The organism is Agrococcus pavilionensis RW1 (genome assembly GCF_000400485.1).
Classification (GTDB): Bacteria; Actinomycetota; Actinomycetes; order Actinomycetales; family Microbacteriaceae; genus Agrococcus; species Agrococcus pavilionensis.
Genome location: NZ_ASHR01000017.1, coordinates 112830 through 167337 on the forward strand (window position 1 = coordinate 112830; position 54508 = coordinate 167337).

Sequence of the window (54508 nt, forward strand, 5' to 3'; positions counted from 1 at the left end):
GAGCGCCGCGAGCTGCTCGGCCGCCCGGTGGAGCGTGTCGTCGGACTTGCAGAAGGCGAAGCGCATCGTCGAGCGCAGGTCGCGCCGCGAGGGCCGCGCGAAGGCCGAGAGCGGCACGCCCACGACGCCCGCGAGCTCCGGCAGCCGCCGCGCGAGGGCGCTCGCGTCGTCGATGCCGAGCGGGGCGGCGTCGGCGAGCACGAAGTAGCCCGCCATCGCGTCGTTGACCTTGAAGCCCGCCTTCCGCAGGCCCCTCGTGAGGATGTCGCGCTTGCGGCAGAAGGAGTCGCGGATCGTCTGGAAGTGCTCGTCCGGGAGGCGCAGGCCGACCGCGACCGCGGGCTGGAAGGGCGCGCCGTTGACGAACGTGAGGTACTGCTTGACCGCGGTGATGTGCGCGATCCGCTCGGGCGTCGACATGATCCAGCCGACCTTCCAGCCGGTGATCGAGAACGTCTTGCCCGCGGAGGAGATCGAGACGAGCCGCTCGCGCGCGGCCTGGAACGCCGCGACCGGCACGTGCTGCTCGTCGTAGACGAGGTGCTCGTAGACCTCGTCGGTGACGATGAGCGCGTCGCGCCGCTCGGCGATCCGCACGATGTGCCGCACGGTCTCCTCGCTGAAGACCGAGCCGGTGGGGTTGTGCGGCGAGTTCACGAGGATCATGCGCGTGCGCGGGCTCGTCGCCCGCAGCAGCCGATCGGGGTCGGGCTGGAAGTCGGGGGCCGTGAGCGGCACGGGCACGAGCACGGCGCCCGCGAGCGCGGCGACCGCCGCGTAGGCGTCGTAGTAGGGCTCGAAGACGACGACCTCGTCGCCCGGCTCGAGGTAGGCGAGCATCGTCGCGGCGAGGCCCTCGGTCGCGCCCGCGGTGATGAGCACGTCGCCGCGGCCGAGGCCGATGCCGTAGAAGCGGCGCTGGTGCTCGATGATCGCGTCGATGAGCTCGGGGGCGCCGCGACCCGGCCCGTACTGGTTGCGGCCGTGGTCGATCGCGTGCTTCGCGGCGTCGAGCACCGCGCGCGGGCCGTCCTCGTCGGGGAAGCCCTGGCCGAGGTTGAGCGCTCCCGTGCGGGTCGCGAGCGCCGTCATCTCGGCGAAGATCGTCGGCGCGAGGCGCCCGTCGGCTCCCAGCAGGCCCGCCCCCGCCGCCGTGCGCTGCCAGGGTGCTCGGTGCGAGCGATCGACCTCCATGCCTCGACGCTACTCGCTTCGCACCGCGAACGGTCGACATTGCGAGTGCTTAGCAACCGCATGGATTGGCGTGGCATCGTCGAGGTCATGACGAACCCGTACGAGCCGCCGCATCCCGCGAGCCACCAGGGCCACGTGCCGAACCCCTGGTCGCGACCCGCGGACGAGACCCGGTGGCAGAGCCCCGCCGCGGGCCAGCCGAGCGGGCAGGCCGCGCCCGCGTCGGCGCCGTACGGATCGACGCCCGACGTCGCGCCGCCCTTCGGCTCCGCTCCCTACGCGTCCTCGGTGCCCGCACCCTCGGCCTTCGGTCGCTCGAGCGACCCCCAGCCCCACTACGGGCAGCCTGCGGGCGCGAGCCCCCAGGCGTCCGCGCGTCGCCGCAGCACGGGGCTCGTCGTCGGCGCGATCGTCGGCGCCGCGCTCATCGGCGGTGCGACGGGCTTCGGCGGGGGCGCGCTCGCGGCGCAGCAGACCTCCCCGCAGACGCAATCGGCGCCGAGCGGCGGCGTCGCCGCCGAGCCGGTCTCCGATCCCGGCACGATCGCCGACGTCGCCGCGGCCGCGGGCCCCTCCGTCGTGACGGTGCAGGCAGCCTCGCGCGCCGGCGCGGGCGAGGGCTCCGGCGTCGTGATCGCGCCCGGCGGCTACATCGTCACCAACAACCACGTCGTGACGCTCGACGGCCAGTCGGCCGACGCATCCATCACGGTCGAGACGAGCGACGGCCGGCTGCTCGCCGCCGAGATCGTCGGCACCGACCCCGTCGTCGACCTCGCGGTGCTGCGGGTCGACGCCGAGCTGCCGGTCGTGACGTTCGCGTCGAGCGACGACGTGCGCGTGGGCGACACCGCGATCGCGATCGGGGCGCCGCTCGGCCTCTCGAACTCGGTCACCGACGGCATCGTCTCGGCCGTCGATCGCGGGCTGCGGATCGCCTCGAGCGCCGCGCCCGACGACTCGCAGGACTCGCAGCAGTCGCCGTTCGGCTTCTGGCAGGAGAACGGCGCGCAGGCCGCGCAGGAGGACATCTCGATCCCCGTCGTGCAGACGGATGCGTCGATCAACCCGGGCAACTCGGGCGGCGCGCTGCTCAACGCCTCCGGCCAGCTCATCGGCGTCAACGTCGCGATCGCGAGCATGGGGCAGGGCGAGTCGTCGGGCTCGATCGGCATCGGCTTCGCGATCGAGTCGAGCCTCGTGCAGCGCGTCGTCGAGGAGATCATCGACCGTGGCGAGGCGACGCACGGGCTGCTCGGCGCGACGGTGAGCGACGTGCGCGACGCCTCGATCGGCTCGGTCGGCGGGCAGCTGCGGGAGCTCACCGACGGCGGCGCGGCCGCTGCCGCGGGCCTGCAGCCCGGCGACGTCATCACCGCGATCGAGGGAGCGCCCGTGACGAACGCCGTCGACGCGACCGCCCAGGTCCGCGCGCACGCGGCGGGCGCGACGGTGACGATCGAGTACCTCCGGGGCGGCGAGCGCGCCGAGGTCGAGGTCACCCTCGGCGAGCTGCCCTAGCCGGCGGGCCTCAGCGCTCGTCGGCGCTCGCGCCCCCGTCGCCGTCGGTGCCGGGGGCGTCGCCGCCCGGGCCGATACCCGGAGCGTCGGTGCCGCCAGCCGCGCGGCGCTCGCGCAGCCGGCGCAGCCCGCCGCCGAGCCCCTCGCGCTCGATCTCGCGCGCCTCGCGGATGCGCCGGCCGAGGCTCACGCGCTCCTCGCGCTCGGCGGGGGAGAGGAAGCCGTGGTGCCGGACGGGTGGCGGGCCGAAGGCCTCGCGCGAGGCCTTGACGACCTGGCGGCCGAGCATGTTGTTGCCGACGCCGCCGATGACGGCGCCGATGCCGAACGGCATCGCGCGACCGACCATGCTCGCGCCCGTGTTGCGCGCCATGCGGCGCAGGAACGCGCGGCGCATGAGGTCGATGACCTGCCCCATCGCGCCGCTCGGGAGCGAGGACGTGATCATCTGGCCCCAGAACGCCGAGCCGCCGCCGCGGCGGCCGAGCGCCTGGTCGGCGACGCGCTTGACGAGCGCCTTGCCGCCCGAGCCGAGCATGAGCCCCATCACGAGCGCCTTCGCCCGCTGCTCGTCCTCGACCGCGATGCCGTGCACCTCGGCGACGGCCTGCGCGAAGAACGCGCTCGCCTCGAGGAAGACGACCGTCTCCGCTGCGGTGAGGCCGATCGCCGCGACGGTGCCGATGCCGGGCGCGACGGCGCTCGCGCCGACGGCCGCGCCGCCGCTCGTGACGGCCGCGAGGTACTGCTTCTCGAGCCGGGCGATCATCTGCTCGGGCGTCATGTCGGGGTGCCGTCGGCGCAGGTTGCGCAAGTGGCCGACGACGAGCGGGCGCTGCACGCCCAGGATGTTCTCGAGCGTCGTGATGAGCCAGCCCATCTCCTCGTCGCGATCGAGCTCGTCCATGGCATCCCCTCGTCGTCCTCGTCGCGTGCCGCGACGCATCCATCATCCTGCCCGGCATCATCGTGTCCCGACCGTGCCGGGAGGAGGCTGAGCGTGGGATCATGGCTCGCATGACCCTCACCCCTGGACCGGACACCGTCGGCACGGGCGGCAGCACCGACGTGCTCGACCGCGAGCTCGAGAAGCTGCTCAACGAGGAGTCGGTCGAGGACGGCGACCACGACCGCTTCTCGCACTACGTCAAGAAGGAGAAGATCCTGCAGTCGGCGCTCTCGGGCAAGCCCGTGCGCGCGCTGTGCGGGAAGAAGTGGACGCCCGGGCGCGACCCGGAGAAGTTCCCGATCTGCCCCTCGTGCAAGGAGATCTACGAGAAGCTGCGCGCGGAGTGACGCCTGACGGCGGTCGGATGCGTCAGCGGAAGACCGTCGGGATCGCGGGCTCGCCCCGCGCGAGGCGGTGCGCCTCCGCCGGGAGCTCGTCGATCGAGGCGGTGTGCCGCTCGCGCGCGAGCTCGACGCCCGCAGGGCCGAGCCACCGCTCCTGGATCTCGCCGCGCTCGACGAGCGGCACCTGGAGTGCGCGGCCGCGCGTCGCGGCCTGCTCGAGCACGTGCGGGTCGTCGGTGACGAGCACGGTCTCCTCGACCGCGATCCCGCCCTCGAGGGTGCGCACCGCGACCTTCTCGCCCGGGCGCGAGGCCTTGTCCTCGCTGCGCTTGCCGACGCCGACCCACTCGCCGTCGTCGCCCTGCCGCGCGACGAGCTTGTAGACCATGCCCGCCGCGGGCGCGCCCGAGCCGGTGACGACGCTCGTGCCGACGCCGTACGCATCCACCGGGCTCGCCTGCAGGGCCGCGATCGCGTACTCGTCGAGGTCGCTCGTGACGGTGATGCGCGTCTCGGTCGCGCCGAGCGAGTCGAGCAGCGCCCTCGCCTCGGCGGCGACCTCGTCGAGGTCGCCCGAGTCGAGCCGGATGCCGCCGAGCTTCGGGCCCGCGACCTCGATCGCGGTGCGGATGCCCTGCTCGATGTCGTAGGTGTCGACGAGCAGCGTCGTGCCGACGCCGAGGGTGTCGATCTGCGCCTGGAAGGCCTCTGCCTCGGAATCGTGGAGGAGCGTGAAGGAGTGGGCGGCGGTGCCCATCGTCGGGATGCCCCAGCGGGCGCCCGCGGCGAGGTTGCTCGTCGCGCGGAAACCGGCGATGTAGGCGGCGCGGGCGGCGGCGATCGCCGACTCCTCGCTCGCGCGGCGCGAGCCCATCTCGGCGACCGGTCGGCCCTTCGCGGCGCGCGCCATGCGGGTCGCGGCGTTCGCGACCGCGGAGTCGTAGTTGAGCACCGAGAGCGCGACCGTCTCGAGCACGACCGCCTCGGCGAAGGAGCCCTCGACGACGAGGATCGGGGAGCCGGGGAAGTAGGCCTCGCCCTCGGCGTAGCCGCGGATGTCGCCCGCGAAGCGGTAGCCGGCGAGCCAGTCGAGCAGCTCGGGCGAGACGACCTCGTGCTCGCGCAGGAACGCGAGCTCTGCGTCGCCGAAGCGGAACTCGGCGAGCCGCTCGAGGAAGCGACCGGTGCCGGCGACGACGCCGTAGCGGCGCGCGCCCGGGAGGCGCCGCGCGAAGACCTCGAACGCCGAGGGGCGGAAGGCCGTCCCGGAGCGCATCGCGGCGTCGATCATGGTCAGCTCGTAGCGGTCGGTCATGAGCGCGGTGTCGGTCACGGCGCCAGCCTATGCCGACCGCCGAGCGAGCGACCGGGAGCCGGTAGCGTGGGCCGGTGCGCGACGAGACCCGACCCACCCGGACGAGCGAGCGACAACTGCCCGGGGGCGTCGAGCTGCGGGCCCCCCGGCCGGAGGACGCCGAGGCGTGGGCCCGCTTCCTCGTCGCCGAGCAGCAGCGCACCTACGCGGGGCAGCTGCCCGACGACTTCGGCTCCCGCGGCCTCGAGCAGGCGAACGTCGCGGGACTCGCGCACGTCTTCGGCCAGCCGGGCGAGGCCGTGCGCCGCATCGCGTGGCGCGGCGGCCGCATCGTCGGCATCGCCGCCGCCGGACCCGCGCCGGCGCGCTGGGAGCGCGAGCTCGGCCTCGTGCCGCCGCCGGCCGATCGCGAGCTCGACCGGCTCTACGTCGCGGCCGAGATGCACGGCTCCGGGCTCGGCGCGGCCCTGTTCGACGCGGTCGTCGACGAGCGGCCCCACTACTTGTGGCTCATCGACGGCAACGCCCGCGCCGCTCGCTTCTACGAGCGGCGGGGCTTCGAGCACCTCGACGAGCGGGTGTCGACCGGGCCGACGTGGGGCGGCATCCCGATGCACCGCATGCTGCGGCGCTAGCCGACGAGCCCCTCCTCCTCGAGCCAGGCGCGCGCGATGTCGGCTGCCGGGGACTGCTGCTCGACGCTGCGTCGGTTGAGCTCGATGAGCGCGTCGGACGACAGCGCAGCGGTGACGCCGTTCACGACCTCCTGCGCGGCCTCGTCGACGCGGTCGCTCGCGACCGGGACGACGTGCGAGGCGAGGAACAGTCCCTCCGTGTCCTCGAGCACGACGAGGTCGTTCTGCGCGATCGTCGGGTCGGCGGTGTAGACGATCGCGAGCTGGATGTCGCCGTCCTGCAGCGCGCGGATCGTGAGCGGGCCGCCGCCGTCCTCGATCGGGGTGAAGCCGACCTCGATGCCGTAGACGCTCGCGAGCCCCTGGGGGCCGTTCGGGCGGCTCTCGGCCTCGGAGTTCGCGCCCATCGTGAGCGGCACGTCGACGCTCGCGAGATCGGCGACCGTCTCGAGCCCGTACTGGTCGGCGAACGCTCGCGTGACGACGTACGAGTCCTGGTCGGTCGCCTCGGCCTGGTCGAGGATCGTGATGCCCTCGGGCGCCGCCTCGACGAGCGCGTCGTACACCTCGTCGGTCAGCCGCTCCTCGGGGTCGGGGCTCCAGTACTGCAGCAGCGGCCCCGTGTACTCGGGGAAGAGGTCGATCGCCCCCGACTCGATCTCGGGCACGTAGACCTCGCGCTGCCCGATGCGCAGCTGCCGGTCGATCGTGTAGCCGGCGTCCTCGAGCGCCTGAGCGTACAGCTCGGCGATGATCTCGCTCGAGTAGTAGTCCTGGGAGCCGACGACGAGGGTCGTGCCGTCGCCGCCGCTCGAGGGCGCGGTGCTCTCGTCCGCGGCGAGGGGGTCGGCGCTCGCGCAGCCGACGAGCACAGCGCTCGCGGTGCCGACGGCGGCGAGGGCGATCGCCGCCCGGCGGGTGGTGGTCCTGATCATGCGGAGATCCTCTCTCTCGCGCCGGACGGCGCGCGGTGGGGTTCGGCGCGGCGGGCCGCGGCGGATTGGACGAGCTGGAAGCCGAGCTCGACGACGAGCGCGAGGAGCGCGACGAGGAGGGAGGCGCCGAGCATCATGTCGTAGCGCTGCGTCTTGAGGCCCTCGAACAGCGGGCGCCCGAGGCCGGTGTCGGCGACGTACGCGGCGAGCGTCGCGGTCGAGATGACCTGCAGGGCGGCGGAGCGGACGCCGCCGAGCAGCACGGGCGCGGCGAGCGGCAGCTCGACGCCGCGCACGAGCTGCCACTCGGTCATGCCGATCGCGCGCGAGGCGCCGACGGTCTCGCGCGCGACCGACTCGACGCCCGCGTACGCGCCCGCGAGCACGGGCGGCAGCGCGAGCACGAGGAGCGCGAGGAACGGCGCGTCGAGCCCGATGCCGAGCGCGAGGCCGAGGATGGTCAGGAGGCCGAGCGTCGGCAGCGCGCGCGCACCGCTCGTGAGCACGATCACGAGCGAGCGGCCCCGGCCCGAGTGGCCGATCGCGACGCCCGCGGGGATCCCGATCGCGCACGCTGCCGCCACGACCGCGGCCGAGAACCCGAGGTGCTCGAGGATGCGCGCGCCGATCCCGCCGCGCCCGTCCCAGTTCGCGGAGTCGAGCAGCCACGCGAGCGCGTCGAGCACCAGGTTCACGCCGACACCGTCCGCCGCCAGGGCATCGCCGCGCGCCCCGCGAGCACGCACAGCGCGTCGAGCACGACCGCGACCACGACGGTGAGCACGATGCCGGTGAGGATCGAGGCCTCGATGCCGCGCTGGAACCCGTCGGTGAAGAGCGTGCCGAGGCTCGCGGTGCCGATGACCGCGCCGACCGTCACGAGGCTGACGGTCGAGACGACCACGACCCGCAGCGACGACAGCAGCACGGGGCCGGCGAGCGGCAGCTCGACCCGCCAGAAGCTCGCCCAGCGGGAGTGCCCGGTCGCCTCAGCCGCGAGCCGGACGTCCTCGGGGACGGACGCGAACGCATCCGCCGCCCCGCGCACGAGGAGCGCGCAGCCGTAGAGCGTGAGCGCGGTGATGATCGTCGCGGGCGAGCGGAGCGCGAAGCCCGTGATCGCGGGGATGATGATGAACAGCGGCAGCGACGGGATCGCGTAGAGGAGGCCCGTGCCGGTCAGCAGCGGCGTGCGCCAGCGGCGGCTCCCGGCCGCGAGCCGCCCGAGCGGCACCGAGATGACGAGGCTCAGCAGGATCGGCGGCACCGAGAGCAGCAGGTGATCGGCCAGCAGCCCCCAGACGATGTGGAGGTTCTGGCTCAGCCACGTCACGGCGCGCCCTCGCGGGCGTCGGCCTCGAGCACGCCCGTCGGGCGGTCGTCGCCGTCGACGACGACGCGACGCCCGTCGAGCTCGCGGATGCGCAGGGTGCGGCGCGCGGTGCCCGCGCCCACGAAGGCGGCGACGAAGTCGTCGGCGGGGGCGGCGAGGATCTCGGTCGGCGTGCCGCGCTGCGCGATCTCGGCGCCCGCGCGCAGCACGACCACTTCGTCGGCGAGCGCGAAGGCCTCGTCGACGTCGTGGGTGACGAACAGGATCGTCTTGCCGAGCTCGGCCTGCAGGGCGCGCAGCTCGGCTTGCAGCTGCTCGCGCACGATCGGGTCGACCGCGCCGAACGGCTCGTCCATGAGCAGGATGTCCGGGTCGGCGGCGAGCGCCCGCGCGACGCCGACGCGCTGCTGCTGGCCGCCGGAGAGCTGTGCGGGGTAGCGGTCGGCGAGGGCTGGGTCGAGGCCGACGCGCTCGAGGAGGCCGAGCGCATCCGCCCTCGCCTCGCGGCGCGAGCGCCCCGCGAGCACGGGCACGGTCGCGACGTTGTCGGCGACCGTGCGATGGGGGAGCAGGCCGCCCGCCTGCAGCACGTAGCCGATCGAGCGGCGCAGGCCCACCGGGTCGAGCGAGCGGACGTCGACGTCGTCGATGCGGACCGCGCCCGACGTGGGCTCGACCATGCGGTTCACCATGCGCAGGAGCGTCGTCTTGCCGCTGCCCGAGGAGCCGACGAGGGCGACGACCGAATGCGACGGCACGCGCAGGCTGAAGCCGGCGACCGCGACGGTGCCGCCCGGGTACTCCTTGCGCACCGCGTCGAACTCGATCACGCAGGTTCTCCTCACCTTCGCGGAGGGATGACGATACCGCCCGCCCGCGACATCCTCTCCGGTCGCGCCTGCGAGCGGCCCGTGAACGCGCCACGACTAGGCTTGCCGTCGTGCAGCGCCCGATCGGAGTCTTCGACAGCGGCGTCGGCGGGCTCACCGTGGCGAGGGCGCTCATCGACCAGCTGCCCGCCGAGTCGATCACCTACATCGGCGACACCGCGAACGGCCCGTATGGTCCGCGCGAGCAGGCCGAGGTGCGGGCGCTCGCGCTCGACGTGCTCGACACGCTCGTCGCGCAAGGCGTGAAGATGCTCGTCATCGCCTGCAACACCGCCTCCGCCGCGACCCTCGACGTCGCGCGCGAGCGCTACGAGGAGGGGATGGGCATCCCCGTCGTCGAGGTCATCGACCCGGCCGTGCGCGCCGCCGTGGCGCAGAGCCGCTCGGGCCGCATCGGCGTGATCGGCACCGCAGGCACGATCGGCTCGGGCGCCTACCAGCGCGCGTTCGCCGCCGCAGGGGTGCCGCACGTCGCCGCCGGCGCCGCGCCGCGCTTCGTCGAGTTCGTCGAGGCTGGCGTGACGACGGGCGACGAGGTGCTCGAGGCCGCGCGCGAGTACCTCGAGCCGCTGCTCGCCGAGGGCCTCGACACCCTCGTGCTCGGCTGCACCCACTACCCGCTGCTCGCCGGCGCGATCGGCTACGTCGCCGGTCCCGACGTGCGGCTCGTCTCGAGCGCCGAGGAGACGGCGGGCGACGTCTACCGCATGCTGAGCGACCGGCGCATGCTCGCGCCCGTCGACGCGACGCCCACCTACGAGTTCGAGGCGACGACCGAGGCGCAGGAGCCGTTCCTGCGGCTCGCGCGCCGCTTCCTCGGGCCGGAGGTCACGCACGTCGAGTTCCACCAGACCGGGGTCATCCAGCTGCCCGGCCGCACCGACTGAAGGAGAGACCATGGCACGCAAGGACGGCAGGCAGCTCGATCAGCTGCGCGAGGTCACGATCGAGCGGGGCTGGAGCGCGCAGGCCGAGGGGAGCGCCCTCATCTCGTTCGGCGGCACGCGCGTGCTGTGCACCGCATCCGTCATGCCGACCGTGCCGCGCTGGATGGCCGGCAAGGGCAAGGGCTGGGTGACGGCGGAGTACGCGATGCTGCCGCGCTCGACGAACGAGCGGATGGATCGCGAGAGCGTGAAGGGGCGCGTCGGCGGCCGCACCCACGAGATCTCGCGCCTCATCGGCCGCTCGCTGCGCGCGGGCGTCGACATGAAGGCGCTCGGCGAGCTCTCGATCACCGTCGACTGCGACGTGCTGCAGGCCGACGGCGGCACGCGCACCGCCGCGATCACGGGCGCCTACGTCGCGCTCGCCGACGCGGTTGCGTGGGCGCAGGCGCAAGGGCGGGTGCCGAAGAGCGCGAAGCCGCTCGTCGACTCGGTCGCGGCCGTCTCGGTCGGCATCGTCGACGGCGAGCCGACGCTCGACTTGAACTACCTCGAGGACGTGCGCGCCGGCACCGACATGAACGTCGTCGCGACCGGGCGCGGGCTGCTCGTCGAGGTGCAGGGCACGGCCGAGGGCGCACCCTTCGACCGCTCGGAGCTCGACGCGCTGCTCGACCTCGCGCTCGCCGGCACCGCCCGGCTGACGGAGCTCCAGCGCGAGGCGCTCGCGTGAGCCCCGTCGACACGGGCTTCGGCTCGACGGGCATCGACCCGCGCGGCGGCGGCCTGCAGGTCGTCGTCGCGACCCGCAACCCGCACAAGGTCGAGGAGCTGCAGCGCATCCTCGCGCCGCTCCTGCCCGGCATCGAGCTGCTGCCCGACGACGGCCCGGAGCCGATCGAGGACGGCGACACCTTCGAGGCGAACGCCCTGATCAAGGCGCGCGCCGCGCACGAGCGCACGGGGCTGCCGGCGATCGCCGACGACTCGGGCATCGAGGTCGACGCGCTCGACGGTGCCCCCGGCATCCACTCGGCTCGCTACGCGGGCACGCGCGACGATCGCGACAACCTCGAGCTGCTGCTCGCGAACCTCGCCGAGCACGCCGATCGCGGCGCGCGTTTCGTGTGCGCGGCCGCGTGGGTCGACGCCGAGGGCGAGTTCGCGGTGCGCGGGGAGTGGGCCGGCGAGGTCGCGGATGCGCCGCGCGGCGACGGCGGGTTCGGGTACGACCCGATCTTCGTACCCCACGACGGCGGCGGCCGCTCGTCGGCCGAGCTGAGCGCCGACGAGAAGGATGCGCTCAGCCACCGCCGGATCGCGTTCGCGGCGCTCGCGGAGTGTATCCGCGGCGGTGCCTGAATTAGAAGTCTGATCTCCTAGGTCGCTACCGGTTCATCGAGCCTCATCTGTACCGCTCGCTCGATCAGCGCTCGGTTTGTTTCCGAAATCGATTCAAGGAACACGCGCCGTCGGAACGGCAGTTCACCGAGCTCCAGCGCAAGCTTGCCGAAGACCTCGTCTGCAAAGCTCGACGAGACGACGCCTCGGAAGCCGGTGAAATCGACGACCAAGGACGGGGCGCCAGCCTTCAGATAATTGAGCAGGCGGTTTCGCACTGCCGTCCCTGCATTCCTGGAGCCCACCGCCTTGTTGATCTCGTTGAGCATCACGCGGTGGAACCCTGTCGCGACCTCAATACTCTCGAGAACATCGCTGCGAGTCGTCTTCGACGGGAGCACGTCCCGGAGCAAGACCGGTGTCGAGCAGTCAACCTCCCAGTCGACCCAGGTGCCTTGGTGACGCTCCATATCGATCAGCGGGCGCTGTCGATCTGTTTGCTCTGTCACTTCACCTTCTACAAGCGCCCAGTACCCCCAGCCGGAACGCACAGCCAGTTTGCCTTGATTCAGTTCCGCTGCACGACGCAAGCCGAAGAGGCCGTTCCCCTGGTTGTAGTTGGGTCGCCGCGTCGCTCCCTGGCGAAGTGCAAACTGAACGGCCTGGTGTGGCTCTCGAACGTCCGCCAGCGCATACTTCGCTGTGCCCGCACCTATGCCTGTCCACAGCGACCGCTGAATCCCGATGCCCGTATCAGCGACGCTGATCGCACAAAGCCGCCGCTGCCAGTGCAACTGCATCATTGCGTAACCGCTCGCGGCCTCACTGTGCTGAAAGACGTTGTCTAGTGCCTCATACAGGCACCACTGCAAGGTGTCGAGCACGCCCTCCTCGCATACGACCTGGTTCTGAAGCACCTCGACGAAGAGATTGGCCAGCCGTCGCGCCTCTGCTTCGGAACTGTACTTCCACACCGTGTTGGTCGCCGGGGTGAATCGACGTGAGAACTCGCTGACCGGAAGCGGCTCGAGAAGGTGAGTCTTCGCGATCTCATTCGGCACCTGGTCGCAAGTAACAGCCATCCCGCGAGCCCGCAGCAAATCGAGCGTAGCGGCCAGAGGAACCGCGCCGTTCGGGTAGGTTTTCGACCCGCCGAAGCGCAGCTTCACAGTGTCTTCCTCGGGCGACTCCTTCAGTCGGCGAACCAACGAATCCGCAGCCTTGTGGCTGTTCAGTTCCCGAACCTCATGTTTCACGGACTACTCCCATGTATTTCGTTTGATGCTAACGCCACGACATCGCCGGAGCGAGCGTTTCGTCGCTGGTCGAGGATCGCGACTCGACCGATCTGGCCTGCCGTAGCGCGAATGTGGCATGATTTCGGCATGCCGAAAAAACTGCATGCGGTGTTGCGAACGCTGGCCGCGACAGCGGCGGCCGCACTCGCCGTCGCGGGGCTCGTCGGCTGCCCGGCACCATCGCGCCCTTCAACCACCGACGACGAGCGCCCGGTCGTGCTCGCGACCTTCACGGTGATCGCCGACATCGCGCGCGAGGTCGCGGGCGACGCCGCGCGCGTCGAATCGCTCACGCGGCCGGGCGTCGAGGTGCACGACTACGAGCCGACGCCCGGCGACCTCGTCCGCACCGAGGGCGCCGACCTCGTCGTGACGAACGGCTGGGGCATCGACGACTGGCTGCTCACGCTCGTCGAGCGGCAGGACGCACCGCACGTCGTGCTGAGCGATGCGGTCGATCCGATCGCGATCGAGACCGGCCACTACGCCGGCAACCCGAACGCGCACGCGTGGGTCGCGCCCGGCGAGGGCGCCCGCTACGTCGAGGCGCTCCGTGTCGCGATCGGCGACCTCGTCCCCGCCGAGCGCGCCGCGATCGACGAGCGCGCCCGGGCGCTGACCGCTCGCCTCGAGTCCCTCGGCGAGCGCCTCCGCGAGGGCGTCGCGCGCGTGCCCGCGCGGCAGCGCGTGCTCGTCACGTGCGAGGGCGCCTTCAGCTACCTCGCGCGCGACGCGGGCCTCGACGAAGCGAGCCTGTGGCCGGTGAACGCGGGCGGCCAGGGCACGCCGCAATCGATCGCCGAGGTCGCCGCGATCGTCGAGGAGCGGCAGGTGCCGACCGTCTTCTGCGAGTCGACGACGCATCCGGGCACCCAGGAGCAGATCGCGCGCGACGCGGGCGTGCGCTTCGACGGCAGCCTCCACGTCGACTCGCTCTCGACGCCGGACGGGCCCGCGCCGACCTACCTCGCGCTCGTCGAGCACGACATCGAGGCGGTCCTGGAGGGACTGGGCGGATGAGCGGCACGGCAGCGCGGGACGCGATCGTCGTGGAGGGCCTCGGCGTGCGCTACGGCGACGTGCGCGCCCTCGTCGACGTGACCGCACGCATCCGCTCGGGGGAGATCACGGGCCTCGTGGGCGTCAACGGCTCGGGGAAGTCGTCGATGCTCGCCGCGATCCTCGAGCGCGTGCCGCACGAGGGCACCGTGCGCATCCTCGGCCGGAAGCCCGCGGAGGCGCGTCGCGAGGGCCTCGTCGCTTCGGTGCCGCAAGCCGAGTCGGTCGACTGGGACTTCCCGGTGACCGTGCGCGACGTCGTCACGACCGGTCGCTTCGGTCGCATGGGTCTCCTGCGGATCCCGCGCGCTGCCGACCGCGCCGCCGTCGCCGAGGCGCTCGAGCTGCTCGACATCGCGCACCTCGCCGACCGCCAGATCGGCGAGCTCTCGGGCGGCCAGCGCAAGCGCGCGTTCGTGGCGCGCGCGATCGCGCAGGACGCCGAGCTGCTCCTGCTCGACGAGCCCTTCGCGGGCGTCGACCGCTCGAGCGAGGCCCGCATCGTCGCGGTGCTGCGGGGGCTCCGCGAGCGCGGGCGCACGGTCGTCATCGTGCACCACGACCTCTCGGGCGTCGCCGAGCTCGTCGACGACGTGCTGCTGCTGCGGGGGAGGCTCCTGCACCAGGGCCCGCCCGACGAGGTGCTGAGCCCCGAGCGGATCGCCGAGGCCTTCGGCGCCGGAGCGGCGGAGGAGCGGTGATCGACGCCCTGCTCGCCCCCTTCACCTACGACTTCATGCTGCGCGCGATCTTCGTCACGCTCGTCGCCGCGGTCGCGTGCGCGCTGCTCTCGACGTGGCTCGTGCAGATGGGCTGGTCGCTCATGGGCGACGCCGTCTCGCACGCGGTGCTGCCCGGCGTCGCGCTCGCCTACATCCTGGGCCTGCCGTTCGCGCTCGGCGCGGCGGTGTTCGGCATCGGCGCCGTCGCGCTCATCGGCGGCGTGCGCGCGGCCTCCCGGATCAAGGCGGACGCGGCGATCGGCGTGGTCTTCACGACCCTGTTCGCGCTCGGGCTCGTGATCGTCTCGGTCACGCCCGCCGAGACCGATCTGCAGCACATCCTCTTCGGCAACGTGCTCGGCGTCTCCGACGCCGACATCGCCCAGGTGCTCATCGTCGGCGCGATCGTGTGCGTCGCGCTGCTCGTGCTGCGCCGCGACCTCACCCTCGTCGCCTTCGATCCGGGCCACGCGCACGCGATCGGGCTGCGGCCGCGGCTGCTGCACGCGGTGCTGCTCGGTGCCCTCGCGCTCACGGTCGTCACGGCGCTGCAAGCCGTGGGCATCATCCTCGTCGTCGCGATGCTCGTCATCCCGGGCGCGACGGCGTCGCTCATCGCGGTGCGGTGGGATGCGCTGCTCGCGTGGTCGGTCGGCATCACGGTGGTCGCGTCGATGGTCGGGCTGCTCGGCGCGTTCTGGCTCGACATCTCCCCGGGCGGGGCGGTCGTGCTCTCGCAAGGGCTCGCCTTCGGGCTAGCGTTGCTGTTCGGGTCCCGACGGGGGATCGTCATCCGGTGGGCGAGAGCGAGGCGGCATGCGGTCGACAGCGGCTGAGGACTACGTCAAGGCGATCTACCACCACACCGAGTGGCAGCCGGAGCCCGTCACGCCGTCGCAGCTCGCGACGCGGCTCGGCCTCGCGAACTCGACCGTGACCGAGATGGTGAAGAAGCTCGCCGCCGCGGGCCTCGTGCATCACCGCCCGTACGGGGCGGTCGAGCTCACGCCCGAGGGACGCCGGCTCGCCGTGCGGCAGGTGCGGCGCCACCGGGTGGTCGAGACCTGGCTCGTCGAGCGGCACGGCTACGAGTGGGACGAGGTGCACGACGAGGCCGAGATCCTCGAGCACGCGCTGAGCGACCGGCTGCTCGAGTCGATCGCGGCGTCGCTCGGCGACCCGGAGCGCGACCCGCACGGCGATCCGATCCCGGCCGCGGACGGCACCGTGCGGCGGCCCGACGCGGTGCTGCTCGCGGATGCGCCGGCCGGCCACGAGGGCGCGGTCGTGCGGATCTCCGACGAGGATCCCGCGATGCTCCGCTTCCTCGCCGACGCGGGCATCGCGCTCGACGCGCGGCTCACGGTGCTCGGCGTCAAGCCCTACTCCGGCTCGATGCAGGTGCGGGCGCTGCGCGGCACGGTCGACGTCGGTCCCGACGTCGCTCGCGCGATCTGGCTCGCGGCCTGAGCGCTCGACCGAGGCGTCAGCGCTCGAGGCCGGCGGTGCCGGTGCCAGAGAGGTCGAGCGTCTCGACCGGGCCGGCCGCGGTGCCCTCGCGGATCTCGCGCGCGACCTCGCGCCGGGACTGGATGGCGTGCCAGGTGATCGCGACGATCGCGATGCCGACGACGCCGAGCAGCACGAGGTCGATGTACTGCGTCACGACCTCCGCGACGCCGGGAATGTGGGCGACGCCCCACCCGAGCAGCGGCAGCCCCGCGCCCCACAGCAGCGCGCCCAGCACGTCGAGGCGCAGGAACAGTGGCCATGGCATCCGCCCCACGCCCGCCGCGACGGGCATGAAGGTGCGCACGATGCCGATGAAGCGGGCGATGATGACCGCCGCGGCGCCGTACTTGAGGAAGAAGCGGTTCGTGCGCTCGATCGTGCGATGCGAGAACAGGCCGGACGAGCGGCGCTGGAAGATCGGCGGTCCGGCCTTGTGGCCGATGAAGTAGCCGAGCTGGTCGCCCGCGACAGCGCAGGCCCAGATGCAGAGCATCACGAGCCAGATGGGCTGCGGGATGACGCCCGTGAAGGACAGGATGCCGGCGATCACGAGCAGCGTGTCGCCCGGCAGGAGGAACCCGACGAGCAGGCCCGTCTCGACGAAGACGATCGCGCACACGAGCAGCAGCGCCCACGGGCCCGCGCCGGAGATGAGGCCCTCGACATCGATGAGGAACTCGGCGGTGAGCGGGGGCACGGGGCTCCTAGGGCGATCGCAGTGCGGGAGAGGGGACTTGAACCCCTACGCCACGAGGGCACAGGAACCTAAATCCTGCGTGTCTGCCAATTCCACCACTCCCGCGTGGTCGCTCCAGCGTAGCGGTGCCGAGGATGCGCAGGCGGCGCCCGGGAGCGTCTGCCACAGTGGCGGCATGGACATGCGCGCGCTCGTCACCGGCGCGACGGCAGGCCTCGGCGCGGAGCTCGCGCGCCAGCTCGCCGCCGACGGCTTCTCCCTCGTGCTCGTCGCGCGCGACGAGCAGCGGCTGCGCGAAGCCGCGGCGGCGCTGCCGGTCGAGACCGAGGTGCTCGCCGCCGACCTGACCGTCGCCGACGACCTCGAGCGCGTCGCGGCACGGGTCGCCGACCCCGCCCGCCCGGTCGACGTGCTCGTCAACAACGCGGGCACGGGCATCCTCGCCGACTTCCACGTCTCGGGCGTCGACGAGGAGCGGCGACTGCTCGACCTGCTCGTGTGGGCGCCCATGCGGCTCGTGCACGCGGCGCTGCCCGGCATGCTCGATCGCGGTCGCGGCGGCATCCTGACGGTCGCGAGCATGGCCGGCCGCATGCCGAACGGCACCTACTCGGCGGCGAAGTCGCACGCCATCACCTTCTCCCGCTCGATCGCGGCGCGCTATCGCGCCGACGGCATCCGCGCGACCGCGCTGCTGCCCGGCTTCCTGAAGACGGAGTTCCACGAGCGGCTCGGCATCGACCGCTCGGGCACGCCCGACATCATCTGGGCGAGCGTCGAGGCGACCGCCCGGGAGGGGCTGCGGGGGCTCCGGAAGGGCCGCAGCGTCGTCGTGAGCGACTGGCGCTACCGCCTCACGGCGCCGCTCGTGCCGCTCATCCCGGATGGGGCCATGGGCGGCTGGAGCATGGCGCGGCTCGACCGGCGCGACGCCGAGGGCGAGCTCGAGCCGACGAACGACGCGAACGCCCGCTGATCAGCGACGCCGATCGCCGCGACCCGCGAAGCCGGTCCCGGCGGGGCGCGGCTGTGGCATCCTCGGGTGGACCGGCGCCGGCCGGGGCGGGGAGGCTGCTGTGGCGGAGACGATCGCCGTGCTGGGCGCGGGCATCATGGGCGCGGGCATCGCGCGCGTCTTCGGGCGCGCGGACCACGACGTGCGGGTCTTCGACGTGCGCGCGGAAGCGGCCGGCGCCGCGGCCGAGTCGGCCGGCGGCACGGCGCACGGCAGCGTCGCCGAAGCCGTCGACGGCGCGACGATCGTGCTCGAGGCCGCGCCCGAGCGGCTTGACCTCAAGCTCGCCCTGCTCGCCGAGGTCGAGGCGGCGAACGACGACGCGGTGATCGCCTCGAACACGTCGTCGATCGGGGCGGACGCGCTCGCGGCCGGCATGCGGGACCCGTCCCGGCTCGTGATCGCCCACTTCTTCAACCCCGCCGACACGGTGCCGCTCGTCGAGGTCGTGCCGGGGCCCGCGACGCCTCCCGAGACCGTCGAGCGGATGGTCGGCCTGCTGACCGCGGCCGGAAAGACCGCCGTGCCGCTCGCGCAGCAGGTCGAGGGCTTCATCGCCAACCGGCTGCAGGCCGCCCTCTATCGCGAGGCGATGCACCTCGTCGAGCGCGGCGTCGCGACCCCCGAGCAGGTCGACGCGGTCGTCACCGCGGGGCTCGGCCCGCGCTGGGCGCTCGCGGGCCCGTTCGAGATCATGGACCTCGGCGGCCTCGACGTGTGGACGAGCGTGACCGACGGGATCTTCCCGACGCTCGGGGACGCATCCGCCGCCCCCGGCATGCTGCGCGAGCGGGTCGAGCGCGGCGACCTCGGCGCGAAGACCGGCCGAGGCTTCCTGGAGCGCGACGCGGATGCGTCGGCGCGCTTCGCCTCGCGGCTCACGGCCCTGCTCGAGGCGCGGGACGATATTTCAAAATCGTAATAGATTGGGCCGTCCGGCGTCGCATCGAGGGCAGCGGCCGCGAGCGCGGTCGCGGACGATCGTGACCGGGGCCGCGATGGGCATGGGCGAGGCGACCCCGGCTGTTCGCGGAGGCGAGCGCGAAGGTGATCGTCGCCGACTTCAACGCCGAGAAGGGCGAGGGCGTGGCGGCCGACTTCCGGGCCGGCGGCGGCGAGGCGCAGTTCGTGCAGGTCGACATCTCCGACGCCGAGCAGGTCGAGGCGAGGGCGGCTCGATCGTCGACATCTCCTCGACGTCCGGCTTCCGCGTGCAGCCGCATCCCGTCGCGCCGTCGACACGCCGATGCTGCAGGGCGCGATCGAGCAGTTCGGGCTCGACCCGGTCGAGTGCCCGAAGCAGCTCTCGGCGCTGCACCGCTTCGCGCAGCCGCGCGAGATCGCGCAGGCGAGCCTGTGGCTCGCGAGCGACGCCTCGTCGTACGTCACCGGCACGACGATCCACGTGGACGGCGGCTACACCGGCGCCATGTGACGAGCTGGCCCGCGACCGCGGGCGCGTCGAACCGGCCGGGAGCGTCCTCCGAGGTCGCTCCCGGCTTCGCGTGCCACGGTCGGGCCATGACCGAAGCAGCCGACCGGCCTCGACCCATCCGCGCCCTGTACTTCAACGGCACCCTCACGCCCTCACCGGACGAGAGCCACACCGACCTGCTCATCGAGGCGAGCGCGACGATCCTCCGCAAGCAGGGCGTCGAGGTCGAGGTCGTGCGCGCGGTCGACCACGCGATCGCGCCGGGCGTGCAGCCCGACATGACCGAGCACGGCGCGAGCGAGGACGCGTGGCCCGCCCTGTGGGAGCGCGTCCTCGCCGCGGACATCCTCGTGCTCGCGACGCCGATCTGGCTCGGCGAGGCCTCGAGCGTGACGCGTCGCGTCGTCGAGCGGCTCTACGCCGAGTCGGGCGAGCTCAACGAGCACGGCCAGTCGATCTTCTACGGCAAGGTGGGCGGATGCCTCGTCGGCGGCAACGAGGACGGCATGAAGCACGTCGCGCGCGAGCTCGTCTACGCGCTGCAGCACCTCGGCTGCACGATCCCACCGCAGGCCGACGCCGGCTGGGTGGGGGAAGCGGGGCCGGGACCCTCCTACGGCGACGAGCTCGACGACGGGTCGATCGCGGGTGCCGACAACGACTTCACGAACCGCAACATCACGATCATGGCGTGGAACCTGCTGCACCTCGCGCGCATGCTCCAGGGCGGCATCCCGAGCGAGGGCAACGACCGCAACGCGTGGGAGCGCGGCGATCGATTCGGCTTCCAGAACCCCGAGTACCGCTGACGGACGTCGCCTCGCCCGCGCCGCTGGCGCGTGTGGGCGGGGTGCGGCATGCTCCCGGCATGGACACGACGCAGTGGCTGCTCGAAGGCGACCCCGCGATCCGCTGGCAGGTGCTGCAGGATCTCGAGGACGCCGACCCGGATGCGGTGGCGCGCGAGCGCGCGCGCGTCGCGCGAGAGGGCTGGGGCGCCGCGCTCCTCGCGGCTCGCGGTCCCGACGGCCAGTGGGCCGGCGGCGCGCACTTCCCGAAGGCGAAGCCCGTCCTGCCCGGCCAGCCATGGACCTCCACCGCCCACGTGCTCACCGAGCTGCGGCTGCTCGGCGTCGACCCGGCCGACCCGGCCGTGCGCGAGGCGATCGCCGACGTCGCGCGCGTGACGCGCTGGGAGTACGACGACGAGCCGTTCTTCGAGGGCGAGGTCGAGCCGTGCATCAACGCCGCGCTCGTGACGAACGCGCTCTACTTCGGCGTCGAGGTCGATGCGATCGTCGAGCGGCTGCTGGGGGAGCGGATGGCCGACGGCGGCTGGAACTGCGACCAGGAGCGGGGCTCGGTGCGCTCGTCGTTCGACACCACGATCGGCGTGCTCGAGGCGCTCGCCGCGTTCGAGCGCGAGCACGACGACCCGCGCGTGCGCGAGGCGCGCGAGAGCGGCGAGGAGTACCTGCTCGAGCGCGGCCTCATGCGACAGCGCTCGACGGGCGAGATCCCGAAGCCGACCTACGTGCAGCTCGCCTTCCCGCCCCGGCACGAGTACGACGTGCTGCGCGCGCTCGAGCACTTCCGCGCCGTCGGCGCCCGGGTGGACGAGCGGATGCGGGAGGCGATCGAGCTCGTGCGTTCGAAGCGCCGGCAGGACGGCTCGTGGGCGGCCGACGTCGTCCACGGCGGCGACGCGGTCGTCGACTACGGCGCGGCGGGGGAGCCGAGCCGGTGGATCACGCTCAAGGCGCTGCGGGTGCTGCGCTGGGCCGACGGCGAGGCTCAGTCCGTGGCTGCGTCCGAAGCCGCCGCGCCGGACGCCTCGGCACCCAGGTAGAGCAGCATCCCGTCGGGGTCCCGCACCTGCGCGACGCGCTCGCCCCACGGCATGCGCTCGGGCTGGGCGACCGCGGTCGCGCCGCGCTCGAGCACCCGGTCGAAGGCGGCGTCGACGTCGTCGACGTAGATCCAGAGCGCCGCCTCGGGCGGGCCGGCGCTCGGCTCGAGGCCGATCGCGACGGTCGACGCCCCGACCTCGAGCGCGACGTAGACGACGCGGCCGTCGTCCTCGAAGGCGTAGGTGCGCCGGGCGTCGAGCGCGGCGGCGTAGAACGCCTCGAGCCGCTCGAGATCGCGCGTGCGGAGGATGGGGAAGCTGCGCTGCACCGCCATGCGCGGCATCGTATGCGCGCTCAGTCGAGCGACGCCAGATGGTCGATCATCGCCGGCACGACGACGTCGGGCCGGTCGCGCTGCACCCAGTGCCCGGCGCCCGGCACGACGACCGCGCGGGCACGGGGCATCGACGCGGCCGCGCGCTCGGCGACCGGCGCGGGCACCCCAGCGTCGCGCTCGCCGTGCACGAAGAGCGTCGGCGCCTCGATGCGCGCGAGCATCGCGCTGTAGTCGGTCGACTGGCGGCGCAGGCCCACCTCGGCGCGCTGCCACTCGGCGAAGACCTCGAGCCCCGAGCCCCGCCGGGCCTCCTCGGCGACCGCGTCGAGCAGCTCGGGCGAGCGTCGCGCGGGATCGCGGAGCACGGGCCGCAGGCTGCGCTCGAGGACCCGCCGGTCGCGCGCGGACGCGCGCGTCGCCGCCTGCAGCACGCCGGTGCGGAGCGCCGCCCAGCTCGCGAGCTGCGCGGGCACGCGCAGCGCCCCCTCGACGAGCGTCGGTTGCAGCCCGTAGCTGCCGAGCAGCACGAGCGCGCGCACGCGATCCGGGTGCTCGAGCGCGTGCCCGATCGCGAGCCCACCGCCGAGCGAGAGCCCCGCGAGCGCGTACCGCTCGAGGCCGAGCGCGCTCGCGAACGCCGCGACGTAGCCGAGCAGGCGATCCTGCGTCGCTCGCCACGGGGCGCGCGGGCTGTGCCCGTAGCCGGGATGGTCGGGCGCGAGCACGCGGTGGCCCGCTGCGGCGAGCTCGCCGCCCAACTCGCCCCACGACAGCCACGCCGAGTCGAGCCCGCCACCGTGGAGCAGGACCACGACGGATGCGTCGGCGCCGGCGGGCGGCGCCCACTCGAGGTAGGAGACGGGTCCCCAGGGCAGCGCGACGGTGGTGCGCGTCGCCTCGATGCCCACTGCCCACCCCGCTCGTCCGGTGCCCGTCCCCGGAGCCTAGTGGGACGCATCCGCTCGCCGCACCGAGCCGTCGAGCGTCGCTGTGGACAACTTCCGAGGCGCCGCGCCCGCTTGGGCTTCACTGGCTCGCATGCACCAGGCCGTCGCCGAGATCACCGCCTCCGTGCGGGCGAAGGTGCGGCGCGACGGCATCGACCTCGCGCGCTCCGGCGAGCTCGCCGAGCGCTACGTGCGCGATGCGGTGCGCTCCTACGCCGAGCGCTCGCTCGGCGGCAGCGTGCCGATGCTCGCCGACGAGCGGCAGGCCGAGCGCGACGTGCTCGCGGCGGTGCGCGGCTACGGGCCGCTCCAGCCCTACCTCGACGATCCCGAGATCGAGGAGCTCTGGATCAACCAGGGCTCGCGCGTCTTCTGCGCGCGCGGCGGCGTGAGCGAGCCGCTGCCGCTGCGGCTCACCGAGCTCGAGGTGCGCGACCTCGTCGAGCGGATGCTGTCGACGACCGGGCGTCGCGTCGACCTCTCGACGCCGTTCGTCGACGCGTCCCTGCCCGACGGCTCGCGGCTGCACGTCGCGAGCGGCGACGTCGCGCGCGGCGCGATGTCGATCAACATCCGCAAGTTCTCGCGGCGCCTCGCGTCGCTCGCCGCGCTCGTCGATCGCGGCGCCCTCAGCCAGCAGGCGGCGCAGTTCCTGCGCCACGCCGTCGTCGCCGGCTGCAACATCCTGGTCTCGGGGCCGACCCACGCGGGCAAGACGACGATGCTCAACGCGCTGCTCGCGAGCGTCCGGCCGGGCGAGCGCGTCGTCACGGTCGAGGAGACCTTCGAGCTCGATCCGCCGGTCGACGACATCGTCGCGCTGCAGTGCCGCCAGCCCTCGCTCGAGGGCACTGGGGAGATCTCGCTGCGGCGGCTCGTGAAGGAGTCGCTGCGCATGCGGCCCGATCGGCTCGTCGTCGGCGAGGTGCGCGAGGCGGAGGCGCTCGACCTGCTCGTCGCCCTCAACTGCGGGGTGTCGGGGATGTGCTCGATCCACGCGAACTCTGCGCGCGACGCGCTCGCGAAGCTCACGACCCTCCCGCTGCTCGCCGGCCGCAACATCGACGCGGGCTTCGTCGTGCCGACGGTCGCCCAGTGCATCGACCTCGTCGTGCACCTCGCGATCGACGCGCGCGGCAACCGCAGGGCCGTCGAGATCCTGGCGCCGACGGGGCAGGCGACCGCCGGCGTCATCGAGGCGTCGACCCTCTTCGCCCTCCGCGACGGCCTCCTCGAGCCCACCGGCTCGCATCCCGCGCGCACCGCGAAGTTCGCCGCGATCGGCGTCGATCCCGTCGCGCTCCTCGTGGGAGCGCGCGCATGACGTGGCTGCTCGGGGCGACCCTCGGCCTCGGCCTCCTGCTCGCCGTCAGCCCGTGGCTGTGGCCGCGGCGCACGGGAGCGCCGGACCCGCGCCCTCGCGCCCGTGCCCTCGATCGGCTCACGCTCGCGGGGCTCGACGGCGTGCCGCCGCTCGCGCTCGCCGCCGCCTCGATCGTCGCCGCGGTGCTCGCGGCAGGGGTGGCGCTAGCCCTCGTGCCCGCCGTCGCCGTCGCGGCGGCCGCGCTCGCGGCGGGCGGCGCCGCGCCCACGCTCGCGGTCCGCTGGCGCGCGAAGCGCCGCGAGCGCGCGCAGGCCCGCGTCTGGCCCGACGTCGTCGACCACCTCGTCTCGGCCGTGCGCAGCGGGCTGGCCCTGCCCGATGCGGTCGCGCAGCTCGAGCGCGCGGGGCCCGAGCTCACCCGGCCCGCGTTCGCGGCGTTCGCGGCGGATCACCGGGCGACCGGCTCGTTCGCCTACGCGCTCGACCGCGTGAAGGACCGGCTCGCCGACCCCGTCGCCGACCGCATCCTCGAGACGCTGCGGATGGCCCGCGAGGTCGGTGGCACGGAGGTGACGACGGTGCTGCGCGAGCTCGCGGCCTACCTGCGGGCCGACCTCGCGACCCGCGGCGAGCTCGAGGCGCGGCAGAGCTGGGTCGTGAGCGCGGCCCGGCTCGGCGTCGCCGCGCCGTGGATCGTGCTGCTCATCCTCTCGACGCGACCGGAGGCGGCGCAGGCGTACAACGCGCCGGGCGGCCTGCTGCTCATCGCGGGCGGGGCGGTCGTGACGCTCATCGCCTATCGGGTCATGCTGCGCATCGGCGCGCTCCCCGTCGAGGCGCGGTGGTTCGCGTGAGCGGCGAAGCCGGCTGGAGCCTCCTGCTCGGCGGGACCCTCGGGCTCGGGCTGTGGCTGCTCGTGAGCCTCGTGCCGATCCTGCGCCGACCGCTGCTCCTGCATCGCGTCGCCCCGTACGTGCTCGACGTCTCGCCCGGCGCGCGCGACCTGGTCGCGAGGCGTCGCGTCGACCCCGCGCGCGTCGTCGGCGCCGTCGCCTCGCCGATCGGCGACCGCGTCGCGCCGCTCCTGCACGCGGTGCTCGGTGCGCCGGAGGGGATCCGCCGCCGCTTGCGGCAAGCCGCCGACGGCGGCTCGGTCGCCGAGCACCGGGCTCGGCAGCTGCGGTGGGCGCTCGTCGGCGCTGCCGTCGGCGCGGCCCTCGGGATCGCGGGCGCGCTCCAGCGGGGGCCGATCGCGCTGCCCGCGGCGCTCGCGGTCCTCGGCGCCGCGACCGGCGCGCTCGCCGTCGACCGGCTGCTGCAGCGGCGAGCGAAGCGCCGGCTCGAGCGCATCTCGAGCGAGCTGCCCTCGATCCTCGAGTTCCTCTCGCTGAGCCTCGCCGCCGGCGAGGGGCTGCAGGACGCGCTCCGCCGCGTCGGAGCCGCAGGGCACAGCGCGCTCGGGCGCGAGCTCGCCGGCGTCGTCGCCGACGCGGCGGCCGGTTCGAGCCTCTCGGCCGCCCTCGGGACGCTCGCCGACGAGCTCGGGCATCCCGGCGTCACCCGCAGCGTCGACCAGATGCGCGGGGCGCTCGAGCGCGGGACGCCGCTCGCGCAGACGCTCCAGGCGCAAGCGCTCGACGCGCGCGATGCCGCGAAGCGCGACCTGCTCGAGGCCGCCGGTCGCAAGGAGATCTCGATGCTCGTGCCGCTCGTCTTCGGCCTGCTGCCGACGACGGTCGCGTTCGCGCTGTGGCCGGGCATCCACGTGCTGCAGGTCGGATTCTGAAGGAGGAGCCATGTCCACGATCAGCAACCGCTTCGCCCGGCTCGTCGGGCGGATGCGCGAGGAGGAGCGCGGCGACGTGCCCGGCTGGGTGCTCGTCACCCTGATGACCGCGGGGCTCGTCATCGTGCTGTGGACGGTCGCCGGTCCCGCGCTCCAGGGCGTCTTCGAGCAGGCGATCGATCGCGTCACGAGCTTCTGATGCGGCTGACCGACGAGCGCGGATCGGCGGTCGCCGAGTTCGCCATGGTGGCGGGACTGCTCGTCGTGCTCGTGCTGTCGGTCATGCAGCTCTCGCTCGCGCTCCACGTGCGCGCGACCGTCGCGGATGCGGCGGCCGAGGGCGCGCGGCACGCCTCGCTGCTCGGCTCGGATGCCGCGGCCGGCGTCGAGCGCACGCGCGAGCTCATCACGACCGCGATCGGCCCCGGCTACGCCGAGCGGGTGAGCGCCTCGAGCGCCGTCGTCGCAGGACTCGAGACCATCGAGATCCGCGTCGCGGCGCCCCTGCCGATGCTCGGCCTCGTCGGCCCCGTCGCGCTGGAGGTCGCCGGTCATGCACCGGTGGAATCGCTCGGCTGAGCGGCGCGCGACCGGCCGCGAGCTACTCGCGTCCGAGGACGGCTCCGCCTCGATCGAGTTCCTGACGGTCGGCGTCATCCTGCTCGTGCCGCTCGTCTACCTCGTGCTCGCGCTCGGTCAGATCCAGCACGCCGTGCTGGGCATCGAGGGCGGCGCGCGCCACGCGGCGCGGGCGATCGCACAGGCCGGTTCGCACGAGCACGGCATGGCCGCGGCCGATCGGGCGATCCGCGTCGCGCTGGCCGACGCGGGGCTCTCCGCCGATGCGGTGCGGGTCGCGATCGCGTGCGACCCCGCGCCCGACGCGTGCGACACCCCGCGCGGCACAGTCTCGGTCAGGCTCGACGCGACCGTGCCGCTGCCGCTCGCGCCGCCGGGCCTGCACCTGGGGGCGGGCGTCGGCGTGCCGGTCTCGGCGCTCGCGAGCCAACCGGTCTCGGCCTTCGGCGGCTCCCCGTGAGGCGCGCGCGGTCGCGGCTCGCGCACGAGGAGGAAGGATCGACGCTCGTGCTGACGATCGGCTTCGCGGCGCTCGCGCTCGCCCTCGTGCTCGCGGTCGCCGCGGCGACGAGCATGCTCGTCGAGCGCCGGCGGCTCTTCACGGTCGCCGACGGCGCGGCGCTCGCCGCCGCGGAGGCGTTCGCGCTCGAGCAGGTCCGCTTCGACGGCGCCTCGGCGGCGCCGGAGCTCGCCGACGCCGCGGTGCAGCGCGCGGCCGCGGCCTGGGCGGCGGAGGCCGCGGGAGAGCTCGACGCCGTGCGGGTCGAGGGCGCGAGCGCGGACGCCCGGAGCGCGACGGTCTCGGTCTCGAGCTCGTGGCGCCCGCCGGTCGTCTCGCTCCTGCTGCCCGAGGGCCTGCGGCTCGACGTGACCGCGACGGCCCGCGCCGTCTTCGTCGACTGAGCACGCCGTCAGGCGGCTTGCGCGACGAAGCGCGCTCCGCGCGCTCGCGCTACGCTCCCGGCATGCAGGAGCAGCCCGAGATCGACTTCGCCGCCGCCGCCGCGAGCCTGCCGACCGACGATCCCGAGCGCGCCGCGGACGGGCTCAAGGCACTCATGCAGAACCCCGCGTTCCGGCGGCTCGTGCAGCAGGTGCAGTCGGGCGAGCTCGGCGACGACGAGCTGCGCGACGAGGCGACGGCGATCGCCCACGACCTCGCCGCCCGCCAGGAGCTGCGCCGCGACGAGTAGCGCGCCGGCGGGTCCGCCCCGCGCCGCGGCGCCCGCGCCGCGCGACCCCTGAGGGAACTCCATCGCCGCGTTCAGGAGCGGTCGGGATCATGGGGGACATGATCCCCGGGACGGTGCTCGCGTCGCGCTACGAGCTCGTGCGCCCGCTCGGCCTCGGCGGCATGGGGCAGGTGTGGCTCGGGCTCGACCGGGTGCTGGGGCGCGAGGTCGCCGTGAAGACGGTCGACCTCACCGCGAGCAGCGATCCGAGCGCCGCCGAGCGCTTCCGGCGCGAGGGCCGCGCTGCCGCTGCGCTCGCGCACGAGCACGTCGTGACGGTCTTCGACTCCGGCACCGACGGCAGCACCGCCTTCCTCGTGATGCAGCTGCTGCCCGGCCCCGCCGTCGCGGAGCTGCTCGAAGGCGGGGAGCCGCTGCCGATCGACCGGGCGGTCGAGATCGCCGAGCAGACCGCGGCGGCGCTCGCGGCGATCCACAGCATCGGCATCGTGCACCGCGACATCAAGCCGGCCAACCTCGTCTTCGACGCCTCGGGCAGGCTCAAGGTCGTCGACTTCGGGATCGCGAGCGTCGAGGGCACGAGCGGGCAGCTCACCGCGACCTCGACGATCGTCGGGAGCGCCGCGTACATGGCGCCCGAGCAGGCCGACGGAGGAGGCAGAGCGACGCCCGCGACCGACCTCTACGCGCTCGGCTGCGTCATGACGACCCTGCTCACCGGCCGACCCCCGTTCGGGGGCGAGCACCCGCTCGCGCTGCTGCAGCAGCACGTGCACGCTCCCGCGCCGCGCGTGGCCGAGCGGCTCGCCGGCGTGCCGAAGCCGCTCGACGCGCTCGTCGCCCGACTGCTCTCGAAGCGCCCGGACGATCGCGGGGATGCGGCGGGCGTGCGCGACGAGCTCGCGGCGATCCGGAGCGCGCTGCCGCGGACGCCGCCGGCAGCCGCCGCGGACGCCACGGTGCCCGTCGCTGCCGCCGCCGTGCCCCTCGCTGCCGCCGCGAGCGCCGTCGAGGCCCGCGAGCCGTCGACCGGTCGGCTCGCCCCCGCGGGCCCCGCGGCGGCGACCGCGCTCGTCCCGGCGCCGCGCAGGCGCATCGCCCGGCGGGTCGCCGTCGCGCTCGGCGCGCTCCTGGCGCTCGCGGCGCTGCTGCTCGCCGTCCTCCCGCTGCTGCAGCGGCCAAGCGGGGACGATGCCCTCGCATCGCAGCAGCCTGTCGCGGAGGACGGGGCGCCAGCCGCCGTCACGCCGCCGTCGTCCTCCTCCGAGCCGCCCGCCGCCCCGCGCGAGCGCGAGCCCGCGACGGGCGCGTCCGCGGCGCCCGCCGCCGGGGAGCCCGCGCCCGCCGTGGCCGGGGAGCCTGCGACGTCGGCATCCGCTCCGCCCGCGACCGGTGAGGCGTCGCCGGCCCCCGCGGAGCCGACGGCGACCGCGACCGCGCCCTCCGAGTCGGCACCGGCCGAGCCGGCGCCGGAGCCGGCGCCGAGCAGCCTCGCGGGAGTGCGCGAGGCGATCGGCGGTGCCGTCGCCGCCGGCGGGCTCGACGCCGCGGCGGGGGACGAGCTCCTGGGCCGCGTCGCGGTGCTCGAGGGTGTCGCCGCCGACGGACTGTCGGCTGGGCTCGCGGAGCTCCGCTCGCGCGTCGACGCGCTCGAGGCCGATGGCGCCGCGACCCCCGAGGCCGCCGCCGCCATCCGCGCCGCGATCGACGAGGTCACCGCCTCCGCTGCGTGAGCGTCACTCGCGGGGCTTCCGCGGCAGCCACTTGAGCAGGATCGCCGCGCCCGTGATGCATACCGCGGTGAGCCCGCCCGCCGCCCACGCGATCGACGCGATCGAGACGACCGCCGAGATTGCGAGCGGTGCCACGGCGCCGCCGAGGTCGACCGTCAGCCGCCACGCGCCGAGGAACGGCGCGGGGTTGCGAGGATCGGCGAGATCGGCGCCGAGCGTCATGATGATGCCGGAGCCGAGCCCGTTGCCGAGCCCGAGCACCATCGCGGCGGCGACGAACCAGCCGGTCGCGGCATCGAGGTCGTGCGAGGCGGCGAGCATCGCGAACGCGACCGCCATGAGGCCGAGCGTCGGCACGACGCTCCAGAGCCGGCCGAACCGGTCCATGACCCAGCCCGACACGAAGAAGAGCGCGAAGTCGAGGCCGCCGGCGATGCCGATCACGAGGCCCGTCGTCGCGGCGTCGAGCCCGATCGAGATCGCCCACAGCGGCAGCAGCACGTTGCGCGCCGAGCGCGCGAGCGCGAGCATCGCCGCGCCGACGCCGACGGTCGCGAGCACGCGCCCGTGCTGCCGCACCACTCGCCACACGCCCGTGCGCTCCTGCCGCAGCTCGATGACGCCCGTCGTCGGAGGCTTCCGCTCGAAGGCCGTCGTCGGATCGGGGAGCACCACGAGCACCGCGATCGCGACGATCGTGCAGATGCCGAAGAACACCCACACCGCGCCGAGCGGGAGCCCGAGGCCCAGCACCGCCGCGCCGACGAGCGGGCCGACGAACATGCCGAGGCGGAAGATGCCGCCGAGCGTCGAGAGCGCCCTCGCGCGGTACCGGATCGGCACGTAGGTCGTCATGAACGCGTGCCGCGCGAGCGCGAAGACCGCGTGGCCGAGGCCGAGCACGAACACCGCGACGCCGAGCGTCCACGCATCCCTCGCGACGAGCGCGAGCACGAGCGCGGCGAGCACGAGCGCACCCGCGCCGATCATCGTCGGCCGCTCGCCGAAGCGCGCGACGACGCCGCCGCCCGGCACGTCGCCCGCGAGCTGCCCGATCGTCAGCATCGCCGCGACGACCGCCGCGACGGCGAGCGAGGCGCCGAGGTCACCGGCGATGAGCGGGATGTAGGGGATGACGGCGCCCTCGCCGATCGCGAACGCCGCCGTCGGCACGTACACGGCACCCGCGACGCGCTTCCACGGGAACCGCTCCGTCTCGTCGCCCCCGCTCACAGCCCGAGCCTACGACGCTCGAGCTGGACGACCGGATGCGGTGCCGGCGGCGGGCGGGACGGACGATGCCGCGCCGGTAGGCTGGGGCATCATGGCCGATCTCGACATCGGCGGCGAGATCGCCGCCCTCCGCTCCACGTTCGCCGACATCAAGGCCGTCACCGACGTCGACCGGCTCGCCGCCGACATCGAGCGGCTCTCCGCCGCCGCCGGCGCCCCCGACCTGTGGGATGACCCCGAGGCGGCGCAGAAGGTCACGAGCCAGCTGAGCCACGCGCAGACCGACCTCCGCCGCATCGTCGAGGCCGAGTCGCGCATCGACGACCTCGAGGTGCTCGTCGAGATGGCGAACGAGGAGGCCGACGAGGCGACGCAGCTCGAGGCGAAGAAGGAGCTCGCGAGCCTGCAGAAGCTCATGGGCGAGATGGAGATCCAGACGCTCCTCGACGGCGAGTTCGACCCGCTGCCCGCGGTCGTCACGATCCGCGCGGGCGCGGGCGGCGTCGACGCCTCCGACTTCGCCGAGATGCTGCTGCGCATGTACCTCCGGTACGCCGAGCAGCACGGCATGCCCGTGACCGTCTACGAGACGAGCTACGCGGAGGAGGCGGGCATCAAGTCGGCCTCGTTCGAGATCGACGCGCCCTACGCCTTCGGGCAGCTCTCCGTCGAGGCCGGCACGCACCGGCTCGTGCGCATGAGCCCCTTCGGTGCCGCGGGCAAGCGCCAGACGTCGTTCGCGGCGGTCGAGGTCGTGCCGCTGTTCGAGCAGGTCGACGAGGTCGAGATCCCCGAGAACGACATCCGCGTCGACGTCTTCCGCTCCTCGGGCCCGGGCGGCCAGTCGGTCAACACGACCGACTCCGCGGTGCGCATCACGCACATCCCGACCGGCGTCGTCGTCTCGATGCAGAACGAGAAGAGCCAGATCCAGAACCGCGCCGCCGCGATGCGCGTGCTGCAGAGCCGCCTCATGCTGCTCAAGCGCGAGGAGGAGGCGGCGCGCAAGAAGGAGCTCGCGGGCTCGATCGCCGCGAGCTGGGGCGACCAGATGCGCTCCTACGTGCTCGCGCCGTACCAGATGGTCAAGGACCTCCGCACGCTGCACGAGGTCAACAACCCCTCCGCCGTCTTCGACGGCGACCTCGACGGGTTCATCGCGGCGGGCATCCGCTGGCGCAAGCAGCAGCAGCGCGAGGACGCGGAGTAGCGACCGCCGTGGCCACTCGACCGCAGACCGGCAGCGACTACCTCGCGAGCCTCGACGACGGCCGGGTGGTCGTCCACGACGGCGAGCGCGTCGCGCGCGTCGCCGAGCATCCCGCCTTCGCCGGCACCGCATCCACCATCGCGTCGCTCTACGACGCCCTCCACGAGGAGGGGTCGGATGCGCTGCTCGCGCCGATCGGGGAGGCTCCCGGCGGCGACGGGGTCACCCACGCGTTCTGGACCGTGCCGCGCTCGCACGACGACCTCCGCGCGCAGCGCGAGGCGATCCGCGCCTGGCAGGCGCGCACGCACGGCTGGCTCGGCCGGACGCCCGAGTTCATGGCGTGCATCTTCACGTCGATGGCGGCGCACGCGCCGTTCTTCGGCCGCTTCGAGCGCAACGTGCGCGCGGCGCTCGAGCGCGACCAGCGCGCCGTCACCCACTACGCCCAAGCGCTCGTCAACCCGCCCGTCGACCGCGAGCTGCCGCCCGACGAGGTCGGCGACGTCTTCGTGCACGTCGTCGACGAGACCGACGAGGGCGTCGTGCTGCGCGGCGCGAAGGCGGTCGTCACGGGCGCCGCGACGGCCCAGCGCCTGTTCGTCTCGCACTTCGGCGGCGAGGTGCAGACGGATGCGTTCGCGATCGCCGCGTCGGTCGCGGTCGGCTCGCCGGGCGTGCGCGTCTACACGCGCGGCACGCCCTTCCGCCCCGACCAGCCGCTCGCGCGGCGCTTCCAGGAGCACGACGCGCTCGTCGTGTTCGACGACGTGCTCGTGCCGTGGGACGACGTCCTCATCCGCGACGCGGAGACGATGCTCGCCTTCAACCGCGGCGCCGTCGGCTGGAACGCCCGGCTCGCGTTCCAGGCGGCGACGCGGCTCGAGGCGAAGCTCGAGCGCATCGCGGGCCTCGCGGTCCGCGCGGCCGAGATCATGGGCACCGACCAGCGGCGCGGCACGCAAGCGGCGCTCGGCGAGCTCATCGCCTTCCGGCACACGGTCGCGGGGCTCCGCGACGCGATGATCGAGCAGGCGGCGGCGTCGGGGGAATCGATCCTGCCGGGCGTCGACGCCGCGATGGCGTTCTCGGCGCTCGCGCCCGATGCCTACTCGCGCATGCGCGTCTCGCTCGAGACGACGCTCTCCTCCGCGCTCGCGCACCTGCCGGTGCCGCTCGACGCGCTCGGCTCGCCGGACGTCGCCCCCATCGAGCCGCTCCTGCGCGGCTCGGGCGGGGCGGATGCGCGCGAGCGGCTCGAGGTCGTCGGCGAGCTGTGGGATGCGATCGGCACGGGCTTCGGCGCCCGGCACGAGCTCTACGAGCGCAGCTACTGGGGCCAGCCCGAGCGCACCCATGTCGGCATCCTGGGGCTCGCGCGCGCCGACGGCCGCGTCGCCCGCTGGCAGGCACGACGGCACTCCTGACGACGCTCGAGAGCGACGCGGCTCGAGCCGAGGTCGCGCCGCGCCGACCGCGGTGCGGGCCCGACGCATCCGGCGCCCGTAGCCTCGACGGGCCATGATCCGCTTCGACGAGGTCTCGAAGACCTACTCCCGCAAGGCTCGCCCCGCGCTCGACGGGGTCTCCCTCGAGATCCTCAAGGGCGAGTTCGTCTTCCTCGTCGGCGCCTCCGGCTCGGGGAAGTCGACCCTCATCCGCATGGTGCTGCGCGAGGAGACGCCCTCGAGCGGCGAGGTGCACGTGCTCGGCCAGCGCCTCAAGGCGCTCCCGAACCGGCGCGTGCCGTTCTTCCGCCGCAACCTCGGCGTCGTGTTCCAGGACTTCCGCCTGCTCGGCAACAAGACCGTCTACGAGAACGTCGCCTTCACGCTCCAGGTGATCGGCAAGAGCCGAGCCTTCATCTCGGAGGCCGTGCCCGACGTGCTGAAGATCGTCGGGCTCGCGGGCAAGGCCTCGCGGCTGCCGCACGAGCTCTCGGGCGGCGAGCAGCAGCGCGTCGCGATCGCGCGCGCGGTCGTCAACCGGCCGCCGATCCTGCTCGCCGACGAGCCGACCGGCAACCTCGACCCGTCGACGAGCGCGGGCATCATGGCGCTGCTCGCCCGCATCAACGAGGGCGGCACGACCGTCGTGATGGCGACGCACGAGGCGTCGATCGTCGACGAGATGCAGAAGCGCGTCGTCGAGCTCGACGCCGGCCGCATCATGCGCGACGAGGCGCACGGCTCCTACCGCCGCCACCTCGGCGACGACGACGAGCTCGCCCCGCGAGCGCTCGAGGAGGAGACCGCGTGAGGGTCCAGCTGATCGCGCAGGAGGTCTGGAACGGGCTGCGCCGGAACCTCTCGGTCGTCGTCTCGGTCGTGCTCGTGACGTTCATCTCGCTCTCGTTCGTCGGCGCCGCGATCCTGCTGCAGATGCAGATCAACCAGATGAAGGGCTTCTGGTACGACCGCGCCCAGGTCGGCGTGTACTTCTGCGGCCCGGTCGACGCGACGGCGACGTGCAGCCAGACCGCCGCGACCGCCGAGCAGGTCGACGCCGTGCGGGCCGTGCTCGAGAGCGGCGCGATCGCGCCCTACGTCGCCGACGTCGAGTTCGAGGATCGCGAGCTCGCCTACCAGCACTTCATGGAGCAGTTCGGGGGCACGTCGAGCGCCGAGTTCGCGAGCCCGGAGACCATGAACGAGGCGCTGTGGGTGCGCCCCACGACGCCACAGGACGCCGATCTCATCCGCGAGGCGACGAGCGCGCTCCCGGGCGTGCTCGAGGTGCGCGACCAGCGGGCGCTGCTCGAGCCGATCTTCCAGGTGCTGAGCACCGCGAGCCTCGCCGCGATCGGCATCGCCGTGCTCATGCTCGTCGCGGCCGTCCTGCTCATCTCCACGACCATCCGCCTCTCCGCCTTCTCCCGCAAGCGCGAGCTCGGGATCATGCGGCTCGTCGGCGCCTCGAACCGGTTCATCCAGACGCCGTTCATCATCGAGGGGATCGTCGCCGCGCTCGTCGGCGCGGTGCTCGCCGCAGGAGCGGTCGTCGCGACCGTGCACTTCCTGCTGCAGGGCTACGTCGCGCCGATGCTGCAGACCATCGCGATCGTCGGGCTCGACGACGCCCTCGTCGTCGCGCCGGTGCTGCTCGGGATCGGCGTGCTGTTCGCCGGCGTCGCGGCAGCGGTCGCGATCCGGCGCTACCTCCGGATCTAGCCCGGCCGGGCCGCGCTACACTGGGCGGCTGCCCGAGCACGGGCTGTCGAGACCACCGAGACCGGGAGCGAGCCATGCCGCGGGAACAGGGCCAGAGGGTCGTGGCGCAGAACCGCAAGGCGCGCCACGACTACCACATCGAGGATCGCATCGAAGCGGGCCTCGTGCTCACCGGCACCGAGGTGAAGTCGCTGCGCGCCGGCCGCGCGTCGCTCGTCGACGGCTACGCGTTCGTCGACCGCGGCGAGGCGTGGCTCGACGCCGTGCACATCCCGGAGTACGGGCAGGGCACGTGGACGAACCACCCGCCGCGGCGGAAGCGCAAGCTCCTGCTGCACCGCGCCGAGATCGACAAGCTCGCCGCCAAGGTCGCGCAGGGCGGCTACACGCTCGTGCCGCTCTCGCTCTACTTCTCCGACGGCCGAGCGAAGGTCGAGCTCGCGGTCGCGAAGGGCAAGAAGGAGTACGACAAGCGGCACGCGCTGCGCGAGCGGCAGGACAAGCGCGAGGCCGAGCGCGCGATGCGCACGCGGAACCGCCTCGGCGACTGACCGCTGCGCGGTTCGACAATCGCGGGGCTCGTCGGTTGAATGGGGCTTCCGGCACTCACCCAGGGCTCGCCGGAGGAAAGGCGCCATGCGCATCGGCATCCTGACGTCCGGCGGCGACTGCCCCGGGCTCAACGCGGTCATCCGAGCGGCCGTGCTCACCGGCATGAAGCACCACGGGCACGAGTTCGTCGGCATCCGCGACGGCTACCGCGGGCTCAAGGACGGCGACGTCCGGGTGCTCAACCGATCGGCGGTGCGCGGCACCTCCCGCATCGGCGGCACGATCCTCGGCACGAGCCGCACGAACCCCTACGAGGGGGAGAAGGGCGGGCCCGAGCGCATCGCCGCCACGCTCGAGCGGCTCGGGATCGAGGCGGTCATGGCGATCGGCGGCGAGGGCACGCTCGCGGCCGCCAATCGGCTCGCCGACGACGGCATCCCGATCGTCGGGGTGCCGAAGACGATCGACAACGACCTCGACGCGACCGACTACACCTTCGGCTTCGACACCGCCGTGCAGATCGCGACCGAGGCCGGCGACCGACTGCGCACGACGGGCGACTCGCACATGCGCTGCATGGTGCTCGAGGTCATGGGGCGGCACGTCGGCTGGATCGCGCTCCACACCGGCATCGCGACGGGTGCGCACGTCACGCTCATCCCCGAGCAGCCGCGCTCGATCGAGTGGATCTGCGAGTACGTGCAATCGGTGTACGACCGCCGCCGCGCCCCGCTCGTCGTCGTCTCCGAGGGCTTCAAGCTCGAGGGGATGGACGAGGAGTACTCCCGCAAGGGCCTCGACGCGTTCGACCGGCCCCGCCTCGGCGGCATCGGGGAGGTGCTCGCGCCGATGATCGAGGAGCGCACCGGCATCGAGTCGCGCGCGACGGTGCTCGGCCACATCCAGCGCGGCGGCGCGCCGTCGGGCGCCGACCGCGTGCTCGCGACGCGCTTCGGGCTCGCCGCGGTCGACGCGATCACGGATCGCGCGTGGGGCTCGATGGTGTCGCTGCGCGGCACCGAGATCGTGCGGGTGCCGATGGCCGAGGCGCTCGGCGACCTCAAGCGCGTGCCAGACCACCGCTACCGCGAGGCGGAGCTGCTCTTCGGCTGACGGTTGCCCGGAGATTCCGGGCGCGCTACCATGGTGGGCTGGCCTCGCCAGCGCGCCGGACGCATCCGGCATTGGAAACTCCACAGCGTGCGACTCGCACCCAGCACGGGGATGATCGGTTTCGACAGCGTCTCGATTGCTGCGGGAAGCGGGTAGAGGATGCAGGGTCATCTCTTCAACGCCCCCTGCAAACCAATAGGTGCCAATGCAAAGCGCACCGACTTCGCCCTCGCTGCCTAAGCGAGCCTGAAGTCCGTCAGACCGGGGTCGCTCTCGCCCCGGACCCTGGCGTCATCTTGAGAGCTCGCTGCGATGCTGCGTCACAGGGCATCGCGGGACTTGAACTGTGACTGGGCTCGTCGACCTAGGTGCTCAGGACAAAGGTCGGAGCCGAGCAGAACGCCACCCTTGAGCTGCACCCGGAGAAGCCGCACGATGTGAGCGTTGGACGGGGGTTCGATTCCCCCCATCTCCACCATCGGTCGAGTCGCACGCTGTGAGAGCCCCCGCTCGCTACTGTCGAGCCATGGGGCTGCTCTCGCGCGCGATCGGAGCGCGCGCGCTCGATCGTGCGCCGTGGTGGCTGTCGCTCGTCCTGGGCATCGGATGCGTCGGGCTCGGCCTCGTGCTCGTCGCTCGCCCGTTCCTCTCCCTCGGCGCGCTCGTCGTGGCGCTCGCCGTCGCGCTCCTCGTCGCGGCCGCCGCCGAGCTGCTGCGCGGCGGGCGGTGGTGGAGCGCGCTCGCGGGGCTCGCGTGGGCGGCCGCGGGCGTCCTCGTGCTCGTGCTCCCGGCGCTCACGATCGGCGCCCTCGTGGTCGTCGTGGGCGTCGCGATGATCGTGAGCGGCGCGCTCGACGCCGTGCGAGCGGTCCGCGAGGGTGTGGCTGAGCGCGGCGCCGACCTCGCGCTCGCGATCGCGGGCGTGCTCCTCGGCGTGCTCGCCCTCGCGTGGCCCGACGTCTCGGTGCTCGCGCTCGCGGCGGTGCTCGGCGCCCGGCTCGCGCTGCTCGGCGTGCAGCTCGTGCGGCGCGCCGTCGATCGAGCGCGCGGCCGCGCCCCGGAGCGCCCGCGACCGCGGCGGCGCGGGGCGCTCGCGGCGATCGCGCTCGCCGCGGTCGCGGGCCTCGCGCTCGTCGGGCTGCAGCTGAGCGGCTCGCCGCGGCCCGACGCGTTCTACGACCCGCCCGCGGGCGTCCTCGCCGAGCCGGGCGCGCTCCTGCGCAACGAGCCCTTCGACCGCGCGATGCCCGGCGGCTCGACCGCCTGGCGCATCCTCTACGCGACGACCGACGCCGACGGCGAGCCGGCGCTCGCATCCGGCCTCGTGGTCGTGCCCGAGCGCGGCACGGCGCATCCGGTCGTCGCGTGGTCGCACGGCACGACGGGCTTCGAGACCGGGTGCGCGCCGAGCCTGCTCGACGAGCCGTTCGTCGCGGGCGCGATGCCCGAGCCGCAAGCCGTGATCGACGCGGGCTGGGCGATCGTCGCGACCGACTACGCGGGGCTCGGCACCGCTGGCAGCCAGCCGTACCTCATCGGCGCGGGGGAGGGGCCGAGCGTGCTCGACGCGATCCGCGCCGCGCAGCGCCTCGAGGCGGCAGCGCTCGCGCCCGAGACGGTGCTGTGGGGCCACTCGCAAGGCGGGCACGCGGCGCTGTGGGCCGGCGGCATGGCGAGCGACTACGCACCGGAGCTCGAGATCGTCGGCGTCGCGGCGATGGCACCCGCGACCGACCTCCCCGCGCTCCTCGACGGCGTCGCGGGCTCGGTCGTCGGCCCGATCTTCGGTTCGTTCGCGCTCGCGGCGTACGACGCCGCCTACCCCGACGTCGCCACGGCCGACTACGTGCGACCCGGCGCGCGCATCCTCGTCGACGCCGCGCAGCGGCGCTGCCTCACCGACCCCGCGACGCTCGTCTCGCTCGCGACCTCGGTCTTCAGCGGCGCCCCGGTCTTCTCCCGCAGCCCCGGCGATGGTGCGCTCGGCGCGCGGGCCGCCGAGAACGTGCCGACCCTGCCGATCGACGCACCCGTGCTCGTCGCGCAAGGCGGCGCCGACTCGCTCATCACGCCCGACGCGCAGGCCGGCTGGGTCGAGGCGCGGTGCGCCGAGGGCTGGTCGATCGACCACCGCACCTACGACGGCCTCGACCACATGGGCCTCGTCTCGGGCGAGTCGGCGCTGCTGCCGGAGCTCGCCGCGTGGACCGCCGCCCGGTTCGCGGGCGAGCCGACGCCGGCGGGCTGCCGCTGACGCCATCGCGCGGGCGACGCTCGACTAGCCTGGAGGCTCCCGATCCTGCGAGGAGGCAGCGTGAGCGAGTACCGGGTCGTCGACCCCTACACCGGCCAGGTCGTCAAGGAGTACCCCACCGCGACCGATGACGAGATCCGTGCGGCGATCGAGCGCGCCCACGCGGCGTTCGAGCCGTGGCGCGCGACGCCGATGGCGGAGCGCGCGGCGATCCTCTCGAAGGCCGCGACGGCCTTCACCGAGCGCTCGCGCGAGCTCGCCGAGATCATCCGCACCGAGATGGGGAAGCCGCTCGGGCAGGGCGTCTTCGAGGCGGAGTTCTCGGGCGAGATCATCCAGTACTACGCCGACAACGCCGCCGAGTTCCTCGCCGACGAGGTGCTGACCACGCGCTCCGGCCTCGACGCGCGCGTCGTGAAGTCGGCGCAGGGCGTGATCCTCGGCATCATGCCGTGGAACTTCCCGTACTACCAGGTCGCGCGCTTCGCCTTCCCCAACCTCATGCTCGGCAACACCGTGCTGCTGAAGCACGCGCCGCAGTGCCCGTGGTCGGCCACGGTCATCACCGAGATCCTCGAGGAGGCGGGGCTGCCCGCCGGCGCCTACGAGAACATCTTCGCGACGAACGACCAGATCGGCGAGATCGTCATCCCCGACCCGCGCGTGCGCGGCGTCTCGCTCACGGGCTCCGAGCGCGCGGGTGCCGCGGTCGCCGAGATCGCCGGCCGCAACCTCAAGAAGGTCGTGCTCGAGCTCGGCGGCAGCGACCCCTTCGTCGTGCTCTCGACGGACGACATGGATGCCGTGGTCGAGTCGGCGGTCGCGACGCGCATGGAGAACTCGGGCCAGGCGTGCAACGCCTCGAAGCGCTTCATCGTGGTCGACGAGCTCTACGACGACTTCTCGACGCGGCTCGCGCAGGCGATCGCCGCGGTCGAGGTGGGCGACCCCGAGGACGAGGACGCGCTCGTCGGCCCGCTCTCGTCGCAGGCCGCCGCCGACCGGCTGCGCGAGCAGACGAGCGCCGCGATCGCGGAGGGCGCGCGCGTGCTCGCCGGCGCGGTCGAGGGCGACGGCACGCGCGTGCAGCCCGCGCTGCTCGCCGACGTGACCGACGCCATGAGCGTCTACCGCGAGGAGCTCTTCGGCCCGGTCGGCACCGTCTACCGCGCGAAGGACGTCGACGACGCCGTGCGCATCGCGAACGACACGCCCTTCGGGCTCGGCGCGCGCGTGTGGTGCAGCGACCCCGAGCTCGCGCGCGCGGTCGCCGACCGCATCGACGCCGGCATGGTCGCGATCAACGACGCGAGCGCCGAGGACTACGACATGCCCTTCGGCGGCACGAAGCGATCGGGCTTCGGCCGCGAGCTCGGCCCGCACGGCATGGAGGAGTTCATGAACAAGAAGCTCGTCGTCGGCTGATCGCTCGAGCCAGCGACGACGCCGCTTCGCGCGCGCCCGCGCCCAGGCCGGTCCGAGCTCCGACTCGGCGGCCAGGGCGCGGGCGCGCTCGCTCCCCGCGAGCAGGCCGAAGCTGAACGCGTGCTCGCGCGCGAGCACGACGTCGCCCGCCTCAGCGGCGACGCGCGAGATCGCCTCGAGGTCGGGCGGCTCGGGGCCCTCGAGCGGTTCGAGCTTCGTCTCCACGTCGCGGTGGTGGGTCGCCATGCCCCGATCGTCCATCGCGGCCCCGAGCGCCGGCCCGGAGGCGGATCAGCGCAGCAGGCCGGCCATGCGCTTCGCGATGATGCCGCCAACCCTCGTGGGCACGAGGCGCGCGAGCCGGTCGAGCGCGCGGGCGTCCTTGCCGATCACGAGCCGCGGCGCGCCTGCGGCGACCGCGTCGACGATCTGGCTGCCCGCGTCGGCGGGCGTCGTGAGCGAGGCGGCGGCCCCCGACGACTCGACGGAGCGCTCGATCGAGACGCCGGAGTTGCCGGTGATGTTCGTGCCGACGCCGCCGGGGAAGACGACCGTCACCGCGACGCTCGAGCCCTGGAGCTCGGCCTGCATGCCCTCGGTGAGGAGCTTCACGGCGGCCTTGCTCGCGCCGTAGGCCGACTGCCCCGGCACGGGCGCGAGCGCGCCCATGCTCGAGACGTTGAGCAGCGCGGCCGCGGGGCGGGCCTTGAGCAGCGGCAGGAACGCGGTGACGGTGTGCACGACGCCCCAGAAGTTGACCTGCATGACGCGCTCGAGCGTCTCGATCGGCAGCTCGCCGATGCGCTGGAACGGGTGGATGATGCCCGCGACGTTGAGCAGGCCGTCGACCTGGCCGTGGGCGGCGAGCACCGCGTCGGGCAGCGCCTCGACCGCCGCGCGATCGGCGACGTCGACGACGTGCGTCGAGAGCCGATCGCCCGCACCGGCGAGCCGAGCGGTCTCGGCGAGGCCGTCGGCGCTCAGGTCGACGGCCGCGACGCGCGCCTCGCGGCGCAGGAGCTCGAGCACGACCTCCCGGCCGATGCCGTTGCCGCCGCCGGTGACGACGAAGGTGCGGGAAGCGAGCTGCACGGTTCCTCCTCGGGATGCGTCAACTTAGTTGACGATGGAGCCCCATGCTATGCGATGGCGGCCTGCAGCACCGCGCCGTAGCGCGCGATGAGGGCGTCGCGGTCGGCCGCGAGCCGCTCGTCGCCGACCGCCCACAGCGCGTAGAGCATGCCGCCGGCGGCCGCGGCCGCGAGGCGCGCCTTGAGGTCGGCGTCCGCGCCGCCGCCGAGCCGCTCGCGCAGCGGCGCGACGAAGCCCTCCTCGTGCGCCCGGCGCAGCTGCGATCCGATGCCCTCGGCATCGCTCGCCCGCAGCAGGGCGAGGAAGACGCCGCGGGTGTCGCCGCGAGCGTCGAGGAGCGCCTCGGCGCAGCGCGCGCCGAAGCCGTCGAGCGGCCCCTCGAGCGTGCGGCGCCACGCCGCCGCGAGCGCGCCGGGGCGCATGGCGTCGAGGAAGAGCGCCTCCTTCGAGCCGAAGCGCCGGATGACGACCGCGGGATCGACGTCGGCGAGCGCCGCGATGTCGCGCACGGTCGTGCCGGCGTAGCCGCGCTCGAGGAAGAGCCGCGCGGCCGCCGCGGCGATCGCGCCGGGATCGGCGGCCGGTCGCGCCACGTCAGGCGACCGTGCCGACCATCGGGCGGCCCTCCGCCGCCCACCGCAGGGTCCCGCCCGCGACGCTCACCGCATCCATGCCCCGCTGCTCGAGGAAGGCGACGACCTGACCGCTCCGCGCGCCCGAGCGGCAGATGACCGCCGCGCCGTCGGGCACCTCGTCGAGCCGCTCGACGATCTCGCTCATGGGGATGTGCAGCGCGTCGACCGCGTGCCCCGCCTCCCACTCGTGCTGCTCGCGCACGTCGACGATCGGGCGGTCGGCGGTCTCGGCGGGCGTGATCTCTCGCATGGATCGAGGCTATCGATCCGCGCTCGGGGCGAGCATCATGGCCGGCATGACGGATGTGCGCACGGTGCTCTGGTTCGACGGCCGCATCGAGGAGGCGGCCGAGCTCTACGTCTCGCTCCTGCCCGGCTCCGCGGTCACCGACGTGATGCGGATCCCGGAGGACGAGAACCCCTGGCCCGGCGGGATGGCGGCGGGGGAGGCGCTCACGATCGACCTGACGATCGGCGGGGCGCCCTTCCAGCTGCTGAACGGCGGGCCGCAGTTCCGGCAGTCGGAGGCGGTCTCGATCGCGCTCACCGTCGACGGGCAGGCCGAGGTCGATCGGCTGTGGGACGCGCTCGTCGCCGACGGCGGCGAGGAGTCGATGTGCGGGTGGTGCCGCGATCGCTTCGGCGTCTCGTGGCAGGTCATCCCGAAGCAGCTCGGCGAGCTCATGCAGGGACCGCGCTCGAAGGACGTCACGCGCGCGATGCTCGAGATGCGGAAGCTCGACGTCGCGGCGCTCGAGGCCGCCGCGCGCGGCTGATCCGGGGCGGCGCGGTCAGCGCGCGAGGCGCTCGAGCAGCGCCTCGTGCAGCGCGCCGTTCGTGGCGAGCGCGGAACCGTGCCACGGGCCCGCGTGGCCCTCGACCGACGTGAAGCGGCCGCCGGCCTCCTCGATCACCGGCACGAGCGCGGCCATGTCGTAGGGCTTGAGGTCGAACTCCGCGACCGCGTCGACCTTGCCCTCCGCGAGCAGCATGTAGCTCCACGCGTCGCCGTACGAGCGCGCCCGCCACACGTCGCGCTGCAGGCCGATGAGGTCGTCGAGCCTGCCCGCGCCGTCCCAGCCCTGGATCGCGTTGTACGACAGCACTGCATTCGCGAGCGACGCGACGCCCGAGACGCGCAGGCGGCGGGGCGCGGCGGGGTCGGTCCACGCCCCGGAGCCCTCCGCGGCCCACCAGCGCGCCCCGAGGGCGGGGGAGGAGACGACGCCGACGACCGGTCTGCCCTCGACCGCGAGCGCGATGAGGGTCGCCCAGATCGGGGCGCCGCGCAGGAAGTGCGCCGTGCCGTCGATCGGGTCGACGATCCACTGCCGCGGCGCGTCGCCCTCGGTGCCGAACTCCTCGCCGAGGATCGCGTCGTCCGGGCGCTCCTCGGCGAGCATGGCGCGGATGCGCTGCTCGACCGCGCGGTCGGCGTCCGTCACGTGCGTCGTGTCGGCCTTCGTCGTGATCTCGAGGTCCTGCGCGCCGAAGCGCGCCATCGAGATGGCGTCGGCGGCGTCGGCGAGCCGGAGCGCGAGGGCGAGGTCGTCGTCGTAGCGGGTCACGCCCTCCAGCGTAGGCGGCGCGTCACTCCTCGTGCCGCTGCTGCCGCGCGGCGACGAGCGTGCCGAGCAGCCGCTGCATCGAGTCGACGCGGCGCTGCCCGAGGCGCCCCTCGAGCGCGGCGATCGTGAGCTCGCAGTACTCCTCGCCCGGCAGGTGCGAGCAGCCGCGGGGGCAGTCCTCGGCGACCGCCGCGAGGTCGGGGAACCCGCTCAGCACGTTGGCGGTCGCGACGTGGCCGAGGCCGAAGGAGCGCACGCCCGGGGTGTCGATGATCCAGCCGGAGCCGAGCTTGAACGAGACGGTCGACGACGAGGTGTGGCGGCCGCGGCCGGTGACGGGGTTCACGTGGCCGACCGCGCGCATCGCGCCGGGCACGAGCGCGTTCACGAGCGTCGACTTGCCGACGCCCGAGTGGCCGACGGCGACGGTCGTGTGGCCGTCGAGCCGCTCGCGCAGCGCCTCGACCGGGGGATCCTCGAGCGACGACTGCCACACCTCGATGTCGAGCCCCTCGAAGTGGGCGAGGAAGGGCGCGGGGTCGGCGACGTCGGTCTTCGTCACGACCATGACGGGCGTGATGCCGGCGTCGAGTGCCGCGACGAGGTAGCGGTCGACGAGCGCCGGCCGCGGCTCGGGGTCGGCCGCCGCGACGACCATGAGCAGCACGTCGGCGTTCGCGACGATGACGCGCTCGACGACGTCGGTGTCGTCGGCGGAGCGGCGCAGCACGGTCGAGCGGGGCTGGATGCGCACGATGCGGGCGAGCGATCCCTCCTCGCCGCTCGTGTCGCCCACGACGTCGACCCGGTCGCCCGCGACGATCGCCTGCTTGCGCAGCTCGCGCGCCCGCGCGGCGGTCACGACGGCCTCGTCGGGCTCGCCGACGCGCACGGCGAGCGTGTACCGACCGCGGTCGACGGCCGTCACGATGCCCGTGATGGCGTCGTCGTGCTCGGGCCGGTGCTTCGAGCGCGGCCGGTTCGCCTTGGGGTTCGGCCGCTCGCGCACGCTCGACTCGTCGTACTCCTCGTACGGGTCCTCGTAGTCGCCGAGCCAGCTCATGCGCTCACGCCGTCGCTCCCTCGCCGCCCGGCCCCGCGAGCATCCCCGCCCACAGCTCCGGGAACTCGGGGATCGTCTTCGCCGTCGCGCCGATGTCGTCGACCTCGACGCCGGGGACGCGCAGGCCCACGACCGCGCCCGCCGTCGCGATGCGGTGGTCGTCGAACGCGCGCCACGCGCCGCCCGCGAGCGGGGCGGGCTCGACGCGGATGCCGTCGGGCAGCGACTGGGCGCGCCCGCCGAGCGCCGCGATGTCGTCGACGAGGGCGCGGATGCGGTCGGTCTCGTGCCCGCGGATGTGGCCGATCCCCGTGACCTCCACGGGCCCCGACGCGAGGGCGCCGAGCGCGACGATCGTCGGCGCGAGCTCGCCCGCCGCGTGCATGTCGAGGCTCGCTCCGGGGATCGCGCCGCCGACGGCCTCGACCTCGAGGCATCCGTCCGCCAGCCTCGACGTCGCGCCGAACGGCTCGAGCAGCTGCGGCAGGAGCGCGCCCACCTGGGTCGTCTCGCGCGGCCAGCCGTCGAGCACGACGCGGCCGCCGACCGCGACGACGGCGGCGAGGAACGGCGCCGCGTTCGAGAGGTCGGGCTCGATCCGCTCGTCGAGCGCGGCGATCGGGCCGGGCTCGACGCGCCACGAGGCATCGCCCACGCGGCGCGCGTCGACGCCGCGCTGCCGCAGCGCCTCGAGCGTCATCTCGATGTGGGGGAGCGAGGGCAGCCGCTCGCCCCGGTGGTGGAGCGTGAGGCCCTCGTCGAAGCGCGCGCCGACGAGCAGGAGCGCCGAGACGAACTGGCTCGAGGCGCTCGCGTCGATCTCGATCTCGCCCCCGCGGACGCTCCCGGTGCCGCCGGGGCCGCGCGCGCCGTGCACGGTGAACGGCAGCCGCGGCTCGTCGGCGTCGACGCGCACGCCGAGCGCGCGGAGGCTCGCGATCGTCTCGGCCATGGGCCGCTCGCGCGCGTGCGGGTCGCCGTCGAACGCGACCGGGCCGTCGCCGAGCGCCGCGACGATCGGGAGGAAGCGCATCGCGGTGCCCGCGAGCCCGCAGTCGATCGAGGAGCCGCCCCTGATGGGGCCGGGCGTCACGGCGAGGTCGGGGCCGAACCGACCGTCGCCGGGCGTCTCGCGGATCGTCGCGCCGAGCGACCTGAGCCCCTCGACCATGATGCGGGAGTCGCGGCTGCGGAGCGGTCGATGCAGCGTCGAGCCGCCGTCGGCGAGCGCCGCGAGCAGCAGCGCCCGGTTGGTGAGGCTCTTCGAGCCCGGCAGCTGCACGCGCGCGTCGAGCCGCGAGGTCGCGGTGGGGGCCGTCCAGGGCCGGGAATGATCGGGGTTCGGCATCGGTTGCAATCTATCGGTCGGAGGCGGATGGTGAGGAGGTGCCGGTGCCGACAGCGACACTAGACTCGCCCGCGATGGCAAGCGAGCAGACAGAGCCCGAGCAGACAGGGCCCGAGCAGACCGGGCCCGAGCAGGCAGCGGCGGCGAGGCGCGACGACTTCGCGGAGCAGGCGATGCAGTACGCGGACCAGCTCTACGGAGCGGCGATGCGCATGACGCGCAACCCCGCCGACGCGGCCGACCTCGTGCAGGAGACGCTGCTCAAGGCCTACGCGGCGTACGGGTCGTTCAAGCAGGGCACGAACCTGCGGGCCTGGCTCTACCGCATCCAGACCAACACCTACATCAACACCTATCGCAAGCAGCAGCGCCGGCCCTTCGAGGCGGCGCTCGACGACATGGCGGAGTGGCAGATCGGCGACGCCGAGTCGTTCACCGCGACCGCCGCGCGCAGCGCCGAGGCCGAGGCCATCCACCGGATGCCCTCGGGCGTCGTGAAGGACGCGCTGCAGGAGGTCCCCGAGGACTTCCGCATGGCGGTCTACTGGGTCGACGTCGAGGGGCTCAGCTACGCCGAGACCGCCGAGGTCATGGAGACCCCGATCGGCACCGTCATGAGCCGGCTGCACCGCGGCCGCAAGCTGCTGCGAGGCCTGCTGGCCGACTATGCCCGCGAGCAGGGCATCGCCGTGCAGGATCCCACCGTGAAGGAGAAGAAGCCGTGAGCGAGACGCCGGCCATCGAGATGCCGCAGGCGAAGCGCGACTGCGCCGAGGCGCGAGCCGCGCTGGAGGAGTACCTCCACAACGAGCTGTGCGCCGAGGACGCCGCGGATGTGCGCGCGCACCTCGCCGAGTGCGAGGAGTGCTCGGCCGAGCACCACGTGGGCGAGATGCTGACCGCGGCGCTCCAGGGCGCGTGCAAGGACCGCGCGCCCGAGGAGCTGCGCGCGAAGCTGCTCGCGACGCTGCGCGCCGCGCAGGCGCAGCACGGCTGATGCGCATGCAGTGACGCGGGGCGGGACCGGATCGGTCCCGCCCCGCGTCGTCTGCGGGCTCACGCGGCCGTGCGCGCCTCCGCCGGCTCGTCCGCCGCGACCTGCACCGGGACCGGCCCGGTCGCGGGGCGCCGCGCTCCGTCGCCGAGGTAGCGCTCCGTGCCGGCGAGCGTGAGGAACGCGGGGTACGCCTCCTCGAGCGCGGTCTCGCGGAAGAGCTCGATCGCCTCTCGGAAGCGGTCGTCCTCGCCCTCGCCGAACGATGCCGCGAGCTCGGCGACGATCGCCTCGCAGCGCTCGCGCGTGACGGTGCGGCCGTCGCTCGTGACCGACTCGTTGTGGATCCACTGCCACACCTGCGAGCGCGAGATCTCGGCGGTCGCGGCGTCCTCCATGAGCGAGTGGATCGCGACGGCGCCGTGGCCGCGCAGCCACGCCTCCATGTAGCGGATCGCGATCTCGATGTTCGAGCGCAGCCCCGCGTCGGTGATCTCGCCCTCGGTCGTCGAGAGGTCGATGAGGGCGGCCGCGTCGACCGCGACGTCGTCGCGCGAGCGGTCGAGCTGGTGCGGCCGGTCGCCCAGCACGGCGTCGAACGCCGCGCGGCACGTCTCGACGAGCCCGGGGTGCGCGACCCACGAGCCGTCGAAGCCGTCGCCGGCCTCGCGCGACTTGTCGGCGGCCACGGCGCGGAGCGCGCGCTCGGTCGCCACCGGATCCTTCGCGCTCGGCACGAACGCCGCCATGCCGCCGATCGCGTGCGCGCCCCGCCGGTGGCACGCCCGCACGAGCTGCTCCGTGTAGGCGCGCATGAAGGGCGCCGTCATCGTCAGCCGCGCGCGGTCCGGCAGCACGAAGTCCGGCCCGCGCAGCCGGAAGGCCTTGATCATCGAGAACAGGTAGTCCCAGCGGCCCGCGTTGAGGCCGGCCGAGTGCTCGCGCAGCTGCCAGAGGATCTCCTCCATCTCGAACGCCGCGGTGATCGTCTCGATGAGCACGGTCGCCCGGATCGTGCCGCGATCGATGCCGAGCCGATCCTGCGCGAGCACGAAGACGTCGTCCCACAGCCGCGCCTCGCGGTGGTCCTCGAGCTTCGGCAGGTAGAAGTAGGGGCCGCGGCCGCGCGCGATCAGCTCTCGGCCGTTGTGGAAGAGGTGCAGGCCGAAGTCGACGAGCGAGCCCGACATCGGCTTCCCGTCCACGACGATCCGGTGCTCGTCGAGGTGCCAGCCGCGCGGGCGCACGACGATCGTCGGCGTCTCGGTCGCCGTGACCCGGTACTCCTTGCCCGCGGGGCTAGTGAACGAGATCCGGTCGCGGATCGCGTCCTGCAGGTTGACCTGGCTCGCGATGACGTTGCGCCACAGCGGGCTCGAGGCGTCCTCGCAATCGGCGAGCCACACCTTCGCGCCCGAGTTGAGCGCGTTGATCGTCATCTTGCGCTCGATCGGTCCGGTGATCTCGACCCGGCGGTCCTCGAGCCCGGGGGCGGGCGGGGCGACCCGCCAGCTGTCGTCCTCCCGGACGTGCGCGGTCGCCTCGAGGAACCGGGGCGTCTCGCCGTCGGCGAGCGCGGCGCGGCGCTTGCGCCGGTCCTGCAGCAGCTGCTGCCTCGAGCACTCGAACGCGTCGTGGAGCTCGAGCAGGAAGGCGAGGGCGTCGTCGGTGAGGACGCGGTCCTGCCCCTCGGCGTGGTCGGTGATGCGGATGCGTTCCATCGTCGTCCTCCTTCGGGTGGGTCTCTCGGATCAGTGGAACTGCTCGGTCTCGGTCGAGCCCGCGAGCGCGAGCGTCCCCGAGTCGGGGTTGAGCGCGGTCGCGACGAGGTCGAACCAGCCGGTGCCGACCTCGCGCTGGTGCTTCGTCGCGGTGTAGCCGCTCGCCTCGGCCGCGAACTCGCGCTCCTGCAGGTCGACGTAGGCGGTCATGTGCTGCTCGGCGTAGCCCTTCGCGAGGTCGAACATCGAGTGGTTGAGGGCGTGGAAGCCCGCGAGGGTGATGAACTGGAAGCGGAACCCCATCGCGCCGAGCTCGCGCTGGAACCTCGCGATCTCGTCGTCGTCGAGGTGCTTCCGCCAGTTGAACGACGGCGAGCAGTTGTAGGCGAGCAGCTGGTCGGGGAACTGCGCCTTGATGCCCTCGGCGAAGCGGCGGGCGACCTCGAGGTCGGGCTTGCCGGTCTCCATCCACAGCAGGTCGGCGTACTCGGCGTACGCGAGCCCGCGGGCGATGCACGGCTCGATGCCGTTGCGCACCTCGTAGAAGCCCTCGGCGGTGCGGCCGCCCGTGAGGAACGGGCGGTCGCGCTCGTCGACGTCGCTCGTGAGCAGGGTCGCCGCCTCGGCATCGGTGCGCGCGATGATGACGGTCGGCACGTCCTCGACGTCGGCGGCGAGGCGCGCGGCGTTGAGCGTGCGCACGTGCTGCTGCGTGGGGATGAGCACCTTGCCGCCGAGGTGGCCGCACTTCTTCTCGCTCGCGAGCTGGTCCTCCCAGTGCACGCCAGCGGCGCCCGCCGCGATCATGGCGCGCATGAGCTCGAACGCGTTGAGCGGTCCGCCGAAGCCGGCCTCGGCATCCGCGACGATCGGCGCGAGCCAGTCGGCGACGGTGCGCTTGCCCTCGCTGCGCTCGATCTGGTCGGCGCGCTGCAGCGCGTTGTTGATGCGGCGCACGACCGCGGGCACCGAGTTCGCGGGGTAGAGCGACTGGTCGGGGTAGGTCTGGCCGGCGAGGTTCGCGTCGGCGGCGACCTGCCAGCCCGAGAGGTAGATCGCCTCGAGGCCCGCGCGCACCTGCTGCACCGCCTGGTTGCCGGTCAGCGCGCCGAGCGCCCGCACGGGCGTCTCGTCGCCGTGCAGCCGCGCGAAGAGCCGCTCGGCGCCGCGGCGCGCGAGGGTGTGCTCCTCGACGACCGAGCCGCGCAGCCGCACGACGTCGGCCGCGGAGTAGTCGCGCTGCACTCCGCTCCAGCGCGGGTTCGCCGCCCACTCGAGCTCGAGCTCGGCGGCCTCGGTCGCCATCCGGGGGTCCTGCTGCTCCGTCACGGTGTCCTCCTGTCGTCGCGCCGAGCCCTTGCCCGGCGATGTCCTGGCTTCACTGTGTGGCAGGGAAGGCTGCTGGTGTGGGATCCCGATCGTGAAGATCTGCATTCCTGCCAGATGGTGCAGGAGTGCCGTATGGTGCGTGCATGACGGCACCCCGAGCATCCGCGCCGCCCGCCTCACCGTCGGCCTGGGATCGCCCCGCGCGCGAGGCGCCGGTCGCGACGCACGTCGACGCGCTGCAGCTCGGCAAGGCGCTCCGGCACGCGCGCAAGCAGCGCGGCATGACGCTCGACGCCGTGCACGCGGCGATCGGCCTCGCGCCGTCGCAGCTCTCGGGCTTCGAGACCGGCAAGCGCGAGGCGCGCTTCTCGCAGCTGCAGCAGCTCGCGGCGCTCTACGGCGTGGGGCTCGACGAGCTCACCGGCACGGCGCCGCCGTCGCGCCGTGCTGCGCTCGAGCTGCGCCTCGAGCGCGCGATGCAGTCGTCGATGTGGCAGCAGAAGCGGCTGCCGACGATGCGGATCGGGCCGCGCACGCCCGACGACGTGCTCGAGACGATGCTCGCGCTCGTAGACGAGCTCGAGCGCGTCGCCGAGGAGCGCGTCGCGACGCCGGAGGAGGCGCGCCGCGCGAACGTGCAGCTGCGCGCCGAGATGCGCGCGCGCGACAACCACTTCCCCGAGATCGAGGCGGAGGCCGCGGCGATGCTCGAGCGCGTCGGCTACCAGTCAGGACCGCTCTCGCAGCACCTCATCGCCGCGATCACGGAGCGCCTCGGCTTCTCGGTGCACCACGTCGGCGACCTCCCGCACTCGACGCGATCCGTCACCGACCTCAAGCGCAAGCGCATCTACCTCTCCCGCTCGTCGCGCACCGACCACGACCCGCGCTCGGTGCTGCTGCAGGCGCTCGGGCACCACGTGCTCGGCCACGCCGTGCCGGCGGACTACGGGGCGTTCCTGCGCCAGCGCATCGAGACGAACTACTTCGCCGCGGCGCTGCTCATGCCCGAGCGCACCGCGGTCGACTTCCTCGCCGCGGCGAAGGCCGAGCGGCAGCTCGCGGTCGAGGACCTGCGAGACGCGTTCGCGGTCTCCTACGAGGCGGCGGCGCATCGCCTCACGAACCTCGCGACCGCGCACCTCGGCATCCCGCTGCACTTCCAGAAGGTGCACGAGTCGGGGATCATCTACAAGGCCTACGAGAACGACGGCGTGACGTTCCCCGCCGACCACACCGGTGCGATCGAGGGCCAGCCGGTCTGCAAGCGCTGGACGAGCCGCGAGGTCTTCGACGCCGCCGACCGGGTCAACCCCTTCGAGCAGTACACCGAGACGCCCGCGGGCACGTTCTGGTGCACGGCGATGACCGAGCGCAGCGCCCAGGGCGAGTTCTCGCTCTCGATCGGCGTCCCCTTCTCGCAGGCCCGCTGGTTCCGCGGCCGCGCGACGAAGGAGCGCTCCGTCTCGCACTGCCCCGACCCGTCGTGCTGCCGCACGCCGCCGGCCGAGCTCGCCGGGGCCTGGGCGGGCCAGGCGTGGCCGAGCGCTCGCGCGCACTCGCACCTGCTCGCCGCGCTCCCGCCCGGCGCCTTCCCGGGCGTCGACGAGACCGAGGTCTACAGCTTCCTCGCCTCGCGCGACTAGCGCGGGACGAGGGCGCCTCGGACCTCGCGGAAGCGATCGCCCGTCTCGGGGCACACCCAGTCCTCGCCCTCGGCGAGCAGGCGCTTGCCGGTCCGGCCGACCCAGCCGATCCGGCGTGCCGGGACGCCGACGACGAGCGCGTGATCGGGCACATCCTCCGTCACGACCGCCCCTGCGGCGACGAGCGCCCAGCGGCCGATCGCGACCGGGGCGATGCAGACGGCACGCGCCCCGATCGATGCTCCGTCGCCGATCGAGACTCCCACCGAGGTCCAGTCCGCCGCGCTCTTCACGCTCAGATCGGGATTCGCGGCGCGAGGGAACTCGTCGTTCGTGAGCACTGCGCCAGGGCCGATGAAGACGCCGTCCCCGAGGCGCGCCGGCTCGTAGACGAGGGCATAGTTCTGCAGCTTGCACGCGTTCCCGATCGCGACCCCGGGGCCGACGTACGCGCCCCGCCCGATCGTGCAGTCGTCGCCCAGCCGGGCTCCCTCCCGCACTTGCGCGAGGTGCCAGACGCGAGTGCGGGCGCCGAGCTGAGCGTCGGCGGCGACGTCTGCGGACGATTCGACGATGGCTTCCTGTGACATCCGTCCTCCTGCTCATGATCGGTAACAGTGTTCCTCAAGATCCTGCCAGGTGAAGCGAAGCAGCCCCACGCGGCCCGCGGCGCGGGTTACATTCCGACTGAAGGCGCGGATGCCCGACCCCGGGGATGTGCGCGAGCACCGTCGTCACGCGCGGAGGGATCCGCGGTTGCGGCGCCCGTGACGCCTTCGGGGAGTTGGCGGACATGACTGGCGGGCTGATCGATCGCGGCTCGCGCCGCGTTGGCGCCGGCAGCTCCGAGCGCTTGCGGGTCGCCGTCGTGGGCGCGGGCTACTGGGGTCCCAACCTCGCGCGGAACTTCCGCGCGAGCCCGGACTGGGATCTCGCGGCGATCTGCGACCTCGACGTCGAGCGGGCGCGCAGCGTCGCAGAGACGGTGGGAGGGACGCCCGTGACGTCCGACGTCCCGGCGCTCCTGCGAGACCCGGCGATCGATGCGATCGCGGTGGCGACGCCCGCGCGCACGCACCACCCGGTCGTGCTGGCCGCGCTCGAGGCCGGGAAGCACGTCATGGTCGAGAAGCCCATCGCCGACACGCGCGAGCGGGGACTCGAGATGGCGGCGGCCGCGCGCAGCCGGGGGCTCGTCCTCATGGCGGACCACACCTACTGCTACACGCCCGCGGTGCTGAAGATCCGGGAGCTGATCGAGGGCGGCGTGCTCGGCGACATCCTGTTCGTCGACAGCGTGCGCATCAACCTCGGCCTCATCCAGCCCGACGTCGACGTCTTCTGGGACCTCGCGCCGCACGACCTGTCGATCATGGACTTCGTGCTCCCCGGCGGGCTCGACGCCGCATCCGTCTCGGCGCACGGGTCTGACCCTCTCGCGACCGGCAAGTCGTGCGTGGGCTACCTCGCGATGCCGCTCGAGTGCGGAGCCATGGCGCACATCCACGTGAACTGGCTCAGCCCCACGAAGATCCGGCAGATGGTGATCGGCGGCACGGAGCGCACGCTCGTCTGGGACGACCTGAACCCCCAGCAGCGACTGAGCGTCTACGACCGCGGGGTCGACATCGCGACCGTCTCCCGGTCGACCGCGCCGGATGCGCGCGCGGCACGCGTCGCCTACCGGCTCGGTGACACGTGGGCGCCGGCGCTGCCGGAGCACGAGGCGCTCTCGGGGGTCGTGGCGGAGTTCGCGGCCGCCGTGCGCGAGCAGCGGGATCCGCGCACGAGCGCCGAGTCGGGGCTGCGCGTGCTCTCGGTGCTCGAGGCGGCGACCGCGAGCCTCGCGGTGGGAGGTGCGCCGCAGCCGATCGCCGCGCACACGCTCGAGGAGGGGTTCGCACGATGACGCAGCTCGAGGGTGCGACCGTCCTGGTGACGGGCGGCGCGGGGTTCATCGGCAGCCACGTGGTCGATGCGCTCCTGGAGCACGATGCCGCCGCCGTCGTGGTGATCGACAACCTCGCGACCGGGTCGAGGGCGAATCTGCAGCACGCTGTCGACGACCCCCGCGTGCGATTCGTCGAAGCCGACGCCCGGGACGTCCGCGTGCTCGACTCGCTCCTCGCCGAGGTCGAGATCGTCCTCCACCTCGCATGCCTGGGCGTGCGCCACAGCCTGCGTGACCCGCGCGAGAACCATCACGTGAACGCGACACTGACGCTCGAGCTGCTCGAGCGAGCGATGGCGGCGCGGATCGACCGATTCATCCACGTGAGCTCCAGCGAGGTGTACGGCACCGCGCGCTACGCACCCATGGATGAAGGGCACGCGACCTTCCCGGAGACGGTCTACGGCGCCGCGAAGCTCGCCGGTGAGGCCTACGCTCGCGCGGCGTTCCGCACCCACGGGTTCCCCGTCACGGTCGTCCGACCGTTCAACTCCTACGGGCCGCGCAGCCACTTCGAGGGCGACAGCGGGGAGGTGCTGCCGCGCACCATCGTGCGCGTCCTGGCCGGCGAACCGCCGCTCATCTTCGGGGACGGCCAGCAGTCGCGGGACTTCACGCACGTCACCGATACCGCGCGCGGCATCCTCGCGCTCGCCGAAGCGGATGCGGCGGTCGGGCAGACGGTCAACATCGGCAGTGGCGAGGACGTCACCGTCAACGAGGTCGCCGACGTCGTGCTCGCAGCCGCGGGCCGCCACGATCTCGCACCGGTGCATCTCGAGCCACGTCCAGGGGACGTCCGACGGCTCCTCGCGGATTCCTCGCACATGCATGCGCTGACCGGGTTCACTCCCCGGATCTCGTTCCGGGATGGCGCGAAGGAGCTCGTCGAGTGGTTCGCGGCCCTCGATGCCTCGCCTGCCGAGATGCTCGCGCGCATGGAGGACCGCAACTGGCGCGGCGCGGAGGCGGTCCGTGGCTGAGCGCATCAGCGTCATGGTGCCGTGGCTCGGCGCGGAGGAGAGCGATGCTCTCGCCGAGGTGGTCGCGAGCGGCTGGGTCGCTCAGGGCCCGCGCGTCGCGGAGTTCGAAGCCCGGTTCGCGGAGGCGATGCAGGCGCCGTTCGCCGTGGCGACCAGCAGCTGCACGACGGCCCTCCAGCTGGCGCTGATCGTCACCGGCATCGGCGAAGGGGACGACGTCGTCGTGCCGTCGCTGTCGTTCATCGCCACGACCAACGCGGTGCGCTACGTCGGCGCGAATCCCGTGTTCGCGGACGTCGACCCTGCCTCCGGCAACATGACAGGACGCACGCTCGCCGCTGCGATGACCCCGGCGACGCGAGCGGTCATCGCGGTCGACCAAGGCGGGAT

General features: G+C 73.6%; 60 protein-coding genes, 1 tRNA gene and 1 other RNA gene (2 of these 62 only partly in view). 40 read left to right on the forward strand and 22 right to left on the reverse strand.

Going from position 1 to position 54508, the window contains the following annotated elements:
• Window positions 1-1194, reverse strand: partial view of an aminotransferase class I/II-fold pyridoxal phosphate-dependent enzyme gene (locus L332_RS20750; protein ID WP_021010190.1) — the 5' portion only. It extends 30 nt beyond the left edge of the window; 1194 of the gene's 1224 nt are visible here — the first part of the coding sequence; its start codon is at window positions 1192-1194; its stop codon lies off the left edge, out of view.
• Between the two features lie 60 nt (window positions 1195-1254).
• On the opposite strand from L332_RS20750, the gene L332_RS20755 reads away from it, so the two are divergent.
• The gene (locus L332_RS20755) at window positions 1255-2715 is read left to right on the forward strand and encodes a S1C family serine protease (RefSeq protein ID WP_021010191.1); all 1461 of its coding nucleotides are present in this window, start codon (window positions 1255-1257) and stop codon (window positions 2713-2715) included.
• Between the two features lie 10 nt (window positions 2716-2725).
• On the opposite strand, the gene L332_RS0115010 is transcribed toward L332_RS20755, so the two are convergent.
• Window positions 2726-3622, reverse strand: coding sequence for a hypothetical protein (locus tag L332_RS0115010; protein ID WP_021010192.1), 897 nt, complete (start codon window positions 3620-3622; stop codon window positions 2726-2728).
• 101 nt (window positions 3623-3723) lie between these two features.
• Here L332_RS0115010 and L332_RS20760 point away from each other — a divergent pair, with 101 nt between their 5' ends.
• Window positions 3724-4011 carry a DUF3039 domain-containing protein gene (locus L332_RS20760; protein WP_041203885.1) on the forward strand — a complete coding sequence of 96 codons (288 nt, stop codon included), beginning with the start codon at window positions 3724-3726 and terminating at the stop codon, window positions 4009-4011.
• 22 nt (window positions 4012-4033) lie between these two features.
• Here the strand turns inward: L332_RS20760 and L332_RS20765 are convergent, their stop codons facing one another.
• Window positions 4034-5323 (reverse strand): nicotinate phosphoribosyltransferase, encoded by a 1290-nt coding sequence (locus L332_RS20765; RefSeq protein WP_031223465.1) that lies wholly within the window; start codon window positions 5321-5323, stop codon window positions 4034-4036.
• Between the two features lie 74 nt (window positions 5324-5397).
• Here L332_RS20765 and L332_RS29355 point away from each other — a divergent pair, with 74 nt between their 5' ends.
• Window positions 5398-5958, forward strand: a complete 561-nt coding sequence (locus tag L332_RS29355) for a GNAT family N-acetyltransferase (RefSeq protein WP_021010195.1) — start codon at window positions 5398-5400, stop codon at window positions 5956-5958.
• On the opposite strand, the gene L332_RS20775 is transcribed toward L332_RS29355, so the two are convergent.
• Genes L332_RS20775 through L332_RS20790 form a run of 4 tightly spaced genes read right to left on the reverse strand, consistent with a single transcriptional unit; the run spans window position 5955 to window position 9056 of the window.
• Window positions 5955-6893, reverse strand: a complete 939-nt coding sequence (locus L332_RS20775; RefSeq protein ID WP_021010196.1) for an ABC transporter substrate-binding protein — start codon at window positions 6891-6893, stop codon at window positions 5955-5957. The genes L332_RS29355 and L332_RS20775 overlap by 4 nt on opposite strands.
• Window positions 6890-7588 (reverse strand): ABC transporter permease, encoded by a 699-nt coding sequence (locus tag L332_RS20780; protein ID WP_021064959.1) that lies wholly within the window; start codon window positions 7586-7588, stop codon window positions 6890-6892. Before L332_RS20780 ends, L332_RS20775 begins: the two co-directional genes overlap by 4 nt.
• A complete protein-coding gene (locus L332_RS20785; RefSeq protein WP_021010198.1) occupies window positions 7585-8226 on the reverse strand; it encodes an ABC transporter permease in 642 nt (213 codons plus the stop codon). The genes L332_RS20780 and L332_RS20785 overlap by 4 nt, the downstream gene beginning before the upstream one ends.
• The gene (locus tag L332_RS20790; protein ID WP_021010199.1) at window positions 8223-9056 is read right to left on the reverse strand and encodes an ABC transporter ATP-binding protein; all 834 of its coding nucleotides are present in this window, start codon (window positions 9054-9056) and stop codon (window positions 8223-8225) included. The genes L332_RS20785 and L332_RS20790 overlap by 4 nt, the downstream gene beginning before the upstream one ends.
• Window positions 9057-9166: 110 nt before the next feature.
• On the opposite strand from L332_RS20790, the gene murI reads away from it, so the two are divergent.
• Genes murI through rdgB form a run of 3 tightly spaced genes read left to right on the forward strand, consistent with a single transcriptional unit; the run spans window position 9167 to window position 11365 of the window.
• Window positions 9167-10003: a glutamate racemase gene (murI, locus tag L332_RS20795; protein WP_021010200.1), complete on the forward strand. Its 837-nt coding sequence runs from the start codon at window positions 9167-9169 to the stop codon at window positions 10001-10003.
• A gap of 10 nt (window positions 10004-10013) precedes the next feature.
• Entirely contained in the window at window positions 10014-10736 is a 723-nt protein-coding gene (rph, locus tag L332_RS20800; protein ID WP_021010201.1) for a ribonuclease PH, read from the forward strand.
• Window positions 10733-11365: an RdgB/HAM1 family non-canonical purine NTP pyrophosphatase gene (gene rdgB, locus L332_RS20805; protein WP_021010202.1), complete on the forward strand. Its 633-nt coding sequence runs from the start codon at window positions 10733-10735 to the stop codon at window positions 11363-11365. Before rph ends, rdgB begins: the two co-directional genes overlap by 4 nt.
• Window positions 11366-11382: 17 nt before the next feature.
• Here rdgB and L332_RS20810 read toward each other — a convergent pair whose 3' ends face one another.
• A complete protein-coding gene (locus L332_RS20810) occupies window positions 11383-12513 on the reverse strand; it encodes an STAS-like domain-containing protein (protein ID WP_021010203.1) in 1131 nt (376 codons plus the stop codon).
• 240 nt (window positions 12514-12753) lie between these two features.
• Here L332_RS20810 and L332_RS20815 point away from each other — a divergent pair, with 240 nt between their 5' ends.
• Genes L332_RS20815 through L332_RS20830 form a run of 4 tightly spaced genes read left to right on the forward strand, consistent with a single transcriptional unit; the run spans window position 12754 to window position 15893 of the window.
• Window positions 12754-13662, forward strand: coding sequence for a metal ABC transporter solute-binding protein, Zn/Mn family (locus L332_RS20815; RefSeq protein WP_200860958.1), 909 nt, complete (start codon window positions 12754-12756; stop codon window positions 13660-13662).
• Window positions 13659-14402 (forward strand): metal ABC transporter ATP-binding protein, encoded by a 744-nt coding sequence (locus L332_RS20820; RefSeq protein WP_021010205.1) that lies wholly within the window; start codon window positions 13659-13661, stop codon window positions 14400-14402. Before L332_RS20815 ends, L332_RS20820 begins: the two co-directional genes overlap by 4 nt.
• Before the next feature lie 35 nt (window positions 14403-14437).
• Window positions 14438-15259, forward strand: a complete 822-nt coding sequence (locus L332_RS20825; protein WP_052588654.1) for a metal ABC transporter permease — start codon at window positions 14438-14440, stop codon at window positions 15257-15259.
• Window positions 15240-15893: a metal-dependent transcriptional regulator gene (locus tag L332_RS20830; protein WP_021010207.1), complete on the forward strand. Its 654-nt coding sequence runs from the start codon at window positions 15240-15242 to the stop codon at window positions 15891-15893. The genes L332_RS20825 and L332_RS20830 overlap by 20 nt, the downstream gene beginning before the upstream one ends.
• Before the next feature lie 16 nt (window positions 15894-15909).
• Here L332_RS20830 and L332_RS20835 read toward each other — a convergent pair whose 3' ends face one another.
• Complete coding sequence (locus L332_RS20835; protein ID WP_021010208.1) at window positions 15910-16632, reverse strand: DedA family protein; 723 nt, start codon at window positions 16630-16632, stop codon at window positions 15910-15912.
• 22 nt (window positions 16633-16654) lie between these two features.
• Window positions 16655-16737 (reverse strand) — tRNA-Leu (locus L332_RS20840).
• Between the two features lie 70 nt (window positions 16738-16807).
• Between L332_RS20840 and L332_RS20845 the strand changes: the two genes are divergently transcribed.
• The 5 genes from L332_RS20845 to L332_RS20865 all read left to right on the forward strand — a co-directional run bounded on the left by L332_RS20845 (window position 16808) and on the right by L332_RS20865 (window position 20931).
• Window positions 16808-17608, forward strand: coding sequence for an SDR family NAD(P)-dependent oxidoreductase (locus L332_RS20845; RefSeq protein WP_021010209.1), 801 nt, complete (start codon window positions 16808-16810; stop codon window positions 17606-17608).
• Window positions 17609-17708: 100 nt separating this feature from the next.
• On the forward strand, window positions 17709-18569 hold the full coding sequence (locus L332_RS20850) for a 3-hydroxyacyl-CoA dehydrogenase family protein (RefSeq protein WP_021010210.1): 861 nt from the start codon (window positions 17709-17711) through the stop codon (window positions 18567-18569).
• Window positions 18570-18893: 324 nt separating this feature from the next.
• Window positions 18894-19082, forward strand: a complete 189-nt coding sequence (locus L332_RS30715; protein WP_021010211.1) for an SDR family oxidoreductase — start codon at window positions 18894-18896, stop codon at window positions 19080-19082.
• An 86-nt stretch (window positions 19083-19168) separates the two neighbouring features.
• On the forward strand, window positions 19169-19891 hold the full coding sequence (locus tag L332_RS20860; RefSeq protein ID WP_031223472.1) for a flavodoxin family protein: 723 nt from the start codon (window positions 19169-19171) through the stop codon (window positions 19889-19891).
• A 59-nt stretch (window positions 19892-19950) separates the two neighbouring features.
• A complete protein-coding gene (locus tag L332_RS20865) occupies window positions 19951-20931 on the forward strand; it encodes a prenyltransferase/squalene oxidase repeat-containing protein (RefSeq protein WP_021010213.1) in 981 nt (326 codons plus the stop codon).
• Here L332_RS20865 and L332_RS20870 read toward each other — a convergent pair.
• Both L332_RS20870 and L332_RS20875 read right to left on the reverse strand, forming a co-directional pair.
• Window positions 20877-21266, reverse strand: a complete 390-nt coding sequence (locus L332_RS20870) for a VOC family protein (protein WP_021064961.1) — start codon at window positions 21264-21266, stop codon at window positions 20877-20879. The two genes, L332_RS20865 and L332_RS20870, sit on opposite strands and share 55 nt — an antisense overlap.
• 20 nt (window positions 21267-21286) lie before the next feature.
• Window positions 21287-22177 (reverse strand): alpha/beta fold hydrolase, encoded by an 891-nt coding sequence (locus L332_RS20875; RefSeq protein WP_021010215.1) that lies wholly within the window; start codon window positions 22175-22177, stop codon window positions 21287-21289.
• Between the two features lie 130 nt (window positions 22178-22307).
• Here L332_RS20875 and L332_RS20880 point away from each other — a divergent pair, with 130 nt between their 5' ends.
• The 9 genes from L332_RS20880 to L332_RS30870 all read left to right on the forward strand — a co-directional run bounded on the left by L332_RS20880 (window position 22308) and on the right by L332_RS30870 (window position 28831).
• Window positions 22308-23540, forward strand: coding sequence for a CpaF family protein (locus tag L332_RS20880; RefSeq protein WP_021010216.1), 1233 nt, complete (start codon window positions 22308-22310; stop codon window positions 23538-23540).
• Window positions 23537-24394, forward strand: a complete 858-nt coding sequence (locus tag L332_RS20885) for a type II secretion system F family protein (RefSeq protein WP_021010217.1) — start codon at window positions 23537-23539, stop codon at window positions 24392-24394. The genes L332_RS20880 and L332_RS20885 overlap by 4 nt, the downstream gene beginning before the upstream one ends.
• Window positions 24391-25326, forward strand: a complete 936-nt coding sequence (locus L332_RS20890) for a type II secretion system F family protein (RefSeq protein WP_021010218.1) — start codon at window positions 24391-24393, stop codon at window positions 25324-25326. The genes L332_RS20885 and L332_RS20890 overlap by 4 nt, the downstream gene beginning before the upstream one ends.
• Window positions 25327-25336: 10 nt before the next feature.
• Window positions 25337-25525, forward strand: coding sequence for a hypothetical protein (locus L332_RS20895; protein ID WP_021010219.1), 189 nt, complete (start codon window positions 25337-25339; stop codon window positions 25523-25525).
• Window positions 25525-25905 carry a TadE/TadG family type IV pilus assembly protein gene (locus L332_RS20900; protein WP_021064962.1) on the forward strand — a complete coding sequence of 127 codons (381 nt, stop codon included), beginning with the start codon at window positions 25525-25527 and terminating at the stop codon, window positions 25903-25905. The genes L332_RS20895 and L332_RS20900 overlap by 1 nt, the downstream gene beginning before the upstream one ends.
• The gene (locus L332_RS20905) at window positions 25880-26365 is read left to right on the forward strand and encodes a hypothetical protein (RefSeq protein WP_021010221.1); all 486 of its coding nucleotides are present in this window, start codon (window positions 25880-25882) and stop codon (window positions 26363-26365) included. The genes L332_RS20900 and L332_RS20905 overlap by 26 nt, the downstream gene beginning before the upstream one ends.
• On the forward strand, window positions 26362-26808 hold the full coding sequence (locus tag L332_RS20910; RefSeq protein ID WP_021010222.1) for a pilus assembly protein TadG-related protein: 447 nt from the start codon (window positions 26362-26364) through the stop codon (window positions 26806-26808). Before L332_RS20905 ends, L332_RS20910 begins: the two co-directional genes overlap by 4 nt.
• A gap of 62 nt (window positions 26809-26870) precedes the next feature.
• Window positions 26871-27098 (forward strand): hypothetical protein, encoded by a 228-nt coding sequence (locus L332_RS20915; protein WP_021064963.1) that lies wholly within the window; start codon window positions 26871-26873, stop codon window positions 27096-27098.
• Window positions 27099-27196: 98 nt separating this feature from the next.
• The gene (locus L332_RS30870) at window positions 27197-28831 is read left to right on the forward strand and encodes a serine/threonine-protein kinase (RefSeq protein WP_021010224.1); all 1635 of its coding nucleotides are present in this window, start codon (window positions 27197-27199) and stop codon (window positions 28829-28831) included.
• 3 nt (window positions 28832-28834) lie between these two features.
• On the opposite strand, the gene L332_RS20920 is transcribed toward L332_RS30870, so the two are convergent.
• Entirely contained in the window at window positions 28835-30064 is a 1230-nt protein-coding gene (locus L332_RS20920; protein ID WP_021010225.1) for an MFS transporter, read from the reverse strand.
• A 91-nt stretch (window positions 30065-30155) separates the two neighbouring features.
• Between L332_RS20920 and prfB the strand changes: the two genes are divergently transcribed.
• The 9 genes from prfB (at window position 30156) to L332_RS20960 (ending at window position 39788) form a co-directional block, all read left to right on the forward strand.
• Entirely contained in the window at window positions 30156-31274 is a 1119-nt protein-coding gene (gene prfB / locus L332_RS20925; RefSeq protein ID WP_021010226.1) for a peptide chain release factor 2, read from the forward strand.
• An 8-nt stretch (window positions 31275-31282) separates the two neighbouring features.
• Window positions 31283-32701, forward strand: a complete 1419-nt coding sequence (locus tag L332_RS20930) for a 4-hydroxyphenylacetate 3-hydroxylase N-terminal domain-containing protein (RefSeq protein WP_021010227.1) — start codon at window positions 31283-31285, stop codon at window positions 32699-32701.
• 94 nt (window positions 32702-32795) lie between these two features.
• Window positions 32796-33533, forward strand: coding sequence for a cell division ATP-binding protein FtsE (gene ftsE / locus L332_RS20935; protein WP_021064964.1), 738 nt, complete (start codon window positions 32796-32798; stop codon window positions 33531-33533).
• Window positions 33530-34444: a permease-like cell division protein FtsX gene (gene ftsX / locus L332_RS20940; protein WP_021064965.1), complete on the forward strand. Its 915-nt coding sequence runs from the start codon at window positions 33530-33532 to the stop codon at window positions 34442-34444. Before ftsE ends, ftsX begins: the two co-directional genes overlap by 4 nt.
• Window positions 34445-34518: 74 nt before the next feature.
• On the forward strand, window positions 34519-34995 hold the full coding sequence (gene smpB, locus L332_RS20945) for an SsrA-binding protein SmpB (RefSeq protein ID WP_021010228.1): 477 nt from the start codon (window positions 34519-34521) through the stop codon (window positions 34993-34995).
• Window positions 34996-35080: 85 nt separating this feature from the next.
• Window positions 35081-36109: a 6-phosphofructokinase gene (locus L332_RS20950; protein ID WP_021010229.1), complete on the forward strand. Its 1029-nt coding sequence runs from the start codon at window positions 35081-35083 to the stop codon at window positions 36107-36109.
• 107 nt (window positions 36110-36216) lie between these two features.
• Window positions 36217-36587, forward strand: a transfer-messenger RNA (tmRNA) gene (ssrA, locus tag L332_RS29790).
• 48 nt (window positions 36588-36635) lie between these two features.
• A complete protein-coding gene (locus L332_RS20955) occupies window positions 36636-38363 on the forward strand; it encodes a lipase family protein (protein WP_021010230.1) in 1728 nt (575 codons plus the stop codon).
• Window positions 38364-38423: 60 nt separating this feature from the next.
• Complete coding sequence (locus L332_RS20960; protein WP_021010231.1) at window positions 38424-39788, forward strand: NAD-dependent succinate-semialdehyde dehydrogenase; 1365 nt, start codon at window positions 38424-38426, stop codon at window positions 39786-39788.
• 291 nt (window positions 39789-40079) lie between these two features.
• On the opposite strand, the gene L332_RS20965 is transcribed toward L332_RS20960, so the two are convergent.
• Genes L332_RS20965 through L332_RS20975 form a run of 3 tightly spaced genes read right to left on the reverse strand, consistent with a single transcriptional unit; the run spans window position 40080 to window position 41765 of the window.
• Entirely contained in the window at window positions 40080-40880 is an 801-nt protein-coding gene (locus L332_RS20965) for an SDR family NAD(P)-dependent oxidoreductase (protein WP_021010232.1), read from the reverse strand.
• A gap of 47 nt (window positions 40881-40927) precedes the next feature.
• Window positions 40928-41473 carry a TetR/AcrR family transcriptional regulator gene (locus L332_RS20970; RefSeq protein ID WP_021010233.1) on the reverse strand — a complete coding sequence of 182 codons (546 nt, stop codon included), beginning with the start codon at window positions 41471-41473 and terminating at the stop codon, window positions 40928-40930.
• Window position 41474: 1 nt separating this feature from the next.
• A complete protein-coding gene (locus L332_RS20975) occupies window positions 41475-41765 on the reverse strand; it encodes a rhodanese-like domain-containing protein (RefSeq protein WP_021010234.1) in 291 nt (96 codons plus the stop codon).
• Between the two features lie 46 nt (window positions 41766-41811).
• Here L332_RS20975 and L332_RS20980 point away from each other — a divergent pair, with 46 nt between their 5' ends.
• A complete protein-coding gene (locus L332_RS20980) occupies window positions 41812-42291 on the forward strand; it encodes a VOC family protein (protein WP_031223487.1) in 480 nt (159 codons plus the stop codon).
• Between the two features lie 15 nt (window positions 42292-42306).
• On the opposite strand, the gene hisN is transcribed toward L332_RS20980, so the two are convergent.
• The 3 genes from hisN to aroA are packed head-to-tail and all read right to left on the reverse strand — an operon-like array spanning window position 42307 to window position 45494.
• Entirely contained in the window at window positions 42307-43083 is a 777-nt protein-coding gene (gene hisN / locus L332_RS20985) for a histidinol-phosphatase (RefSeq protein ID WP_021010236.1), read from the reverse strand.
• Between the two features lie 22 nt (window positions 43084-43105).
• Window positions 43106-44146 carry a ribosome small subunit-dependent GTPase A gene (rsgA, locus tag L332_RS20990; protein ID WP_021010237.1) on the reverse strand — a complete coding sequence of 347 codons (1041 nt, stop codon included), beginning with the start codon at window positions 44144-44146 and terminating at the stop codon, window positions 43106-43108.
• A 4-nt stretch (window positions 44147-44150) separates the two neighbouring features.
• The gene (aroA, locus tag L332_RS20995; protein WP_021010238.1) at window positions 44151-45494 is read right to left on the reverse strand and encodes a 3-phosphoshikimate 1-carboxyvinyltransferase; all 1344 of its coding nucleotides are present in this window, start codon (window positions 45492-45494) and stop codon (window positions 44151-44153) included.
• A 74-nt stretch (window positions 45495-45568) separates the two neighbouring features.
• On the opposite strand from aroA, the gene L332_RS21000 reads away from it, so the two are divergent.
• The gene (locus L332_RS21000) at window positions 45569-46219 is read left to right on the forward strand and encodes a sigma-70 family RNA polymerase sigma factor (RefSeq protein ID WP_021010239.1); all 651 of its coding nucleotides are present in this window, start codon (window positions 45569-45571) and stop codon (window positions 46217-46219) included.
• Window positions 46216-46491, forward strand: coding sequence for a zf-HC2 domain-containing protein (locus tag L332_RS21005; protein ID WP_021010240.1), 276 nt, complete (start codon window positions 46216-46218; stop codon window positions 46489-46491). Before L332_RS21000 ends, L332_RS21005 begins: the two co-directional genes overlap by 4 nt.
• 59 nt (window positions 46492-46550) lie before the next feature.
• On the opposite strand, the gene aceB is transcribed toward L332_RS21005, so the two are convergent.
• Both aceB and aceA read right to left on the reverse strand, forming a co-directional pair.
• Window positions 46551-48209 (reverse strand): malate synthase A, encoded by a 1659-nt coding sequence (gene aceB / locus L332_RS21010; protein ID WP_021010241.1) that lies wholly within the window; start codon window positions 48207-48209, stop codon window positions 46551-46553.
• 30 nt (window positions 48210-48239) lie between these two features.
• Window positions 48240-49514 (reverse strand): isocitrate lyase, encoded by a 1275-nt coding sequence (gene aceA / locus L332_RS21015; RefSeq protein ID WP_031223497.1) that lies wholly within the window; start codon window positions 49512-49514, stop codon window positions 48240-48242.
• Window positions 49515-49681: 167 nt separating this feature from the next.
• Between aceA and L332_RS21020 the strand changes: the two genes are divergently transcribed.
• A complete protein-coding gene (locus tag L332_RS21020) occupies window positions 49682-51184 on the forward strand; it encodes a helix-turn-helix transcriptional regulator (RefSeq protein WP_021010243.1) in 1503 nt (500 codons plus the stop codon).
• Here the strand turns inward: L332_RS21020 and L332_RS21025 are convergent.
• Window positions 51181-51774 carry an acyltransferase gene (locus tag L332_RS21025; protein ID WP_021010244.1) on the reverse strand — a complete coding sequence of 198 codons (594 nt, stop codon included), beginning with the start codon at window positions 51772-51774 and terminating at the stop codon, window positions 51181-51183. The genes L332_RS21020 and L332_RS21025 overlap by 4 nt on opposite strands.
• A gap of 203 nt (window positions 51775-51977) precedes the next feature.
• Here L332_RS21025 and L332_RS21030 point away from each other — a divergent pair, with 203 nt between their 5' ends.
• The 3 genes in view from L332_RS21030 to L332_RS21040 are tightly spaced (at most 13 nt apart) and all read left to right on the forward strand, a layout consistent with a single transcriptional unit that may run on beyond the window.
• Window positions 51978-53093: a Gfo/Idh/MocA family protein gene (locus L332_RS21030; RefSeq protein ID WP_021010245.1), complete on the forward strand. Its 1116-nt coding sequence runs from the start codon at window positions 51978-51980 to the stop codon at window positions 53091-53093.
• Entirely contained in the window at window positions 53090-54118 is a 1029-nt protein-coding gene (locus tag L332_RS21035) for a dTDP-glucose 4,6-dehydratase (protein ID WP_021010246.1), read from the forward strand. Before L332_RS21030 ends, L332_RS21035 begins: the two co-directional genes overlap by 4 nt.
• Window positions 54119-54131: 13 nt before the next feature.
• Window positions 54132-54508, forward strand: partial view of a DegT/DnrJ/EryC1/StrS family aminotransferase gene (locus L332_RS21040; RefSeq protein WP_031223501.1) — the start only. Its footprint extends 748 nt past the window's final position; only the first 377 of its 1125 coding nucleotides appear in the window; it begins with the start codon at window positions 54132-54134; its stop codon lies beyond the right edge, outside the window.

What these genes read in the sequence shown, in the direction of transcription:
- L332_RS20755 (WP_021010191.1), top strand. Translation starts at nt 1,255, where the DNA reads ATGGATTGGCGTGGCATCGTCGAGGTCATGACGAACCCGTACGAGCCG.
- L332_RS0115010 (WP_021010192.1), bottom strand. Translation starts at nt 3,622, where the DNA reads ATGGACGAGCTCGATCGCGACGAGGAGATGGGCTGGCTCATCACGACG.
- L332_RS20760 (WP_041203885.1), top strand. Translation starts at nt 3,724, where the DNA reads ATGGCTCGCATGACCCTCACCCCTGGACCGGACACCGTCGGCACGGGC.
- L332_RS20765 (WP_031223465.1), bottom strand. Translation starts at nt 5,323, where the DNA reads ATGACCGACCGCTACGAGCTGACCATGATCGACGCCGCGATGCGCTCC.
- L332_RS20775 (WP_021010196.1), bottom strand. Translation starts at nt 6,893, where the DNA reads ATGATCAGGACCACCACCCGCCGGGCGGCGATCGCCCTCGCCGCCGTC.
- rph (WP_021010201.1), top strand. Translation starts at nt 10,014, where the DNA reads ATGGCACGCAAGGACGGCAGGCAGCTCGATCAGCTGCGCGAGGTCACG.
- L332_RS20820 (WP_021010205.1), top strand. Translation starts at nt 13,659, where the DNA reads ATGAGCGGCACGGCAGCGCGGGACGCGATCGTCGTGGAGGGCCTCGGC.
- L332_RS20825 (WP_052588654.1), top strand. Translation starts at nt 14,438, where the DNA reads ATGCTGCGCGCGATCTTCGTCACGCTCGTCGCCGCGGTCGCGTGCGCG.
- L332_RS20830 (WP_021010207.1), top strand. Translation starts at nt 15,240, where the DNA reads ATGCGGTCGACAGCGGCTGAGGACTACGTCAAGGCGATCTACCACCAC.
- L332_RS20845 (WP_021010209.1), top strand. Translation starts at nt 16,808, where the DNA reads ATGGACATGCGCGCGCTCGTCACCGGCGCGACGGCAGGCCTCGGCGCG.
- L332_RS30715 (WP_021010211.1), top strand. Translation starts at nt 18,894, where the DNA reads ATGCTGCAGGGCGCGATCGAGCAGTTCGGGCTCGACCCGGTCGAGTGC.
- L332_RS20860 (WP_031223472.1), top strand. Translation starts at nt 19,169, where the DNA reads ATGACCGAAGCAGCCGACCGGCCTCGACCCATCCGCGCCCTGTACTTC.
- L332_RS20865 (WP_021010213.1), top strand. Translation starts at nt 19,951, where the DNA reads ATGGACACGACGCAGTGGCTGCTCGAAGGCGACCCCGCGATCCGCTGG.
- L332_RS20870 (WP_021064961.1), bottom strand. Translation starts at nt 21,266, where the DNA reads ATGGCGGTGCAGCGCAGCTTCCCCATCCTCCGCACGCGCGATCTCGAG.
- L332_RS20880 (WP_021010216.1), top strand. Translation starts at nt 22,308, where the DNA reads ATGCACCAGGCCGTCGCCGAGATCACCGCCTCCGTGCGGGCGAAGGTG.
- L332_RS20885 (WP_021010217.1), top strand. Translation starts at nt 23,537, where the DNA reads ATGACGTGGCTGCTCGGGGCGACCCTCGGCCTCGGCCTCCTGCTCGCC.
- L332_RS20895 (WP_021010219.1), top strand. Translation starts at nt 25,337, where the DNA reads ATGTCCACGATCAGCAACCGCTTCGCCCGGCTCGTCGGGCGGATGCGC.
- L332_RS20900 (WP_021064962.1), top strand. Translation starts at nt 25,525, where the DNA reads ATGCGGCTGACCGACGAGCGCGGATCGGCGGTCGCCGAGTTCGCCATG.
- L332_RS20905 (WP_021010221.1), top strand. Translation starts at nt 25,880, where the DNA reads ATGCACCGGTGGAATCGCTCGGCTGAGCGGCGCGCGACCGGCCGCGAG.
- L332_RS20915 (WP_021064963.1), top strand. Translation starts at nt 26,871, where the DNA reads ATGCAGGAGCAGCCCGAGATCGACTTCGCCGCCGCCGCCGCGAGCCTG.
- L332_RS30870 (WP_021010224.1), top strand. Translation starts at nt 27,197, where the DNA reads ATGATCCCCGGGACGGTGCTCGCGTCGCGCTACGAGCTCGTGCGCCCG.
- prfB (WP_021010226.1), top strand. Translation starts at nt 30,156, where the DNA reads ATGGCCGATCTCGACATCGGCGGCGAGATCGCCGCCCTCCGCTCCACG.
- ftsE (WP_021064964.1), top strand. Translation starts at nt 32,796, where the DNA reads ATGATCCGCTTCGACGAGGTCTCGAAGACCTACTCCCGCAAGGCTCGC.
- smpB (WP_021010228.1), top strand. Translation starts at nt 34,519, where the DNA reads ATGCCGCGGGAACAGGGCCAGAGGGTCGTGGCGCAGAACCGCAAGGCG.
- L332_RS20950 (WP_021010229.1), top strand. Translation starts at nt 35,081, where the DNA reads ATGCGCATCGGCATCCTGACGTCCGGCGGCGACTGCCCCGGGCTCAAC.
- L332_RS20955 (WP_021010230.1), top strand. Translation starts at nt 36,636, where the DNA reads ATGGGGCTGCTCTCGCGCGCGATCGGAGCGCGCGCGCTCGATCGTGCG.
- L332_RS20975 (WP_021010234.1), bottom strand. Translation starts at nt 41,765, where the DNA reads ATGCGAGAGATCACGCCCGCCGAGACCGCCGACCGCCCGATCGTCGAC.
- L332_RS20980 (WP_031223487.1), top strand. Translation starts at nt 41,812, where the DNA reads ATGACGGATGTGCGCACGGTGCTCTGGTTCGACGGCCGCATCGAGGAG.
- rsgA (WP_021010237.1), bottom strand. Translation starts at nt 44,146, where the DNA reads ATGAGCTGGCTCGGCGACTACGAGGACCCGTACGAGGAGTACGACGAG.
- aroA (WP_021010238.1), bottom strand. Translation starts at nt 45,494, where the DNA reads ATGCCGAACCCCGATCATTCCCGGCCCTGGACGGCCCCCACCGCGACC.
- L332_RS21000 (WP_021010239.1), top strand. Translation starts at nt 45,569, where the DNA reads ATGGCAAGCGAGCAGACAGAGCCCGAGCAGACAGGGCCCGAGCAGACC.
- aceB (WP_021010241.1), bottom strand. Translation starts at nt 48,209, where the DNA reads ATGGAACGCATCCGCATCACCGACCACGCCGAGGGGCAGGACCGCGTC.
- aceA (WP_031223497.1), bottom strand. Translation starts at nt 49,514, where the DNA reads ATGGCGACCGAGGCCGCCGAGCTCGAGCTCGAGTGGGCGGCGAACCCG.
- L332_RS21020 (WP_021010243.1), top strand. Translation starts at nt 49,682, where the DNA reads ATGACGGCACCCCGAGCATCCGCGCCGCCCGCCTCACCGTCGGCCTGG.
- L332_RS21025 (WP_021010244.1), bottom strand. Translation starts at nt 51,774, where the DNA reads ATGTCACAGGAAGCCATCGTCGAATCGTCCGCAGACGTCGCCGCCGAC.
- L332_RS21030 (WP_021010245.1), top strand. Translation starts at nt 51,978, where the DNA reads ATGACTGGCGGGCTGATCGATCGCGGCTCGCGCCGCGTTGGCGCCGGC.
- L332_RS21035 (WP_021010246.1), top strand. Translation starts at nt 53,090, where the DNA reads ATGACGCAGCTCGAGGGTGCGACCGTCCTGGTGACGGGCGGCGCGGGG.